At 38.8% G+C, this 57,671-nt stretch carries 56 protein-coding genes and 1 riboswitch (1 of these 57 cut by a window edge); of the genes, 19 read left to right on the forward strand and 37 right to left on the reverse strand.

Annotation, left to right across the window (positions count from 1 at the left end; all coding sequences use genetic code 11):
• Positions 1 to 46 precede the first annotated feature (46 nt).
• Positions 47 to 940 (reverse strand): nucleotidyltransferase-like protein, encoded by an 894-nt coding sequence (locus tag MHH87_RS15340; protein WP_340750098.1) that lies wholly within the window; start codon positions 938 to 940, stop codon positions 47 to 49.
• Positions 941 to 1,077: 137 nt separating this feature from the next.
• On the opposite strand from MHH87_RS15340, the gene MHH87_RS15345 reads away from it, so the two are divergent.
• Entirely contained in the window at positions 1,078 to 1,425 is a 348-nt protein-coding gene (locus MHH87_RS15345; protein ID WP_340750099.1) for a YgzB family protein, read from the forward strand.
• 160 nt (positions 1,426 to 1,585) lie between these two features.
• Here the strand turns inward: MHH87_RS15345 and perR are convergent, their stop codons facing one another.
• The 3 genes from perR to bcp form a co-directional block, all read right to left on the reverse strand.
• Complete coding sequence (perR, locus tag MHH87_RS15350; protein WP_340750100.1) at positions 1,586 to 2,032, reverse strand: peroxide-responsive transcriptional repressor PerR; 447 nt, start codon at positions 2,030 to 2,032, stop codon at positions 1,586 to 1,588.
• 185 nt (positions 2,033 to 2,217) lie between these two features.
• Complete coding sequence (locus MHH87_RS15355; RefSeq protein WP_340751021.1) at positions 2,218 to 3,162, reverse strand: D-2-hydroxyacid dehydrogenase; 945 nt, start codon at positions 3,160 to 3,162, stop codon at positions 2,218 to 2,220.
• An 84-nt stretch (positions 3,163 to 3,246) separates the two neighbouring features.
• A complete protein-coding gene (bcp, locus tag MHH87_RS15360; RefSeq protein WP_340750101.1) occupies positions 3,247 to 3,717 on the reverse strand; it encodes a thioredoxin-dependent thiol peroxidase in 471 nt (156 codons plus the stop codon).
• A gap of 122 nt (positions 3,718 to 3,839) precedes the next feature.
• On the opposite strand from bcp, the gene MHH87_RS15365 reads away from it, so the two are divergent.
• On the forward strand, positions 3,840 to 5,126 hold the full coding sequence (locus MHH87_RS15365; protein ID WP_340750102.1) for a glutamate-1-semialdehyde 2,1-aminomutase: 1,287 nt from the start codon (positions 3,840 to 3,842) through the stop codon (positions 5,124 to 5,126).
• An 89-nt stretch (positions 5,127 to 5,215) separates the two neighbouring features.
• Positions 5,216 to 6,310 carry an FUSC family protein gene (locus tag MHH87_RS15370; protein WP_340750103.1) on the forward strand — a complete coding sequence of 365 codons (1,095 nt, stop codon included), beginning with the start codon at positions 5,216 to 5,218 and terminating at the stop codon, positions 6,308 to 6,310.
• Between the two features lie 45 nt (positions 6,311 to 6,355).
• Here MHH87_RS15370 and MHH87_RS15375 read toward each other — a convergent pair whose 3' ends face one another.
• The 9 genes from MHH87_RS15375 to mutY all read right to left on the reverse strand — a co-directional run bounded on the left by MHH87_RS15375 (position 6,356) and on the right by mutY (position 16,415).
• Entirely contained in the window at positions 6,356 to 7,249 is an 894-nt protein-coding gene (locus MHH87_RS15375) for an ABC transporter permease (protein ID WP_340750104.1), read from the reverse strand.
• A gap of 16 nt (positions 7,250 to 7,265) precedes the next feature.
• Positions 7,266 to 8,270, reverse strand: coding sequence for an ABC transporter permease (locus MHH87_RS15380; protein WP_340750105.1), 1,005 nt, complete (start codon positions 8,268 to 8,270; stop codon positions 7,266 to 7,268).
• Between the two features lie 123 nt (positions 8,271 to 8,393).
• Entirely contained in the window at positions 8,394 to 10,022 is a 1,629-nt protein-coding gene (locus MHH87_RS15385) for an ABC transporter substrate-binding protein (RefSeq protein WP_340750106.1), read from the reverse strand.
• A 27-nt stretch (positions 10,023 to 10,049) separates the two neighbouring features.
• Positions 10,050 to 11,030: an ABC transporter ATP-binding protein gene (locus tag MHH87_RS15390; RefSeq protein ID WP_340750107.1), complete on the reverse strand. Its 981-nt coding sequence runs from the start codon at positions 11,028 to 11,030 to the stop codon at positions 10,050 to 10,052.
• Complete coding sequence (locus MHH87_RS15395; RefSeq protein ID WP_340750108.1) at positions 11,005 to 12,021, reverse strand: ABC transporter ATP-binding protein; 1,017 nt, start codon at positions 12,019 to 12,021, stop codon at positions 11,005 to 11,007. The genes MHH87_RS15390 and MHH87_RS15395 overlap by 26 nt, the downstream gene beginning before the upstream one ends.
• 414 nt (positions 12,022 to 12,435) lie before the next feature.
• Complete coding sequence (locus MHH87_RS15400; RefSeq protein ID WP_340750109.1) at positions 12,436 to 14,181, reverse strand: ABC transporter ATP-binding protein; 1,746 nt, start codon at positions 14,179 to 14,181, stop codon at positions 12,436 to 12,438.
• A gap of 154 nt (positions 14,182 to 14,335) precedes the next feature.
• The gene (gene ntdP, locus MHH87_RS15405; RefSeq protein WP_340750110.1) at positions 14,336 to 14,890 is read right to left on the reverse strand and encodes a nucleoside tri-diphosphate phosphatase; all 555 of its coding nucleotides are present in this window, start codon (positions 14,888 to 14,890) and stop codon (positions 14,336 to 14,338) included.
• Between the two features lie 227 nt (positions 14,891 to 15,117).
• Positions 15,118 to 15,300: a hypothetical protein gene (locus tag MHH87_RS15410; RefSeq protein WP_340750111.1), complete on the reverse strand. Its 183-nt coding sequence runs from the start codon at positions 15,298 to 15,300 to the stop codon at positions 15,118 to 15,120.
• A gap of 68 nt (positions 15,301 to 15,368) precedes the next feature.
• Positions 15,369 to 16,415: an A/G-specific adenine glycosylase gene (gene mutY / locus MHH87_RS15415; RefSeq protein ID WP_340750112.1), complete on the reverse strand. Its 1,047-nt coding sequence runs from the start codon at positions 16,413 to 16,415 to the stop codon at positions 15,369 to 15,371.
• A gap of 115 nt (positions 16,416 to 16,530) precedes the next feature.
• Here mutY and MHH87_RS15420 point away from each other — a divergent pair, with 115 nt between their 5' ends.
• Positions 16,531 to 17,520: a metal-dependent hydrolase gene (locus MHH87_RS15420; protein ID WP_340750113.1), complete on the forward strand. Its 990-nt coding sequence runs from the start codon at positions 16,531 to 16,533 to the stop codon at positions 17,518 to 17,520.
• Positions 17,521 to 17,566: 46 nt separating this feature from the next.
• Here the strand turns inward: MHH87_RS15420 and MHH87_RS15425 are convergent, their stop codons facing one another.
• From MHH87_RS15425 to recX, 3 genes are read right to left on the reverse strand one after another with little or no spacing between them, the layout of a single operon-like run.
• The gene (locus MHH87_RS15425; RefSeq protein WP_340750114.1) at positions 17,567 to 17,836 is read right to left on the reverse strand and encodes a YfhJ family protein; all 270 of its coding nucleotides are present in this window, start codon (positions 17,834 to 17,836) and stop codon (positions 17,567 to 17,569) included.
• Between the two features lie 3 nt (positions 17,837 to 17,839).
• On the reverse strand, positions 17,840 to 18,169 hold the full coding sequence (locus tag MHH87_RS15430; RefSeq protein ID WP_340750115.1) for a YfhH family protein: 330 nt from the start codon (positions 18,167 to 18,169) through the stop codon (positions 17,840 to 17,842).
• Positions 18,166 to 18,969: a recombination regulator RecX gene (gene recX, locus MHH87_RS15435; RefSeq protein ID WP_340750116.1), complete on the reverse strand. Its 804-nt coding sequence runs from the start codon at positions 18,967 to 18,969 to the stop codon at positions 18,166 to 18,168. The genes MHH87_RS15430 and recX overlap by 4 nt, the downstream gene beginning before the upstream one ends.
• 106 nt (positions 18,970 to 19,075) lie before the next feature.
• Here recX and MHH87_RS15440 point away from each other — a divergent pair, with 106 nt between their 5' ends.
• From MHH87_RS15440 to MHH87_RS15460, 5 genes are all read left to right on the forward strand, one after another.
• Complete coding sequence (locus tag MHH87_RS15440) at positions 19,076 to 19,975, forward strand: TIGR01777 family oxidoreductase (RefSeq protein ID WP_340750117.1); 900 nt, start codon at positions 19,076 to 19,078, stop codon at positions 19,973 to 19,975.
• A gap of 39 nt (positions 19,976 to 20,014) precedes the next feature.
• Complete coding sequence (locus MHH87_RS15445; protein WP_340750118.1) at positions 20,015 to 20,803, forward strand: polysaccharide deacetylase family protein; 789 nt, start codon at positions 20,015 to 20,017, stop codon at positions 20,801 to 20,803.
• A 144-nt stretch (positions 20,804 to 20,947) separates the two neighbouring features.
• A complete protein-coding gene (gene rlmD, locus MHH87_RS15450; RefSeq protein ID WP_340750119.1) occupies positions 20,948 to 22,324 on the forward strand; it encodes a 23S rRNA (uracil(1939)-C(5))-methyltransferase RlmD in 1,377 nt (458 codons plus the stop codon).
• Between the two features lie 756 nt (positions 22,325 to 23,080).
• A complete protein-coding gene (locus MHH87_RS15455; protein WP_340750120.1) occupies positions 23,081 to 24,472 on the forward strand; it encodes a hypothetical protein in 1,392 nt (463 codons plus the stop codon).
• 320 nt (positions 24,473 to 24,792) lie between these two features.
• Positions 24,793 to 25,257, forward strand: coding sequence for a hypothetical protein (locus MHH87_RS15460; RefSeq protein WP_340750121.1), 465 nt, complete (start codon positions 24,793 to 24,795; stop codon positions 25,255 to 25,257).
• A 785-nt stretch (positions 25,258 to 26,042) separates the two neighbouring features.
• Here MHH87_RS15460 and MHH87_RS15465 read toward each other — a convergent pair.
• From MHH87_RS15465 to MHH87_RS15475, 3 genes are all read right to left on the reverse strand, one after another.
• Complete coding sequence (locus MHH87_RS15465; protein WP_340750122.1) at positions 26,043 to 26,570, reverse strand: type II toxin-antitoxin system PemK/MazF family toxin; 528 nt, start codon at positions 26,568 to 26,570, stop codon at positions 26,043 to 26,045.
• Between the two features lies 1 nt (position 26,571).
• Positions 26,572 to 26,754 carry a hypothetical protein gene (locus tag MHH87_RS15470; protein ID WP_340750123.1) on the reverse strand — a complete coding sequence of 61 codons (183 nt, stop codon included), beginning with the start codon at positions 26,752 to 26,754 and terminating at the stop codon, positions 26,572 to 26,574.
• 344 nt (positions 26,755 to 27,098) lie between these two features.
• Entirely contained in the window at positions 27,099 to 28,739 is a 1,641-nt protein-coding gene (locus tag MHH87_RS15475) for a methyl-accepting chemotaxis protein (RefSeq protein ID WP_340750124.1), read from the reverse strand.
• A gap of 350 nt (positions 28,740 to 29,089) precedes the next feature.
• On the opposite strand from MHH87_RS15475, the gene MHH87_RS15480 reads away from it, so the two are divergent.
• The gene (locus MHH87_RS15480) at positions 29,090 to 29,326 is read left to right on the forward strand and encodes a carboxypeptidase (RefSeq protein ID WP_340750125.1); all 237 of its coding nucleotides are present in this window, start codon (positions 29,090 to 29,092) and stop codon (positions 29,324 to 29,326) included.
• A gap of 15 nt (positions 29,327 to 29,341) precedes the next feature.
• Here the strand turns inward: MHH87_RS15480 and MHH87_RS15485 are convergent, their stop codons facing one another.
• Complete coding sequence (locus tag MHH87_RS15485; RefSeq protein WP_340750126.1) at positions 29,342 to 30,523, reverse strand: MFS transporter; 1,182 nt, start codon at positions 30,521 to 30,523, stop codon at positions 29,342 to 29,344.
• Between the two features lie 488 nt (positions 30,524 to 31,011).
• On the opposite strand from MHH87_RS15485, the gene MHH87_RS15490 reads away from it, so the two are divergent.
• The 3 genes from MHH87_RS15490 to MHH87_RS15500 all read left to right on the forward strand — a co-directional run bounded on the left by MHH87_RS15490 (position 31,012) and on the right by MHH87_RS15500 (position 35,421).
• The gene (locus tag MHH87_RS15490; RefSeq protein WP_340750127.1) at positions 31,012 to 31,212 is read left to right on the forward strand and encodes an SE1561 family protein; all 201 of its coding nucleotides are present in this window, start codon (positions 31,012 to 31,014) and stop codon (positions 31,210 to 31,212) included.
• Positions 31,213 to 31,361: 149 nt separating this feature from the next.
• The gene (locus MHH87_RS15495) at positions 31,362 to 32,906 is read left to right on the forward strand and encodes a fumarate hydratase (RefSeq protein ID WP_340750128.1); all 1,545 of its coding nucleotides are present in this window, start codon (positions 31,362 to 31,364) and stop codon (positions 32,904 to 32,906) included.
• Between the two features lie 610 nt (positions 32,907 to 33,516).
• Complete coding sequence (locus MHH87_RS15500) at positions 33,517 to 35,421, forward strand: heavy metal translocating P-type ATPase (protein WP_340750129.1); 1,905 nt, start codon at positions 33,517 to 33,519, stop codon at positions 35,419 to 35,421.
• Positions 35,422 to 35,464: 43 nt separating this feature from the next.
• On the opposite strand, the gene MHH87_RS15505 is transcribed toward MHH87_RS15500, so the two are convergent.
• Both MHH87_RS15505 and MHH87_RS15510 read right to left on the reverse strand, forming a co-directional pair.
• A complete protein-coding gene (locus tag MHH87_RS15505; protein WP_340750130.1) occupies positions 35,465 to 36,406 on the reverse strand; it encodes a YihY/virulence factor BrkB family protein in 942 nt (313 codons plus the stop codon).
• Positions 36,407 to 36,438: 32 nt separating this feature from the next.
• Positions 36,439 to 36,765 (reverse strand): YtxH domain-containing protein, encoded by a 327-nt coding sequence (locus MHH87_RS15510; RefSeq protein WP_340750131.1) that lies wholly within the window; start codon positions 36,763 to 36,765, stop codon positions 36,439 to 36,441.
• A gap of 261 nt (positions 36,766 to 37,026) precedes the next feature.
• On the opposite strand from MHH87_RS15510, the gene MHH87_RS15515 reads away from it, so the two are divergent.
• A complete protein-coding gene (locus MHH87_RS15515) occupies positions 37,027 to 37,248 on the forward strand; it encodes a DUF1128 domain-containing protein (protein WP_340750132.1) in 222 nt (73 codons plus the stop codon).
• A gap of 148 nt (positions 37,249 to 37,396) precedes the next feature.
• Here MHH87_RS15515 and MHH87_RS15520 read toward each other — a convergent pair whose 3' ends face one another.
• The 4 genes from MHH87_RS15520 to motA all read right to left on the reverse strand — a co-directional run bounded on the left by MHH87_RS15520 (position 37,397) and on the right by motA (position 41,291).
• Positions 37,397 to 38,305 (reverse strand): pseudouridine-5'-phosphate glycosidase, encoded by a 909-nt coding sequence (locus MHH87_RS15520; RefSeq protein WP_340750133.1) that lies wholly within the window; start codon positions 38,303 to 38,305, stop codon positions 37,397 to 37,399.
• On the reverse strand, positions 38,305 to 39,393 hold the full coding sequence (locus tag MHH87_RS15525; RefSeq protein WP_340750134.1) for a carbohydrate kinase: 1,089 nt from the start codon (positions 39,391 to 39,393) through the stop codon (positions 38,305 to 38,307). The genes MHH87_RS15520 and MHH87_RS15525 overlap by 1 nt, the downstream gene beginning before the upstream one ends.
• A gap of 349 nt (positions 39,394 to 39,742) precedes the next feature.
• Positions 39,743 to 40,507 carry a flagellar motor protein MotB gene (gene motB / locus MHH87_RS15530; protein WP_340750135.1) on the reverse strand — a complete coding sequence of 255 codons (765 nt, stop codon included), beginning with the start codon at positions 40,505 to 40,507 and terminating at the stop codon, positions 39,743 to 39,745.
• Entirely contained in the window at positions 40,491 to 41,291 is an 801-nt protein-coding gene (motA, locus tag MHH87_RS15535; RefSeq protein WP_340750136.1) for a flagellar motor stator protein MotA, read from the reverse strand. The genes motB and motA overlap by 17 nt, the downstream gene beginning before the upstream one ends.
• A gap of 523 nt (positions 41,292 to 41,814) precedes the next feature.
• On the opposite strand from motA, the gene MHH87_RS15540 reads away from it, so the two are divergent.
• Both MHH87_RS15540 and MHH87_RS15545 read left to right on the forward strand, forming a co-directional pair.
• Entirely contained in the window at positions 41,815 to 42,003 is a 189-nt protein-coding gene (locus MHH87_RS15540) for a hypothetical protein (protein WP_340750137.1), read from the forward strand.
• A 163-nt stretch (positions 42,004 to 42,166) separates the two neighbouring features.
• A complete protein-coding gene (locus MHH87_RS15545) occupies positions 42,167 to 42,739 on the forward strand; it encodes a beta-class carbonic anhydrase (RefSeq protein WP_340750138.1) in 573 nt (190 codons plus the stop codon).
• A gap of 172 nt (positions 42,740 to 42,911) precedes the next feature.
• Here MHH87_RS15545 and MHH87_RS15550 read toward each other — a convergent pair whose 3' ends face one another.
• Positions 42,912 to 43,523 (reverse strand): GNAT family N-acetyltransferase, encoded by a 612-nt coding sequence (locus MHH87_RS15550; RefSeq protein WP_445683127.1) that lies wholly within the window; start codon positions 43,521 to 43,523, stop codon positions 42,912 to 42,914.
• A gap of 295 nt (positions 43,524 to 43,818) precedes the next feature.
• Positions 43,819 to 44,688: a polyphosphate kinase 2 family protein gene (locus tag MHH87_RS15555; protein ID WP_340750140.1), complete on the reverse strand. Its 870-nt coding sequence runs from the start codon at positions 44,686 to 44,688 to the stop codon at positions 43,819 to 43,821.
• 115 nt (positions 44,689 to 44,803) lie between these two features.
• On the opposite strand from MHH87_RS15555, the gene MHH87_RS15560 reads away from it, so the two are divergent.
• Positions 44,804 to 45,535, forward strand: coding sequence for a hypothetical protein (locus tag MHH87_RS15560; RefSeq protein WP_340750141.1), 732 nt, complete (start codon positions 44,804 to 44,806; stop codon positions 45,533 to 45,535).
• Positions 45,536 to 45,670: 135 nt separating this feature from the next.
• Here the strand turns inward: MHH87_RS15560 and map are convergent, their stop codons facing one another.
• Together map and thiT are read right to left on the reverse strand one after the other, a co-directional pair.
• Positions 45,671 to 46,429, reverse strand: coding sequence for a type I methionyl aminopeptidase (map, locus tag MHH87_RS15565; RefSeq protein WP_340750142.1), 759 nt, complete (start codon positions 46,427 to 46,429; stop codon positions 45,671 to 45,673).
• 335 nt (positions 46,430 to 46,764) lie between these two features.
• Entirely contained in the window at positions 46,765 to 47,322 is a 558-nt protein-coding gene (gene thiT / locus MHH87_RS15570; protein WP_340750143.1) for an energy-coupled thiamine transporter ThiT, read from the reverse strand.
• Between the two features lie 229 nt (positions 47,323 to 47,551).
• A riboswitch (TPP riboswitch) is annotated at positions 47,552 to 47,657 on the reverse strand.
• A 129-nt stretch (positions 47,658 to 47,786) separates the two neighbouring features.
• Between thiT and MHH87_RS15575 the strand changes: the two genes are divergently transcribed.
• Both MHH87_RS15575 and MHH87_RS15580 read left to right on the forward strand, forming a co-directional pair.
• Positions 47,787 to 48,113: a DUF4870 domain-containing protein gene (locus MHH87_RS15575; protein ID WP_340750144.1), complete on the forward strand. Its 327-nt coding sequence runs from the start codon at positions 47,787 to 47,789 to the stop codon at positions 48,111 to 48,113.
• A gap of 69 nt (positions 48,114 to 48,182) precedes the next feature.
• Complete coding sequence (locus tag MHH87_RS15580) at positions 48,183 to 48,308, forward strand: hypothetical protein (protein WP_340750145.1); 126 nt, start codon at positions 48,183 to 48,185, stop codon at positions 48,306 to 48,308.
• 47 nt (positions 48,309 to 48,355) lie between these two features.
• Here the strand turns inward: MHH87_RS15580 and MHH87_RS15585 are convergent, their stop codons facing one another.
• The 7 genes from MHH87_RS15585 to MHH87_RS15615 all read right to left on the reverse strand — a co-directional run.
• Positions 48,356 to 51,412, reverse strand: coding sequence for an SMC family ATPase (locus tag MHH87_RS15585; RefSeq protein WP_340750146.1), 3,057 nt, complete (start codon positions 51,410 to 51,412; stop codon positions 48,356 to 48,358).
• A complete protein-coding gene (locus MHH87_RS15590; protein ID WP_340750147.1) occupies positions 51,409 to 52,575 on the reverse strand; it encodes an exonuclease SbcCD subunit D in 1,167 nt (388 codons plus the stop codon). The genes MHH87_RS15585 and MHH87_RS15590 overlap by 4 nt, the downstream gene beginning before the upstream one ends.
• 238 nt (positions 52,576 to 52,813) lie before the next feature.
• Positions 52,814 to 53,695 carry an SGNH/GDSL hydrolase family protein gene (locus MHH87_RS15595; protein WP_340750148.1) on the reverse strand — a complete coding sequence of 294 codons (882 nt, stop codon included), beginning with the start codon at positions 53,693 to 53,695 and terminating at the stop codon, positions 52,814 to 52,816.
• A gap of 82 nt (positions 53,696 to 53,777) precedes the next feature.
• Positions 53,778 to 55,007 (reverse strand): aminopeptidase, encoded by a 1,230-nt coding sequence (locus MHH87_RS15600; protein WP_340750149.1) that lies wholly within the window; start codon positions 55,005 to 55,007, stop codon positions 53,778 to 53,780.
• A gap of 3 nt (positions 55,008 to 55,010) precedes the next feature.
• Positions 55,011 to 56,270, reverse strand: a complete 1,260-nt coding sequence (locus tag MHH87_RS15605; protein WP_340750150.1) for a DEAD/DEAH box helicase — start codon at positions 56,268 to 56,270, stop codon at positions 55,011 to 55,013.
• A 190-nt stretch (positions 56,271 to 56,460) separates the two neighbouring features.
• Positions 56,461 to 57,159 carry an aspartate/glutamate racemase family protein gene (locus tag MHH87_RS15610; RefSeq protein ID WP_340750151.1) on the reverse strand — a complete coding sequence of 233 codons (699 nt, stop codon included), beginning with the start codon at positions 57,157 to 57,159 and terminating at the stop codon, positions 56,461 to 56,463.
• 1 nt (position 57,160) lies between these two features.
• On the reverse strand, positions 57,161 to 57,671 hold the end of the coding sequence (locus MHH87_RS15615; RefSeq protein ID WP_340750152.1) for a carboxylate--amine ligase. Its footprint extends 716 nt past the window's final position; 511 of the gene's 1,227 nt are visible here — the last part of the coding sequence; its start codon lies beyond the right edge, outside the window; its stop codon occupies positions 57,161 to 57,163.

Raw genomic sequence — 57,671 nt, forward strand, 5'->3', positions numbered from 1 at the left:
TATAAAAAAAGTTCGAAGCGTTATTAAAACCGCCTCGAACACTATACTACAAGCCATATTCGCTTTCAACGAATTGTTTATCCACACAATAATGACGATGAAATACCGATTCATTTTTAGCAATTACAGGTTCCATAATTATATATCCTTTATCTATTAAGTACTCCACGAAAACTTCAAGGTCTACTGAGTAATAGCTTAGTTCAGGATGATCATGTAATTCTTGAATTGTCCAAGTCGACTGTCCTAACATCGTCTCGAGAATATGTTGCGCGCCATCATGTGTTCTTGAGTTGATTAAAAACTCATTTGCTAGGAAAAGTAGTTCTAAACGCTTTTCTAAACTTTCATTACTCATAATCAATTCTTCATATAGTTTATAGATAGCTGGTTCAATTTTTTTCACTTGCGCCCATACAGTAACTTCGGGATATAAACCGCTATCTATAATAGAAAGACGTCCTAAATGATGTAAGGAAGCCACGACATGATTATACGCATCCAAATGATGGCCGTTTTCGAATAGCTCTTTTCCTTCTAAGTAACGTCGAATTAGCTTCGAGTATTGAATCCCTGTTTTTAGCTTCCGTCCGAAAAACGGGAACTCTTGTAATTCAGAACGTAGCTTAAATAAAAATTCATTGCGGTCAAACATGATTTTACCGTAGAAAATCCAATCCACAAGGCGTTTATTGGAACCGATGAAGATCCATTTACGTAAACGTTCCTCTGTCAAAATGTGCATGACCATCTTTGAATCACCGTACATGTAGTGCTTCGAATAGATTGGGTGTTCCGCATCTTTTACTACTATAAGAAGAACAGCATCAAACGTATCTGTTATATTTGCAGCGTCTTCTCTTTTATTTATTAAAATTACACCTAATGTATCCGGTTGGCTCGCGCGTTCCTGATAAATAGGGCGCAAAATGTGTTCCATAAAAAGTCCTCCTAAAAATATAACATCTGTTGTATGTTGTTTCGACAACCTACATAAGAATCCCTTTAAATAGATTATAATTCTAAAATAAATTCAATTTATGTTATAGTAGATTGTATATTGGGGGGGCAAACTAAATGAAAAAATATAAAAATAAAATAAATAAAATCCGTTCATTTGCACTAGCGCTTATCTTTTTCGGTTTCGTCATTATGTATGGCGCCATCTTCTTTAGAGAGAATCAAATTTTAGTCTTAATCTTCATGACGGTCGGTTTACTTTGTATTATTGGTAGTACAGCGGTTTACGGATGGATTGGCTTACTTTCTACAAAAGCCGTTCAAGTCGTATGCCCGAACTGTGAAAAATGGACAAAAGTACTAGGCCGCGTGGATATGTGCATGTACTGTAACGAACCACTTACATTAGATGCTTCACTTGAAGGCAAAGAGTTCGATCAATCATACAATACTAAAAAACAATAACTCAATGACGTCACTAAGTTCTCTTAGTTGGCGTCTTTTTTGATTGTATACGTCTCTCTCAAAAATTAGGGGAGATGACATCCTATATTATGTAGATACGCAAGTTCTCTTTTTTATCCACTAAAAAACCTAGCAACATAATTGTTACTAGGTTCATTTATTATAACGCTTTTTCCTCTTCGCCCTTTAGGCAATCCGGACAAGTTCCATATACTTCTAGACGGTGAGAATTTACTTGGAAGCCTGTTACATGTGATGCAAACTGCTCCACTTCGTTTAAGCCTGGGTAATGGAAGTCGACAATTTTACCGCAACATTCGCAAATCATATGGTAGTGATCGCCTGTTACGAAATCAAATCGACTTGCAGAATCTCCGTAAGTTAATTCCTTGACTAAGCCTACTTCTCGGAATACACGTAAATTGTTATAAACCGTTGCTACGCTCATATTAGGGAATTTGTGTTCCAGCGCTTTATATATATCATCAGCTGAAGGATGAATCATACAATGAATTAAATATTCTAAAATCGCATGACGCTGCGGAGTAATTCTTACACCAGTAGTCTTTAACGTGTCTAGCGCATCCTTTAAATGCATTTCAGACATCGTCATGCACCTCTTTTCATACATATTATTAATTTATAATTGTTACAAATAGTGTATCGAATTTATCCACAGCTTGTCAACAATTGCTTGTTCGATAAGGAGATAATTTAGAAACATTAATTTTTTATATAGGCTAATTGAAAATACCTACTAGAAATCACTTATGCGAGAGTGAATTTTCTCAATTAGTAACCGCGGAGCAAGTTTACTTTATTTTCTAAATCATGTTCACCTTGTAGCCATTTGTGTAAGCTTGGCTTGAAAATTTCAAGACTGCGCTCCACGTATCGCGAAGAATGACTCGAAAAATGGGGGGAAAGTGTCACATTATCTTGCTTCCATAACAGACTATCTGATGGTAGCGGCTCTATTTCATACACATCTAATACTGCATGCGCAATTAGCTTTTCTTCCATTACTTGAATAAGCACATCTGTAGCAACAACATCGCCACGACCGAAATTCATAAAAATTGCCGATTCCTTCATTAATTCAAAATGCTCATAACCGAGCAAATGTTTCGTATACTTTGTTGACGGTAGCATCGAAATAACAATGTCCGCCTTTGGTAAATGCTGAACAACATCGCCAAGGAAATGCGTTTCATTCATAAATGGCGCGTCCTCGCCACTCCGATTACAACCAATCGTGTATACATCGAACGCTTGTAATATACGGCCAATTTCAGAACCAATTGCCCCAGGTCCTATAATTAAAGCCGTACTTCCATTTAGTTCAGAAAGATGTGCCTTCTTATTCCATTCACCCTTTTTCTGTTGCTCATAAATAAACGGCAAGGCACGTTTCAATGCTAAAATATGCGCCAAAATAGATTCAGTCATTGGTTTTTTATGAATACCACGCACATTCGAAACAAAAATACCACGTTTAGCAATTGCTTCAGTAGGCATTTTTTCAACGCCGGCCGATGCGACAAAAATCCACTCCAGCTTTTCAGCTATCGCTATATGTTCTTCCGTTAAATCTTCCCCATATGTAACGAGAACTTCAGCCTGGGCTAACTCTTCATTGCGTAACCGTGCATCAAATACAAATTCAACTTGTGGAAACTCTTCTACTAGCCGCTGACTTAAATCCTTCCTCGGTTCGAACGTAAAATACACTCTCATCATACTTACTCCCCTTTTCATTAGAAAGACACATCTCGAGCCAACATGGACGAGGTGAATTTCTTTTTTAGGTAGATAAGAAACTTATGCTTGCTTATCTACTAAAAATGATAATACTTGTTCAATGTGGTTTTTCACTTTCACCTTGCGCCATTCTTTCACAACTACGCCTTCTTCGTTAATTAGGAACGTCGAGCGCTCGATGCCCATATATTCCTTCCCATACATTTTCTTCAGCACCCATACACCGTAGCTTTCTGCAACCGCATGATCCTCATCAACTAACAGTGAAAACGGCAAGCCATGTTTTTCAATAAATTTCGTATGTTTCTTTTCATCATCCATGCTTATTCCTAGAATCACTGCATTTAATCGTGAAAAATCTTCATGTGCATCACGGAAATCGCATGCTTCTGTCGTACAGCCAGGTGTCATGTCTTTTGGATAAAAATAGAGCACAACGTTTTTTCCTTTGAAGTCCTTTAAGTTTACCATTTTGCCTGCTTCATTTATTAAAGAAAATTGCGGCGCTAACTGATTTATTAAATTCACCAACAAAATCCCTCCTTACTTTTTCTCTATCGTACCGAACTCGGCCTCACGTTTCAATTTCTTTGGCGTAAAAATGCATTTAAGACTACAATAGAAGGGAACTATTTAATTGGAGGCAAAAAATAATGAATCATATAAAATCAGAACTACTTCATAAAGAAGCACTTGAACATATTGTCGGTGGTGTAAATAGCCCGTCTCGTTCATATAAAGCAGTAGGTGGTGGTGCGCCCGTTGCAATGGCACGCGGAAAAGGATCTTACTTTTGGGATGTTGATGGCAACCGTTATATTGACTACTTAGCTGCATATGGTCCAATCGTTACAGGTCATGGTCACCCTCATATCGCAAAAGCAATCGCACACGCAGCTGAGACAGGTGTACTTTTCGGAACACCAACTGAGTATGAAGTGACATTTGCAAAAATGTTAAAAGAAGCAATTCCTACATTAGATAAAGTACGCTTTAATAACTCTGGTACAGAAGCCGTAATGACAACAGTTCGTATCGCTCGTGCTTTCACTGGACGCACAAAAATCATTAAATTCGCCGGTTGCTACCACGGCCACTTCGACCAAGTTTTAGTAGCGGCCGGTTCTGGTCCAGCAACGCTTGGTTCTCCTGACTCAGCTGGTGTACCAGAATCAGTAGCTACAGAAGTTATTACAGTACCGTTCAATGATCCAGAGGCATTCACATTGGCAATGAAACGTTGGGGCAATTTAGTCGCTGGTATTTTAATCGAGCCAATCGTTGGGAACTTCGGTATTGTTGAACCAAAACCAGGTTTCCTTGAGCATGTACATACACTAGCACAAGAGCACGGCGCCTTAACAATTCATGATGAAGTTATTACTGCATTCCGCTTCCACTATGGTTCAGCTCATACAATGCTTGGGTTAAAACCAGATTTAGTCGCTATGGGCAAAGTAATCGGTGGTGGTTTACCAATTGGTGCTTACGGCGGGCGTAAAGAAGTAATGGAAACGGTTGCCCCACTTGGACCAGCTTATCAAGCGGGAACAATGGCGGGTAATCCAGCGTCAATGTTAGCTGGTATTGCCTGTCTTGAAGTATTAAAACAAGAAGGCATTTATGAAGAGATGGACCGTCTAGGAGAAATTCTTGAAAAAGGCATTTTAGAAGCTGCCGCTAAACATAACGTGACGATTACTGTTAATCGTCTTAAAGGTGCTTTAACAATTTATTTCACTGATGAAATTGTAGAAAACTATGACCAAGCTGAAAAATCTGATGGTGAAATTTTCGGCCGTTTCTTTAAATTAATGCTGTCAAAAGGCATTAACTTAGCACCATCAAAGTACGAGGCTTGGTTCTTAACAACTGAGCATTCAGAAGAAGATATTATCGAAACAATTGCTGCTGTTGACTTTGCATTTTCACAATTGTAAAAATTAGAGAAGCTTCCGTTGACCACAGTGACAAACTTCGGTAAAGTATGTACTTCTAATACGAATAGAAAGAGAGGACTTAATTTTCTATGAAATTAGGTGCCCGCGTTTTAAAAACTGGTGTTGCAATTGTTTTTGCGTTATTTCTAGCAGAGCTACTTCAAGTACCTTCGCCAGTTTTCGCAGGAATCGCCGCAATCTTTGCGATTCAGCCTTCCATTTATCGTTCTTATTTATCAATTCTTGAACAAGTTCAAGGTAATCTAATAGGAGCGACGATTGCCGTTATTTTCGGCATCATATTTGGTCATCATATTGTAGCGATTGGTTTAGCTGCCATTATCGTAATTGGCATCATGATGAAATTCAATTTAGAAAAATCTATTTCCCTTGCACTTGTAACGGTTGTTGCCGTGATGGAAGTACAAGGTGATGAATTTATTATGTTTGGCCTAATCCGTTTTGGTACGGTCATGCTCGGGGTATTTGCCGCATTTATTGTCAACTTAGTATTTTTACCACCACGTTATGAGGTAAAACTATTCACAATGATTAACTCACTACAGGATGATATTATTCGTTGGACTCGACTAGCTGTACGTCAAGCGAGTGAGCATACATCAACAAAAATGGCTTTAACAAAATTAAACTCTCGCAAACTAGAATTAAATACGATGTATGATTTTTACAAAGAGGAACGTAGCTATTTTAAAAACCAAAAGTATGTGAAAGCACGTAAACTCGTTATCTATCGTCAAATGATCTTAACATCGAAAAAAAGTTTGGAACTGTTGCAACGTCTTCACAAGCACGAGAATGAGTTAGGCAACTTACCTGAGAATTTTCAATTAATGATTCAGGAACGTCTTGATTTCTTACTCACATACCATGAGCAATTGCTACTTAAATATACAGGGAAGCTTCGTCCGGAGCATTCGAAATGGACGAGACACGAGGAGTATTTACAAGGTAGCGAGTTAATGGAAATTTTCATTAAACAAATTGCGATTGCACAAGCAGATGAAGATACGGAACAACAATTTTCAAACTATCATCTTCTGTACATTTTATCTCGTATTTTAGATTACGAAGAAAACCTTGAGCATTTAGATACGCTGATCGTTTCCTATCGTAGCTATCATAGCAATGAAAAAAACAACGACTTAGAAGCTGAATTTTATTAATTGAAAAGGTTGGAGAAATGCGGAAGCCCGCAATTCCCCAACCTTTTAGTTTTTCATTTTCGGATCTAGCGCATCTCGCAGTCCATCGCCCATTAAGTTAAACCCAACGACAGTGAGCATAATTGAAAGTCCCGGAAAAATCATTGCCCAAGGTGCATTCATTAAAAACATCCGCGCATCCGCAAGCATTTTCCCCCATTCCGGCTGCGGTGCCTCAGCTCCTAAGCCTAAGAACCCAAGCGCAGCTGCCTCAATAATCGCCGTTGCAATCGCCAGTGTTCCTTGTACGATAACTGGGGTCATGGAATTCGGTAAAATATGTCGCCATAATATGCGCGAGTTTTTCATCCCAATAGCTCGTGCAGCATGAATGTATTCTTCCTCTTTAATCGTCAGAACACGTGACCTAATTAATCTACCGAAATTTGGTACGTTAATAATAGCAATCGCAATTAACGCATTGCGCAAAGAAGGTCCTAAAATCGAAACAACTGCAATGGCTAATAAAATACTTGGAAATGCTAGCATAATATCAAAAATACGTGAGATGATTGTATCTACCCAACGACCATAATAGCCTGCAATAATTCCCAAAAAGCTGCCTACAACTGAGGACATTAAGACGGCCGTTAAGCCCACCGTTAGTGAAATTCGTGCTCCGTGCAAAATACGTGAAAAAATATCACGACCTAAATCATCTGTACCAAACCAAAATTCACCAGACGGGGGCTGCAGACGCATGCTTAAATTTTGGTCGTTTATGCCTTGTGGTGCAATAAACGGACCAATAATAGCTAGTAATACAAAGAATGCAACAATCGCTGTTCCCACTAGTGCCGATTTACTTTTTTTGAAGCTTCGCCATGCTTCCTTCCATGGACCAGCTGTTTGATCCCGATCAGGCACATTTTTTAGTACATTCGGTACAATTTCAGACATAGTGCACGCCCCCTCCCTAGTTGTATTTAATCCTTGAATCAATAACTGTATATAAAAGATCAACAATTAAATTAATCATCACAAATAAGAATGCCACGATTAAAATACCTGACTGTATAACCGGGTAATCACGGTAACCTATCGCCTCGTAAATATAACGTCCAATGCCAGGCCAGCTAAAAATTGTTTCTGTTAAGATTGCACCACCAAGTAGCAACCCAGTTTGTAAACCAATAATCGTCAGTACAGGAATGAACGCATTTTTTAGTGCATGCTTATAAATGACGATTAACATTTTCTGCCCCTTCGCTCGTGCAGTTCGTACATAATCCGAACGCATTACTTCAAGCATTGATGCTCTCGTCATACGAGCAATAATGGCTGTAGGAATTGTCGCAAGCGCAAGCCCTGGCAATATTAAATGTTTTACTACAATTAAAAACTGATCAAATCTTCCCTGTAGTAAAGTATCAATTAAATATAAGTGCGTAATGGCCGCTACTGGATCTCGTACTTCTTCTCGTCCCGACGTTGGAAGCCATCCTAAATTAATACTGAAAATCCATTGTTCCATTAATCCAAGCCAGAAGATTGGCATGGATACACCAATAAGTGCTACGATCATCGCAATATAATCGAACCATGAATTTTGGAACCAGGCTGAAATAATGCCTGCGTTCATGCCAATAATGACTGCAATGATCATCGCAAAAATTGCAAGCTCAAACGTTGCAGCTAAATATGGCCAAACCTCTGATATTATTGGCTGTCTCGTTCGAAGTGAATCTCCTAAATCACCAGTCAAAATCCCTTTTAAATAATCAAAGTACTGCACATACCACGGATTATTTAAGCCAAGCTTATCCCGCAATGCAGCAATTGCTTCTGCCGTTGCCTGCTGACCTAAAATGACCTGCGCTGGATCTCCTGGTATCGCACGAATAATAAGGAACACAATAAACGTCATCCCCAGCAATACTGGAATTAAATGCAATAGGCGTTTCCCTATGTAGTGAAGCATCTCCTTCACCCCTTCATCAAATTCATGTTGAATTTAGAAAAAAGGAGAGGCCATTCACCTCCCCTTTCACCAATCAAAGCCTCAATTCAGATAGTGCCTTAACACCCACTGAATATTGTAAAGCTACTCAATTGAAACATTGTCTAATTTATCTGAGCCTGTTGGATGTGGTAAGAAACCTTTTACTCCCGCTTTTGCAGCAAGTAATGGTGTTGAGTGTGCAAGTGGAACCCACGGCGCATCCTCATGAATAATTACTTGTGCTTGTTTGTAAAGGTCAATACGTTTGTTTTCGTCCACTTCAGATTGAGCAGCGATTAATAAATCATGCACTTCATCATTTGAGTAGTACGCGTAGTTGTTACTGCCGATATTATCTTTATCCAGCAATGTGTAGATAAAATTATCCGCATCTCCATTATCACCTGTCCAACCTAGCATGAATGCATCGGCTTCACCGTTTTTCGCTTTCTCTAAGTAAGTTGCCCACTCAAATGTTACGATTTCCGATGGAATTCCAACGTCTGCTAAGTTTTTCTGGATAACTTCAGCAACCTTTGCACCGTCTGGCATATAAGGACGTGGTACCGGCATTGCCCATAGCTCGATTTCCTTACCGTCATAGCCAGCCTCTGCAAGTAATGCTTTTGCTTTTTCTGGGTCATATGCATAGCCTTCAATATCGTCGTTATAGCCACTAATTGAAGGAGGCATTGGGTTTTTCGCTACTTGTGCACGTCCTTCAAAGAATGCATCAACAATTGCTTGCTGATCAATTGCATAATTCACCGCTTGTCGTACTAAGACATTATCAAATGGTGGACGAGTATTCGTTAACCCAAGGTAACCAATATTCATCGATGGACGTTCGATTAACTGAAGCGCTGAGTTCCCTTCAATTGTTGCACCATCTGAAGGGTTAATACCGTCCGCTAAATCAATTTCATTTGCAGTGAGTGCATTAAGACGTGCGGAGTTATCTGGAATTGATCGGAATATAACTTTATCTAGCTTTGGTAATCCTGCTTGCCAATAGCCATCAAATTTTTCAATTGTGATTGAATCATTACGCTTCCAATCTACAAATTTGAATGGACCTGTCCCTACTGGATTATCACCAAATTTGTCGCCTGCCGCTTCAAATGCAGTTGGCGATGCGATACCGAACGGGCTCATCGCAATATTTTTTAAGAACGGAGCTTGTGGGCGAGATAGCGTGAAGATAACCTTGTGATCGCCGTCTGCTACAACATCCGTGATAACATCCGCTCCTTCAGCTTTAAACATTGAATTGAAATAATAGAAATCTTCTTCTGTTCCAGCTTTCCAGCGGTTAATATTTTTCACAACTGCCTCAGCATTGAAGTCTGTGCCATCATGGAATTGAATACCTTCTTCTAAATAGAAAGTGTATGTTAAACCATCTTCACTTACTTCCCAATCTTTTGCCAAACCAGGATTAATTGTTGTATCTTGTTCACCAAAATTTAGCAATGTTTCAAATAAGTTTTGAGTTACTTTAAATGACTCGCCATCTGTTACAATTGCTGGATCTAACGACACTGAATCTCCACCGCGTCCGAATACTAAAACCTGAGGCGGCGCAGCCTTTTCTTCAGTTGTTGTTTCTGAAGTTGGAGCCGTCGTTGTACTTGTCTCCTCTTTCTCTGTATCCGAGCCACAAGCTGCTAATACCATAGATAGAGCTAATAATAAAAATAGCCCAAATGACCAAAACTTCTTGTTTTTCAATTTGAAAACCTCCCTAGATATCTATTATCATTGCTGCGTTTCACTATATAGATGACACGCAACAGAATGACCAGGTTTAACTTGCAAAAATTGCGGTACTATCTTGCTGCAAATATCCATCGCAAATGGACAGCGTGTATGAAAAGTACAACCTGCCGGAGGACTGGACGGGCTCGGAATATCACCCGTTAATAAAATTTGTGTGCGCTCAAATAGAGGGTCCGGAATGGGTACCGCGGATAACAATGCCTGCGAATATGGATGCAATGGCTGTTCATATAACAATTCACTTTCTGCTAGCTCTACCATGCGCCCAAGATACATAACACCTACTCGGTCACTGATATGGCGGACAACCCCTAAATCATGCGCAATAAAAATATAGGTAAGGTTTAAATCATCCTGTAGCCTTTGCATTAAATTCAATACTTGAGCCTGAATTGAAACATCAAGTGCAGACACTGGTTCATCCGCAATAATGAGCTTTGGATTCGTCATGAGCGCTCGGGCAATTCCTATACGTTGGCGCTGGCCACCACTAAATTGGTGTGGATAGCGTTTTGCATGATAGGCACTCAGCCCAACAATTTCCAAGTATTCGATTACCTTTTTTTTGCGCTCTTCCGCACGACCAATACCATGAACAATGAGTGGCTCCTCTAATATCTTTTCTACTGTATGCCTTGGGTTTAGTGAGGCATACGGATCCTGGAACACCATTTGAATTTCACGACGAGCTTTTCGCATCTCTTCAGGAGATAGATTTGTTAACTCCACACCGTCAAACGTAACCTTACCTTCAGTAGGCTCATATAGACGCATAATAACGCGCCCAGTAGTAGACTTACCGCACCCTGACTCTCCTACAATGCCTAGTGTTTCCCCTTCAAACAAGTCAAAGGAAATATCATCAACTGCCTTTACATCCCCAGTATGACGACCAAACATCCCAGTACGAATCGGAAAATACTTTTTCAAATTTTCAACTTTCAACAGTACTTTCGACAAGACTAATCCCCTCCTTCTCATCTAGTAAAAAGCATCTAGCTTCATGCGAATCGGACTTTTTGTAGAGAGATGGGTTTTCTATTGTGCAGCGTTCTGTCACAAACTCACAACGCGGTGCAAAACGACACCCGATATTAATCGAGCCTGGTTTTGGTACATTACCCGGAATAGAATACAATGTATCTTTTTTATACCGCATATCAGGCACAGATTGAATGAGCCCCTTTGTATATGGATGCTGAGGATTTTGAAAAATATCGACAACCGGCGCTTCCTCAACAATTTGCCCCGCATACATGACGATGACACGCTCACAAGTTTCTGCAACAACGCCTAAGTCATGGGTAATTAATAAAATTGCTGTATTTAAACGTGCATTTAATTCCTTCATTAGTTTTAAAATTTGCGCTTGAATCGTTACATCCAGCGCAGTTGTTGGCTCATCAGCAATCAATACTTTAGGATCACAAACAAGTGCCATTGCAATCATGACGCGTTGTCTCATGCCACCGGATAATTGATGCGGATAATCTTTAATAAGTTCTTCAGCACGTGGTAGTCCAACGAGCTTCATAATTTCGATTGCCTTTGCGTTAACCTGCTTTTTAGACCACTTTTTGTTATGTATTAAAATCGCCTCTGTCAGCTGGTTACCAATTGTAAATAATGGATTTAAGGAGGTCATAGGCTCTTGGAAAATCATCGCTACATCCTTGCCCCGAATCGAACGCATTTGCTTGTCAGACAAAGTGGTTAAGTCTTTGCCGTTAAGCAAAATTTCACCAGAAGTAATTTTACCTGGCGGACTTGGTACTAGCCCCATGATTGAAAGTGAGGTAACACTTTTTCCACAGCCAGATTCACCAACGATAGCCAGTACTTCCCCTTCATGAATAGCAAAACTAATATGATCAACGGCAGCAATATTACCATCGTCCGTAAAAAAAGTCGTTTCTAAATCCTTCACTTCAAGAATGACGTTTCGACTCATGTAGCTTCCTCCCTTTTTCTGAAAATTAAAGTGGAATTTTTTTCTATAATATACTAATTCGAACTATTATTCAATTATTCTACTTTACGATAATGTATTTTATCTTTGTAAATATACATTAATTCTCTTTTAACCACATTTCTCTAAGTAGACTTACTATTAAGAAAAATGAGTATTAGAAAGATATCAAAAAAAGCTGACTCCCGTGTTCATACCGAAGTCAGCTCTTACAAGATTTTATTTTATTTTATTTATTAGAAAAGGAAGCTCCCCTCCCCTTATAATATTGCACTAAAAAGTTGCGTGAAGAGGGTATTAGGTCGATCGCTATATCTGCGTGACCTTGGTATACTATTTTCCTTCAAAGTAAAAAGCTGCCTAGCACCATTTTCGAAAAAATGGCTAGGCAGCTTTCTAATCTAATTTTTGAACTTGGAATAAATTATTATATACGCCTTTTTTACTCATCAATACTTCGTGGTTCCCTTGTTCAACAAGTTCTCCATGATCAATAACGAAAATTGTATCTGCATGTGTAATTGTAGAGAGGCGGTGCGCAATTACTATCGTTGTACGGTCATGCGCTAAGCGTTCCAGTGAGTCTTGGATGAGTGCTTCACTTTCTAAATCCAGTGCTGACGTTGCTTCATCAAGTACAAGAATCGGAGGGTTTTTTAGGAACACACGTGCAATTGCCACACGCTGCTTTTGACCACCCGATAATTTCACGCCTCGCTCGCCAACTTTTGTATTATAGCCTTCCGGTAATCCCATTATGAATTCGTGAGCATTCGCAGCCATTGCTGCTGCAATCACTTCTTCATCTGTTGCATCCGGCTTACCCATTAAGATATTTTGTTTCACCGAATCACTAAATAATATATTGTCTTGTAATACAATTCCTATTTGTGAGCGTAATGATCGTAATGTAGCATCCTTCACATTAACATCATCGATTTTCACAGCCCCTTCTGTCGCATCATAAAAGCGCGGGATTAAGCTGACGATTGTTGATTTACCACCACCGCTCATGCCAACAAAGGCCACAGTTTCGCCGGGATTAATCGTGAAATTGATATTATTTAATATTGTTTTACCATCTGCCTCGTATTTAAATGAAACGTTGTCAAACTGTAACTTCCCGCGAGATGTAGCAAGCTCAGTCGCACCTTTTTTATTTTGCACGTCGTATTTTTCATCCATAAGTTCAAACATACGATCCATCGACGCAATCGATTGTGTAAGTGATGTCGACGAACTGACTAAACGGCGTAGTGGCCCATATAATCGGTCAATATAGGCAATAAACGCCACCATTGTCCCAACTGTTAAATGATCATGAATGACTTGATACCCTGCATAACCAATAACAAGCAGTGGTGCCACATCTGTAATTGTATTCACAACAGCAAACGACTTGGCATTCCAGCGTGTATGATCTAATGCGGCTTTTTTAAATTCACCATTTGTATCATCAAAGATTTTTTGCTCATGATTTTCTAATGTAAAACTTTTAATAATGCTCATACCGGCAACACGTTCATGCAAGTAGCTCTGCACACCTGCAAGTGCCTGTGAGCGTTTACGTGTTAAAGCGCGTAATTTTCCAAAGAAGAACTTCACACTAAAGGCATAGAAAGGGAAGGCAAGAAGCGCCACAACAGTCAGCTTTACATCCATTACGAGCATAATCACTATCGCAATTAAAATTGTCGCAAGATCTAGCCACAAGTTCATAAGCCCTGTCATAATAAAGTTTTTTGTCTGCTCAACGTCATTAATAACTCGTGAAATCACTTCACCAGCACGCGTATTTGAGTAATACTTTAAACTTAACTTTTGTAAATGCCCATATAATTCTTTACGGATATCAAAAAGCACTTTATTACTAACATCCTGTGCAAAATATTGTCGGTAATATTCAATTGGCGGACGGATAATAAAGAACACAATAATTGTCCCACCTAGCCAATAAAATAACTGCTCCGTTTGCTCTGCTGTCGTCATCGTTTCAGAGCCGATAATGGAGTCAATAACAATTTTTATTAAATACGGTGTAAAAAGAGGAATGGCAAATTTTAATATACCAATGGCAATCGTTAAAAATAATTCCCATTTATAGGGCTTAACGAATCGCATATACCTTTTCATACTACTCAAAATTACTTCACTTCCTTACATCATAATAGGTTAGAAAGTTATGCTTTCTTAACCGCTAAGTCAAAAGTTTACCTAAATATCAATTATATAGTACTCACCACTTGTTTTCATGAATAAAGCCTACTAGACATATGCTAGTAGGCTTCTCCCATTTTTATTCTGGATTTGTATCAGCTTGGATATCACGATTTAACTCATATCGGTTTGTCCATACTTCGATAAAATCTGGCGCAAATGGTCCTCGTCTTTGTTGAATCCAGCTAATTAGTATGGTTAAATTACGTTTTAAAATTTTATCAATTACTTCAGGGTAACCCATTTCCTTTTTATGCAGCTCGTACTCGTCTTCATCTAGAAGTGCATAGGTCATATCCGGGAACACCTTCACATCTAAATCATAATCTATATACTTGATTGAATTATTATCATAAACGAATGGTGAACTAACATTGCAGTAATAATACACACCGTCTTCACGCAACATACAAATAATATTAAACCAGTGCTCCGAGTGGAAGTAACAAATCGACGGCTCTCGGGTTAACCAAGTCCGACCATCCGATTCTATTACTAGGGTTTTTTCATTCGCACCAATCACGACATTTTTAGTTCCTTTTAAAACCATTGTTTCTTGCCAGACACGGTGGATACGACCATTGTGCTTGTAGCTATGTATTTGAATCGTTTCTCCTTCTACTGGTAATGCCATTTTGAAGCCCACCTTTTCGTCTAAGCTATATAATCTACAGTCTTTATTGTATTATAGCAATGCTTAAAGAAAACTTGTAGTTAGAAACGCATAATTTTCGCAACAAAGTAAAAATAAGACCATCTAATTAACGTTTAATGAGTATTTCCATAATAAAGAAAAAGGGGCATCCGACTAATCGGATGCTTCCTTTTTGTTAGGGAATTCACATTGGCAAACCAAAATACTTAGAATTCGTTATTTTGGTTATTGTTATTGCGTTGTTGGTTTTTCTGGTTTTGCTGGTTTTGCTTTAACTTGTTAAATTCTTGCTCAGCACCAAATTCCTCGTTTTGATGATTTTTCTGTTGTTGATTTTTTTCTTGATTGTTGCTTGGATTGTTGTTTTGATTGTTGTTCTTTCGCTTCATAATGAATTCACCTCCGTGGTCATTATTGTGGTCGGAAGCTGTTCACTTTATGCGGATAAATTAAATAATTATTTCAGCTTGTCCCAAATTTTCAGCATCGGTACTGGCATCGGGAGTTCAGCAATTTCTGCTTTCGAGAAAAAACGCGCATTGTCCGGTAGTTGACTAACCGCGATTAGATCAACTAAATGACTTTCAACTTGCCAAGTTAAATGAGAAAAAACATGCATAAATTTTAAGACTGGCACGGAAAATAAATCGACAGTCAATTGATAATTTTGTGCGAGTGTCTTTAATGTTTCACCTTGTCGCTCTACCATTGGGAACTGCCACATATTCGCAAGTAAACCCTCTTCCGGACGTTTTTCCAATAAAAAACGTCCTTCTCGGTCGCGTACAACAAATACGTCAAAATCAATATTTTTCGACTTTGTTTTTTTCGTCTTTACTGGTAGGCTGGCTGGATTTCCTTCCTGAAATGCTGTGCAATAATCACGCACTGGGCACAGCAAGCATTTCGGTGAAGTCGGCGTACAAATAAGCGCACCTAGCTCCATTAACCCTTGATTAAAGGAAGATGTATTTTCAGGATCGATTAGCATCATTACCGCATCTTCAAAGATTTTTTTCGTTTTTGGAAACGCGATATCGGCATCAATATTTAGGACGCGGCTTAGTACACGCATGACATTGCCGTCTACCGCATGCTCTGGCTTACCGTATGCAATACTTAAAATTGCACCCGCTGTATATGGACCGACACCTTTTAATTTTGAAATATCTGGACGGTTATCTGGTACGACACCATTATATGTTTCCACAACTTCTTTTACACCCGCTTGTAAATTGCGCGCACGCGAATAATATCCAAGCCCTTCCCACATTTTCAACAGCTCTTCCTGTGGTGCATAGGCAAGACTTTCAGCTGTCGGGTACTTTTCCAAGAACCGATTATAATAAGGAATAACCGTATCAACACGCGTCTGCTGCAGCATGACTTCAGAAACCCAAATTTTATAAGGCTCCTTCGTATGTCTCCATGGTAAATCTCGTTTTTCTTCATTAAACCATTCGACTAAACCTTGTCGAAATTGTTTCGTATATTGATATTCCACTGCAACCTCCAAAGAATTTCGATTTTATTTACTGTAAATAGGGTATATTATAAAGATAAATAATATGTTAATTATTTCCGTTCAAAACGGTTCCATTAACGAGGGGATGATTATATTGGATTCAGGCACACATTTCGTTATGGGAATTGCTTTAGGTGGCATAGCGTTGGCAGATCCAGTTGTGGCAAGCCATCCGATGACGTTTACCGCCGTTATGGCTGGTGCAATACTCGGCTCACAAGCTCCAGATGTGGATACGATTTTAAAGCTTCGTAACAATGCCGTCTACATTCGTCATCATCGTGGGATTACACACTCAATTCCTGCCGTTCTATTATGGCCACTTGCAATTACGGCTATTTTATCGTTTATAGTGCCAAACGCCAACACTTTACACTTATGGCTATGGACACAGCTCGCCGTATTTTTGCACGTATTTGTCGATATTTTTAATGCTTACGGTACACAGGCACTGAGACCCTTTTCGAAAAAATGGGTTGCACTCGGTGTGATCAATACATTTGACCCGTTCATTTTCGGTATTCACTGTATTGGAATTTTATTATGGGTATTTGGTTCAAACCCTATTATCATGTTCAGTATTATTTACGTAATCATCACCGCCTACTATGTGCTACGCTTCGCTCTCCAAAAGGCGATTAAAAAAGCCGTACACCATGCCATTCAAGATGAAGATTTTGTTATGGTAGCACCGACAATCCGCTTCTTTTATTGGCGCATTGCAGCTAAATCAAAAACACATTACTATGTGGGCCGTGCGTATGGACGAACAATTAATATTTACGATAAATTTGAAATCGAGCCCTTACCAAAAACACCAATCGTTGAAAAGGCATTACAAGATTCCAATTTAGACGCGTTCATATCCTTTTCTCCGCTTTATCATTGGGAAATTTCTGAGCTCGAAAATGGATTAACCGAAGTACGCTTAATCGATTTACGCTACCGTAGTAATGACCGTTATCCATTCGTTGCGGTTGCGCATTTAAATGATAGTCTAGACATTATTACTTCGTACACAGGCTGGATTTTCAGCGAAGATAAACTGCAGAAAAAGCTACAAATTGGTGCTGGGAACGAATAAAACCGCCTCGGACTTGGATTTCTCCAAAGTTCCAAAGCGGTTCTTTTTATTGTAGTGTGTCTTCGCTAGTATCTAATAAATGTGCGTATTTCGGATTATTGCCTGCAAATAGATGCAATTTATCGCCATAGCTTGTAATAAGCTGGTACACAAGCTTTTCTGTATACTCAGCTCCGCGAAAATCATAACCCGCCTTTGCTGAAGTTGCTTCAAAGTCACTCCATAATAATTCAACCCAGACGCGTGCACGTCCTGTTGGCATATGCGGATTTTTCTCTAAAAGCTGTTGTGTTAACTTTAATATGCGTTGTTCCATCTGTTATTTACCTGCCTTCATCGGTGCTAAAATAGATACCGGTAGTGCCTCCTCGTAACGGTCACTGCCTAAACGGTGCCCCCATGCAAAACGCCCTTTCAATCGATCTACCTGAAAGAACTCTCCCGGTGCCCCGTCAATACGGTACATTTCGCCCGGAATAATTTGACTTAAATCTACTAAAAAAGCTGCCGCCATTAAAGCTTTACGCTCATAAACTGCAAACTCATTCACTATACCTAACTGTTCTGCCTTACGTGCCTTCTCTCTTAAATTGGCAATCTCTTGGCGTAGCTCTTGCTCTGTCATCGCTGCATAATTTTGCTCTGTCATTCTTCATTCTCCTTCTCTTCAATATAACGATTGATGACTTCTACTGGAAAGCCCTTTTGATAAAGTGCCTGCTTCGTTTTGTTGCGGCGCTCACTACCTACAAATTTTGCCGAATACTTGCGCCACACCTTATCCCCCTGGTTAGCAATCATATCCGTCCATTCATCATCTTCCCGTTCAAACTTAGTCTGCTCTAGTATTTCCTTTATTACTGTAAACGAATAGCCTTTACGCATCAAGACATCTTGAATTTTTTGCTTTACTTGCGAAGGAGTTTTGTTGTCACCAGCTCGAATTTGCTTTTCCGCTAGCTCCATCGCAACCTTTACTTGTTCCTCATGCGAAAAAGTACCAAGCACCTGCTCCTGTAATCCCCTATCAATGCCCTTCCTCATTAAATCTTGACGAATGGCACCTGGTCCTTTTTTGGCAGTGCGCTTTTTTGTTTCGAGAAGTGCTTTAGAATAGGTTTCATCATTTAAAAAACCGAGCCGTTCTAGCTTGCGAATGGCCTCTAACACAACAGCCTCCCCATGCCCTGCATCGTGTAGCTTTTTCTTTACTTCAAATTCACTACGCATTTGATAACTCAAAAAATGTAGTGCTTTATTAAATGCTTTCGCAATTTCATCTTCATAAGTGATTTCATCTACTTCAAATTGCTCTAGCACTTTCCCTTTCGTTAAGCCAAATTTAATCAGCGTACCTTCATCAACTGCAAAGGCATATTCTTCATTTAAATAAATATTATAACGTTCAGGATTATTTTTTTGACGACCAATTTTAGAAATAACAAGCATGAAACTCACTTCCTTTTGCCTTTTAGTATACATGTTTTTGCAAGACGTTTCATGTATGGATATAATAGGAAAAAGAGTCCGACACTAAAATTTAGGGGGCGTCCGCATGAAGATAGTGATTTCGGGTGGTTCAGGCTTTGTTGGCCAAAAACTACGTGAGCTTTTATGTGATAAAGGGCATGAAGTACTCATTTTAACGCGAGGAGAAGAGACGGTTAAGGACGGCATCCGCTATATTCGCTGGATGGATGGCACCAATCCTGAAGAGTCACTTGAAGGCAGTGATGCTTTCATTAATTTAGCTGGTGTTTCACTAAACGAGGGACGATGGACGGTGGATCGTAAAAAAGCAATTTATGAAAGTCGCATGGACACAACGAACGAAATATTTCGTATTTTCGAAAATCTTACGAAGCGCCCAACCGTTTTTATTAATGCAAGTGCGATTGGAATTTACCCAACGTCTACAACAAACGTTTACACAGAGCAGTCAGAAAACTATGCGACAGATTTCCTTGGCAGCGTCGTTACAGACTGGGAAGTAAATGCCGCACGTTCCGAAAAGCTAGGCATCCGCGTATGCTTGGCTCGCTTTGGCGTCATTCTAGGGAAAGAATCTGGTGCGCTTCCGTTAATCACGCTTCCGTATCAATTAGGTGTAGGAGGAACAATCGGATCTGGGGAACAGTGGCTAAGTTGGATTCATATTGATGATGTGGCGAATGCCATTTTATTTACGATTGAAAACGAAGAGCTTTCAGGACCGATAAACTTCACATCACCGAACGCCAAACGAATGAAGCAGTTTGGCAAAACGGTTGGACGTGCATTAAATCGTCCGCACTGGCTACCTGTACCGGGCTTTGCGTTGCAGTTGGCACTAGGCGAAAAGAGTATACTTGTATTAGAAGGTCAGTACGTTGTGCCTGAAAAACTACTTGCTACAGAATATCCATTTAAATTCATTTCCCTTGAAGATGCAATTATTGACTTGTATAACTCTTAACTGTTAGCGCAACCTACTGAAAAAGGAGGTTGCGTTTTTATGTACAAACATCATCTATACGGCGCAGTCATTATCCTATTTGCGCTTGTTTTATCAACGATTACTTATGCGCGCGCGGATGAATATCATTGGGGTTTTAAGCGTAGCACTGACGGCACACCCGCAGAGGCTGGCGCACAACTAGACGGAATGCTAAATCAATACGGCGCTATTTATAAGGGAAGTACGGATAACAAAATCGCCTATTTAACATTTGATAATGGTTACGAAAATGGCTTTACCGAAAGCATTTTAAATACCTTGAAGGATGAACAAGTTCCTGCTACCTTTTTCTTAACTGGGCATTATTTAACGAGCGCTACAGATCTCACAAAAAGGATGATTGCAGACGGTCATACTATCGGCAATCACTCATATGGGCATCCAAATATGGCCCGGTTATCTGACGCAGAAATAATCGCAGAGTGGAAGAAATTTGACGATAAGTTGCGAGAACTAACCGGTGTGGAGCGTACTTATTATGCCCGACCACCTGAAGGAATATTTAATGAGCGCTTGTTAAAAGTAGGCAATGACAATAGCTACCGGCATATTTTTTGGTCCGTTGCGTTTAAGGATTGGCTAAAGGATGAGCGCCGTGGTTATAAATATGCTTATGATGCCCTCATGCAGCAACTTCATCCCGGTGCTGTCATTTTAATGCATACGGTAGCACAGGATAATGCAGAGGCGCTGCCAAAATTTATTGCGGACGCAAAGGCAGCTGGCTACACATTTGGCTCGCTTGATGATTTAGTTATGGAATACGAAGGCGTTATGCTGCCTTAGTAAGAAATCTGCTTTCTTTCATTTCCTTGTCGCGTCCGTTATAATGATGGGATGACTAGAAAAGGTAATTCACGCCCGTTTACACTCGGAACGACCTTGAGGATGATGCGTGAATACTTAGACATTAGAAGGACGTGGAAAGCAATGAGTGAAGCAATAATGGAGCTTGGACAAAAGTTCCCATTAACAATTAAACGACTTGGTATTAACGGTGAAGGTGTTGGCTTTTATAAACGTAATGTTGTATTTGTCAAAGGTGCTTTACCTGGAGAAGAAGTAACCGTAAAACTGACAAACGTACAACGCAATTTTGCAGAGGCAGAAATTTTAAATATTCGTAAAGCTAGTGAATACCGTCAAGAAGCGCCTTGCCAAGTATACGATGAATGCGGAGGCTGCCAACTCCAACATATGACGTATGAAGGCCAGCTAAAAAACAAGCGCGACATCGTCATGCAAGCATTAGAAAAATACGCAAGCAATCTCGCACAATCAACAGAGGTGCGCCCAACTTTAGGTATGGACAATCCGTGGAACTACCGTAACAAATCGCAGTTCCAAGTACGTAAAGAAGGCAAACGCGTATACGCTGGTTTATTTTCAGAAGGCACCAACAAATTATTAAACATTAATGATTGCCTCGTTCAGCAACCTGTTACTACAAAAATCACAGTAGGTACACGTAAAGTATTACAAAAGCTAAACATTACAATTTATGATGGTAAAAACTTGAACGGCCTTGTTCGTACGATTGTTGTTCGTACAGGTATACGTACGGGTGAAACACAAGTTTGTTTAGTGACAACACGTAATGAGTTACCACATAAAGCAGAATTAATTGAACGCATTAAAAAAATTGACCCGTCGATCGTGTCGATTACCCAAAACATCAACCGCGATAAATCCTCACTAATTTTCGGTGAAGAAACAATTGTGTTAGATGGTAAAGAAACAATCCATGAAAAACTTGGCGAATTCGCATTTGACCTTTCAACGCGCGCATTCTTCCAACTAAACCCTGAGCAAACTGTTATTTTATACGATGAAATTAAAAAAGCAGCCGCGCTAACGGGCAAAGAAAACGTAGTGGATGCATACTGCGGTGTTGGGACAATCGGTATGTGGCTTGCAGAAGGTGCTCGCGAAGTTCGCGGGATGGACAATGTCGATGAAGCTATCGCTGATGCCAAAGTAAATGCTCGTACGAACGCTAACTTACAGCATGTGCGTTTCTTCCCAGGCTCTTCGGATAAATGGTTATTCCGTTGGAGCAAAGAAGATTATCGTCCAGATGTTATCGCAGTAGACCCACCGCGTACAGGTTTAGAGCCAGGCTTTATCAGAACGGTGCTAAAAATTAAACCAAAACGCTTCGTCTATACATCTTGTAACCCATCGACATTAGCGAAGGACTTACAAGAGCTATCGAAAATTTATGATGTCGAATATATTCAACCAGTGGACATGTTCCCACAGACGGCACATGTTGAAGCGGTAGCAAAATTAACATTAAAGAAGTAAATAACCTATAAAATCATTATTAGATTAACTTTAAGGCAGTACTCAAAATCCGAGTATTGCCTTTTTACTTTGTATTCTGAACCTGTAATTTTATTTAGAAATATTTTAATCATCATTTTAAATTTATGGTAAAATTCATAGCCTTTTAAAAACCTATCTGAGATTTCCATTACTAGATATAAACAGGTTTATTTGCCGAACGAATGGCCATCAATTTTTGAGAACACTCCATAATCCTATCTTCATTTTAAACACAAAGCTTATCGAAACAGTTACAAAATTTAAATAACGTAAATAATCATGCAAATAACGTGATTTAACGTATTTCCTATACAACATAATATTAAATAAGCGTAAAAACCAATTGGGATGCAGTTCAGCTTTGTCACATAATTATGTTTATGTTGTGTCTCAATTATGGCAAAGCAGCGATTTTATACTATGTAAATTACCATTCAAAAATAGAACCACCAAAAAATCCACGAGCAATGTGATAACCCGCTGTTAATTTCACTACGTCGACTGCCACATTGTTCATGTAGAAATCGCTACCTTACTTCAAATCAAATCAAATCAAGCAATTAGCATGGTTGCCTCCGTACAAATTAATACGAATAAACGAATGAAGTTTAACGGCTCCTATTTGTAAATATACTAGGCCATTTTCTCATCTCCACAAATTATTTATTGTTTAGTAGGCGTTCACCATCCCGTTTTTCCCTCCATATCCTATACAAAAAGGAAAAGAGTTGGATTATGGCAATTGAATTAACTGCTCTGCACTGGATATATATTGGATTTATTGTTTTAATCATTGGATTTATGATGAGAAGGCTAGATACAACAATTATTTGTATTTTGGGGATTTTCACGATTGCGGTTGTTGCCACAGGGGATCTTACTTCATCCATTAGTAGTATTTTTAACAGCTTTATTTATGCGATTTCCGAACTTTTGCCTACCATTCTAATCATATCAATTATTGTAGCGATGAGCCGTGTGCTAATGAAAACGGGGATTAATGAAGTAATGGTTGCTCCATTTACAAAAATCATTAAAAATCCAACACTTGCATATTGGACAATCGGAATTTTAATGATGGTCATTTCCTGGTTCTTTTGGCCATCACCATCTGTAGCATTATTAGGTGCGGTTTTGTTACCAGTGGCCATCCGAGCTGGGCTTCCTGCGCTAGGTGTTGCGATGGCGATGAATTTATTCGGGCATGGAATTGCTTTATCAAGTGATTTCGTTATTCAAGGTGCACCAAAACTGACAGCAGACGCCGCCGGAATTCCAGTAGGCGATGTCGTTGCAGCCAGTATACCACTTGTTATAACAATGGGGATTGTGACAACAGTTGTCGCTTTCTTCTTATTAAGACGTGATATGAAAAGAGGGACATTAGAGTTAATTGGAACGTATGACAATGGCCTCGATCAAGAAACAGCAGAAGATTTACTTACATCGTCGCAAAAGAAATTCTTTGCAATTTTCATTCCTATCGCCTTCTTATTAGATGTTGTCGCCATGGCTGTATTTAACCTACAGGGAGGGGACGCAACAGCCTTAGTAGGAGGCACTGCCGTATTTATTTTACTGCTACTCTGTATCATAGCTCATAAAAAGAAAGGGCTAGAACAGTCAACAAGTTATTTTATTCATGGTTTCCAATTCGGCTTCAAAGTGTTCGGTCCTGTTATTCCAATAGCCGCTTTCTTCTATCTAGGGGATTCTGGTTTCCAAACAATTATTGGTAATCATTTACCCGACATGTCTCACGGGATTGTCAATGATCTCGGTGTCGCATTAGCTGCGGTGGTACCATTAACCAAAGAAATTGCCGTTGTAACTCTTACAGGTGTAGGGGCTATCACGGGACTCGACGGCTCCGGATTTTCAGGCATTTCACTCGTTGGTTCAATCGGAAGTTTATTTGGTACTGCCATTGGAGAAGGAACCGCTACACTGACAGCACTTGGTCAAATCGCTGCTATTTGGGTTGGTGGCGGAACTTTAATTCCATGGGCGCTCATTCCAGCAGCTGCAATTTGTAACGTCAGTCCGTTTGAGCTTGCGCGGCGCAATTTACTGCCAGTCGTCATCGGGCTAGTAGTGACAACGATTGTTGCGATGTTTTTAATATAGGGAAAGAGTGCAAGGGCTGCAAATTTTTTAGCCTGCAATTTACTTGCAGTCCGTTAAAGCTATGTGAGAAATACAAGTGCGGTTTGTCTGACTTGTCAGAATCGATATACAACTTATTTTAAAATAAGCGCCAAAGAGGACTAATTTCCTTATTTGGCGCTTAGAAAGCCGCAACGGGAACTGTTATAAAGACTCAAAAGGATGGCATAAAAACTATGGTGACATATGTGGATAAGAATAATATTATAATAACATCCTATCCAACTAAAGGATCATCAGTGATTACGACAGTAAAAGAGAAAAAAAAGGAGTAATATATTATGAAAATAAAATTAGAGACTGATAAAGATATTTCCGACTTAACATTGGAAGAATTCGATAATTATTTTGTAGGGTTTTTAAACTTCTATGTAGAAGATGGTAATAATGAAATACTGCTTTTTTCAACAACTTTATATACTACTTTTCTAAATGAATTTAATGATATTTTAATTGATATGTATAAATCACCTGATTGTAAAAAAGAAATATCAACTATTGGTAATGCGAATCTTTATACGCTAAAAAGAAAAAGAGAAGTTTTGGAAATTACTGAATTTAATCAGGTTTCAGAAACGATAGATGGAGTTTATGAATTTAATTTCTTTGATTTTCTAGGGGAATATACAGAAAGGTTGGAACAGCATTTGATTTTCCTGCAAAATACGAACAGTAATATAGTTGAAGAATTTAAATTTAATTTATTAAAAAATGAACTGATCCAATTTAAACAGTTAGGGTTATAAAGAATGTCACAAAGCAGGATGTATTCTTCATTTAACTGCTTTGTGATTTTTTTATAAGAATTTCAGAAAATCTAAAATAGCTTCAATAATAAACAGACGACATTGAATTGTCTGTTCACATTATTACTAGATGTCTTACATAGGTGGAGGCACACTTATCCCATGGGCACTCATTCCAGCTGCAGCTATTTGTAACGTGAGTCCGTTCTAGCTCGCACGTAGAAACCTTCTTCCAGTTATAATCGGATTACTCGCAACAACAATCGTAGCCATATTTTTAATATAAGCTTTCTTAAACAAAAAGAAGACAACAAGCTTTTTTAATCGGAAAAGCGCCCCTTGAAAAGGAGGGCATTGAAAAACTTACATTTTAAAAATGACGAAGCTTTTGCAGTTAATAATAAGGCACTTTTTGTTCAACTTTGAACAGGAAGCGCCTTGTTTCTTTCTATATTCCTTTCTCTTTTTCATTTAGTAGCTTCAATTTAGAATACAAAAAAATCATCCTTTTTAAATGAGAGAATGACGCATTCATTCTTTACAGTTACAAGTTGATTGGAGTGGAGGCGACGACTTCTAGGGGATTAGCGAGCAGCTTGAGACCCTGGACTGAGCGCAGCGAGGGAAGCGGCTCAAGGCTCGCCCCCAAAAAAGCGTTCGCCGCAACGGAAATCAACGACATCGAAGAAAAAACCAGTTCTTAAACGATTTCTCGTTCAAGAACTGGCTAAACTACATTATAGACTTTTTCAGTGGCCCCTTGATAAGTCAGTAACCCATCCACATTATAAATCTAAAAGTTCTAGTATTTGTGAACTGATAAACTCCATACGTTCTTTAGGAACTTTTTTTTGTTTCTCTAAAAGTAAACTTTTATGTATAGAAGTTACTTCAGTCACATCAACTTCTACATCATATTTCCCTTTATTTATAAAAACAAATCCTGGCAGTTGATCCTGTATTAACTTGTTATACCATGGGGCATTTTTATTATTTCGTGAAATACTTAAGACGGGTACTACTTGGACGTATTCAAAATTTCTGTCCTTATTGAACGTATCATTTGAAATGATAATCACTTGCCTTGGCTTAAACTTCATTACCACTTCTTGCTCCCTCGACTTTTTTCTCCCATCAACTTCTATCGGCGAGAAGTCACCATTACGTACTTGTATAGTAGTCGAACCATCTTCTTCTGTTAAAAAACGTAAAGGTTGTTTTGTATCTGAGGGATAATACATAGCAGCTTGAAAGTAATAACCGCGTTCAATCTGATGCCAATTTTTCGGATTAATAAACATGGACGCTGACACGCTAAATTCCCTCCGAATAAATTTCTTGATAAGTTAGACTGCTCAAGCCCCTATCATTTTTCGTCAGTTGATTAATGATCTTTATATCTTCTGCAGTAGCTGCAGACAGTAAATTTGTTTTTTTATATTTAGGTTTTTTAAAAGAGGTCTTCTCAACTGGTTTAGTTAATATTTCAGTCGCCACATGTACTACCTCCCTGCGAATTTTATATTTAACCAATTGCAACACCGCCTCAAATTTTCGTGATTAAAGTTAGTAAAGAAAAATTATTATTTCCAGGAAAAGTTTGTTCTAATTCAAAGCATTTCCGAAATCCACTTTTTTTCGTTCTTTAAGGATGGCCTAAAATCAGTATATGCATAATTCCCTTGATAAGTACTGCTTTTAGATTTTGTTCCTACTTCATTTTCGAACGCACTAAGCCCCCCTAAACCTACTTACAACTTTTTTGCGCACAATACATAAGTAAGTTATACTTTCTTATCTACTAAAAGAGCCTCACACGACGTGAGGCTCTTCATTATTTATTACAACTTAAATTGTTGGATTTGTATATTTAGTTGTTCAGCCATACTTGCTAGCTGATCGGCGCTTGATGCGATTTCTTCCATCGTGCTGGATGTTTGCTGAATCGTTGCTGTTGTTTGCTCTACACCGGCAGCCGATTCCTCTGAAACAGATGCAACTTCGTCAATCGAATGATTAATCGAATCTGTTTTTACCACAATTTCTTGCAAATTCGTTGAAATCCTATCAATATTCGTTGTCATGTTTTCTACAGCAGTTGAAATTTGTTCAAATGTTGTGCCTGTGTACGTAATTTGCGCAGTTCCTTTTTTCACTTCTTCATAACCTGATTGTAGAGAAGACGTAACATTGCTTGTATCACGCTGTATGCGACCAACGATTGTTGAAATATCTGTCACTGAAAACTGCACTTGTTCAGCTAGCTTCCGTACTTCATCCGCAACGACAGCAAAACCTTTGCCATGCTCGCCTGCGCGTGCTGCTTCAATCGCTGCATTTAATGCTAATAAATTGGTTTGGTTCGCAATACTATCAATAACTGAAACGAGTTGGTTAATCTCTTTTGATTGCTCATTTAAGCCTTCTACTTTTTCAACAGCATCTTGTACGATACTATCAATCGCATGCATTTGCTCTGTTGAACTATTCATTAACTCTTTACCCGCCGATGTTAATGATTGCACGTTAACTGAATGCTCTTTTAACACCATACCTTCGCTCGTTGTTTGCTGAATTGTTGCAACAAAGTCCATCATTGTCGAAGCTAAATCGCTAGAAGCAGACGCTTGTGTTTCCGTACCTGAAGCAATTTCTTGCATTGTCGACGCAATTTGCTCACTACCTAGTTTTACTTCAGTAGCCGACTGTGCTAATTCTTCACTATTACTCGCGACATGTTCTGAAACTTCATGAATTGACGTTATTGTTGCACGTAATTTTTCATTCATCTCATTTGCTGAGTTCGTTAATATACCAATTTCATCCTGGCGATTAACGTTAAGTTTTTCTAAATTTAGTTGTCCATCCGCCATTGCTTTCATGCGATTCGAGATGAGCTCAATTGGTTTTGCAATGCTAGAAGCTGTTATAAATGCAGTGATTACACCTACAATTAATACTAATGCACTTATGACTAAGCCTACTGTTTTCGTCGAAGTACTTGTCGCTACTACATCTTGTCCTAATTTTTTTATTGTTTCTGCGCGCTCATTGGCAAGTGTTTCATAGCCGACACGCACTTCATTCGCCAATAAGTTATTATCTATTAAAATTAGAACCGCTTGATTTTGGTCGCCATTTTCATATGCAATAAATGCTTCTTCAATAACATTTTTAGTCCATTGTCTTGCTTTTCCCACAATCTTAGCACGCTCTGGTGATTTATCTAATTCATCTAAAATGCTGTTATTTGCCTCTGCGAATTTTACATACTCATGAAACATTTCTAAATAACTTTTATCACCTGTTAATACGTAATTCATTGATGCCTGTACACGAACACTAATTGACGTTGCTAAATTTTGATTTGCTGTCAACATTTCTAATTGTTGCTCAACTAACTCTTCCGATTTTTCTTGCATCGTTCGGTTTGCATAGTAACTGTATGTTGAAAAACAAGCCATTATAAAAATTAATAACAAAAACGCCCCTAAAATTCTCTTTTTAAGAGTCTTCAAATTGAATAAACCTTGCATGGTTCCCCTCCAGAATTTGTACTAAAAACAAAAATATTTCAGAATATAGTAACTTTACAGTATTTTATCCAAAAACAGCATAAGGAAAAAGGCACATCACGAAAATATTATTATTTCGATAATCGATACATAATACCCAAATATTATGTTAATTTCTAATACTAAATAATAATGTCCTGCTAAGTTCGTATTTTTTCTATATCAAGTCACGCATTATTTACGAATAGAACTTAACATAATCCCCAATCCCTCTACATTTTCGTGTAAACTTATTACTAGAACTAGGAGGTTTTACGATGAAAAAATACTTATTGATTACGCTATTATTTATCGTATCCTATGCCGTAGTGCACTGGATTGGCGAATTATTTTTCAGTACAGATACTACAACTGCTATGCAAGGTCGATCAATGTTGCAATCAGCAGTTACATTCGGAGGTATCAACTTTTTATCAATTTTTGTCTATATATTAATCGCCATTGCCATCACAGCCATCGTGTACTTTAGCGTAAAAAGCAGACGTTCAAATTAATGAACGCCTGCTTTTTCAAGTAAATTCTAATTGTTTCGTTGTGGACTTGCCAAAGACGATGTAAATGAGCGCAATTATTGCGAGCACTAACGCAATTAATACTAAAAAACTCACTTGTTCTATGAATTGTAAGTAAAGACCACCTAAAAACGGCCCACTCAAGCTCCCTATGCTAAAGAAAATACCACAAATCAAATTCCCTGTTGGCAGTAATTCTTTCGGTGTTAAATCGGCCATATAAGTAATTCCGAGCGAAAACATTGATCCTACACTCATACCAGCAAGTGCGAATACACAAGCTACTGCTACAGCAGATGTTTCGAGCTGACTACAAATTCCAAACAGTAGCGTTCCCATTATTAGCGAACCAATAATGACTTTGCGACGACCCATTTTATCTCCTAATATGCCAAGTGGAATTTGCGTTGTAATCGCGCCGATTGAAAAGGCTGCTAAAATAATCGATACCATCGAGACATCAAAGCCTTTACGAAGAGCATACACCGGGAATAAGGCATTGAGTGATGACTCTAAAAATCCGTATACAAAGGGTGGTAAGAACGCAATCCAACTGTACCGAAACACTAATTTATAGCGCATCCACCCACCATTACTTGCATCCCCTTTTAACGCTTCAGGTTTTTCGTTTTTTACAAAGAACACAAGCGACCACGCTACTAAACAAAGGAGCGAAGAAATGATAAACGGCAAGGACTCCGATACTTGAATAAGCGGCACAAATAAAGGACCTACAGCAAACCCTACACCAAATGATAAGCCGTAAATGGACATACTTTTTCCCAACTTACTATGCGGTGTAGCAGACGTAATCCAAGTTTGAGTTGCAAAATGAAGCGCATGATCCCCAATACCAATCAACATGCGCAGTACGAACCAAAACACCACACTTTTCCATAACGGAAATAAAAATAACGAGGCAAATACGAACGCGCCACCGACGACAATAACCGGCTTATATCCATATTTTCTCAGAGGATGTTCAATAAAAGGTGAAACTAATAATGTTCCTATGTATAAGCCTGTAGCATTCAATCCATTTAATGCGGATGAAACGCCATCCGTCTCAAAAATAATTGAAATGAGCGGAAGTAACATTCCTTGCGAAAATCCTGAAATAGATACAATTATAACTAAAATTAAAAATCTACGTTGTTCATAGCTTAATAAGACACTCATATGACCCTCCAATATACTTAGATGTTCATATTATCGTATCATATTGGCTATCCTACTTTTTCAAAAAATTGAATAAAACTATTAAAACCCCAGTAAACTTTATCTCTAAAAGTTCACTAGGGTTTTAGCTATCACTAATATTCATTTGTATTTTCATAAACTACAATCCGACTACATGTGCCGAAAACTGTTTACATTCCCTCCCTTTTAATAAATTTGCCAATGCACCTATTTTCTGATCATCTCCTTCTTTTTTCGTTAAAGTAACTTTATCACACCACTTCAATATTGTAAATATTCAGAATAAAAAAGTTGCAAATTAATTAAAAAGCCCTATAGGATTGCAAACGCTATAGCATCAATAGAAACCACTAACACTAATAGCCCGTTTCATGTATAATAAGGGCAAATCTATCATCACAACTTCTCAACGGGGAGTTTATAAGGAGGGAAACCTTTCGTCGGCACCTGCTGACGATGGTGCAACCATGTCAAATCCAATTACAAACAAAGAACAACAAGTAACTTATTTAAAAGAGCGCTTAGAAATCTTCCTTGAAGTGTTAGATGCCATTGATCCAGAAACTACAGAACTCGAAGATATCGATCGTTTAATACAAATGATGGACGATATTGAAGATAAGATGGATCAATTCCAAAGCCGTACCGAACCAACTAAAGCTGAATAAATTTCAAAGTGAGCAAATCGTCATCCGATTTGCTCACTTTTTTTGCTCTGAAAATTCATCACTTCGGATTCCCTTTTTTTCGAACAACTAAAAGAGTATAATATTGAAGGAGTTATAATTAAAATTATTTTTCTGGGGGGAAAAATGTAATGACATACTTAGAAACATTAGAGAAAAGTCTATATGACCTAGTAACTGAAACATCAACGAACCTACCAAAGGATGTTCGTCGTGCAATAAAGAAAGCGAAAGAATCAGAGAATGCAGGCACTCGCGCTGCAATGAGCTTGGACACAATCGCCAACAATATCGCAATGGCAGAAGACAATGTATCACCGATTTGCCAAGATACAGGTCTTCCAACATTCAAAGTGTATACTCCAGTTGGTGTCAATCAAATCGAAATTAAAGCAGCCATTAAAAATGCAATCGGCGCAACGACTGCTGACGCAAAATTACGTCCAAACTCAGTAGATTCTTTAACAGGTGAGAACAGTGGCAACAACTTAGGTGAAGGTCTTCCTGTCATTAAATTTGAACAATGGGAAAACGATTATATTACTATTAAATTAATCCTTAAAGGTGGCGGCTGTGAAAACAAAAATATCCAGTACAGCCTACCAGCAGAACTTGAAGGTCTTGGTCGAGCAGGTCGTGATTTAGATGGTATCCGCAAATGTATCCTTCACTCAGTATGGCAAGCACAAGGACAAGGCTGTTCTGCAGGCTTCATCGGAGTTGGGATTGGCGGCGACCGCTCTTCTGGATATGATCTTGCAAAAGAGCAATTATTCCGTTCAGTAGAAGACGTTAATCCAAATCCAGAATTAGCACAATTAGAACAGTATATCGTAGAAAAATCAAATACATTTGGCGTTGGTACAATGGGCTTCGGCGGTGAAGCGACTTTACTTGGCTGTAAAATCGGCGTTATGCACCGTATCCCAGCTTCATTCTACGTTTCTGTAGCATACAACTGTTGGGCTTACCGTCGCATGGCTGTTGATATTGACCCAGCTACTGGCGAAATCATTAAATGGCATTACCAAGATGGTGAAAAAATCACATTCAAAGAAGATCAAATACAAGCTGAAACAACTGGCGATACGTCAAAAGAAATCGTGCAATTAACTGCTCCAATTTCTGAAGAACAAATTCGTTCTCTTAAAGTAGGTGACGTTGTGGCGATCACTGGGCGCATGTATACTGGCCGTGACGCGATTCATCATCACTTAATGAGCCATGATGCACCAGTTGATCTAAACGGACAAGTTATTTATCACTGTGGTCCTGTTATGGCAAAAGACGCAGAAGGTAACTGGACAGTAAAAGCAGCTGGTCCAACTACTTCTATTCGTGAGGAGCCATATCAAGGCGACATTATGAAAAAATTCGGTATCCGTGCTGTAATCGGTAAAGGTGGTATGGGACCAAAAACACTAAAAGCACTTAACGAACATGGTGGTGTTTACTTAAACGCAATCGGTGGTGCTGCTCAGTACTACGCAGACTGCATTAAAGGTGTAGACGGTGTTGACCTAATGGAATTCGGTATTCCTGAAGCAATGTGGCACTTAAACGTTGAAGGCTTCACAGCAGTTGTAACTATGGACTCTCACGGCAACTCACTACACGCAGACGTAGAAAAGTCGTCGCTAGAAAAACTATCTCTGTACGCTGAACGCGTATACTAATATAGTAGTACAACCTTTTTCTGAAGTAACATCCTTATAGAAATTCACATTTTATCACTGCTGCGCGAAAGGCGATAGCCGACAGCGCCAACCGCAGAGAAAATTATAATTAGTAATTCCTTAAAAGGAGCGACTTAAATTAGTCGCTCCTCCAGATTGTTGACGAAAGGCATCGAGAGGTTACTCTTGATGCCTTTTATCATTTATATTTTTTTAACATCCAATTGTATTACAGAGTTGATTGGAGTGGAGGGCGGCGACTCCTGCGGGAATAGCGTGTCCAGGTGAGACCCCGCAGGAGCTTGCGACGAGGAGGCTCACGGACCGCCCGCGGAAAGCGCCCGCCCGCAACGGAAATCAACGGATCTTATTATATGTAGTACTACAGTCTAAAGGAGTGACTTAAATTAGTCGCTCCTCTTTTTTATGGCCTCATTTTTTAATTATCCAAAATTTTCATGTACCTTCCATTCAAATCTATTTACAATACTCAAGCTCTAGATTATAATAATTATAAATTAAAAATAAAAACAAAAGTAATTGAAAAGCATTATCAAAAAGCATAATATCAGGTATTTGATACTGATATTCATTATCAAGGAGGATGTAAATGAATATATCTAATCGAGAAAATCTAAATTTAAATGAGAAAATAAAAGAGCACCAAGAATTAATCGCAGCGCTCATTTCCGGTCTAATTATTTTACTTGCGTGGCGTATGGATACGAATGGGTTAACAACTGCTTCGATTATTGCCTATTTAACAGCCTTTGTTGTCGGCGGGTATGCAAAAGCAAAAGAAGGCATTGCAGATACAATTGAAAACAAATCATTAAACGTTGAAATATTAATGATTTTAGCAGCTATTGGTTCGGCCATTATCGGTTACTGGACAGAAGGCGCGATTCTTATCTTCATTTTTGCTGTAAGTGGTGCACTCGAAACATATGCGATGAATAAAAGTCATCGTGAAATTTCTGCATTAATGGATATGCAACCTGAGGAAGCTTGGCTAGTACGCGGTGCATTCGAGCCGATGAAGGTTGCTGTTTCTTCTTTAACAGTTGGCGATCATCTTCTTGTAAAGCCTGGTGAACGAATCCCAGCAGATGGCATTATTATTAAAGGGCTATCTACTATTGATGAGGCAGCGATTACTGGTGAATCAATGCCTATTACAAAACAAGTGAATGACGAAGTATTCGCAGGGACTGTTAATTTAAACGGTGCCATTACAATGAATATGACAAAGTCAAACAGCGATACATTATTTCAAAAAATTATTACGCTTGTCCAATCTGCACAAAGTGAAAAATCGCCTTCTCAGCAATTTATCGAACGATTTGAAGGGACATATGTAAAATCTGTTTTACTCGCTGTTTTAGTGATGATGTTCCTTCCACACTACCTACTCGGTTGGGACTGGACGACTACATTCTACCGTGCGATGGTACTACTCGTTGTCGCGTCTCCTTGTGCACTTGTTGCAGCGATTATGCCCGCGACACTTGCAGCCATCTCAAACGGTGCTAAAAACGGGATTTTATTTAAAGGTGGTCTTCATTTAGAACATTTGAGCTTACTACGTGCGTTAGCTGTGGATAAAACAGGCACATTAACACAAGGTCTACCGGTTGTAACCGATTTTATCGTGCGTGACGGCTTACAGGAAACGAATGTATTAGCTACGATCGCAGCAATTGAAAGCCAGTCAAATCACCCTCTTGCTATCGCCATAACAGCATATGCGAAGAATCAGCAAGTTCTAGCTTTTAGCAATGTTGAAATTGAAGACGTACCTGGTTATGGTATTAAAGCAGTAGTGAACGGCGAAAAATTTAAAGTGGGGAAACCCGATTTTGTCGGTAACAGTGAAGCTTCTGCATTTAGTAATGGTGCACTAGAGCAATTTGCTGCACAAGGAAAAACAGTTATTTTCCTGCGTGATGAAAAAGGAATTGCGGCACTCGTCGCAATGAAGGATACAGTGCGCGAGGAAGCAAAGCTAGCGATTGATATGCTTCAAGAGCTAGGGATCGATGTAGTCATGCTTACTGGGGATAACGAACGAACAGCAAAAGCGATCGCTACTGAATCTGGCGTAAATGCATATGTCGCCGAATGTTTGCCTGAAACAAAAGTGAAACATATTAAAAATTATTTAACAAAATACGAACATGTCGGAATGGTTGGCGATGGCATTAATGATGCTCCTGCTCTTGCAACGGCAACAGTTGGCATTGCGATGGGTGGCGGCACAGATGTAGCACTTGAAACAGCAGATGTTGTACTCATTAAAAACGACTTATCTAAAATCGCTTATGCAGTTCGCCTTTCTCGTAAAATGCAGCGTATTGTAAAGCAAAATATCATTTTCTCATTATCAGTAATCGTACTACTCATTACATCAAACTTCTTCCAAGCGATTGATTTACCACTTGGTGTCATTGGTCACGAAGGCAGTACGATCCTCGTTATATTAAACGGCTTACGCATGCTAAATAAAAATGTTTAATTTAAAAAGGCAGCTTGCGAAATTCGCAAGTTGCCTTTATCGTTTACAATGCTAGAGATTTTTGTTCTTTTTTGATTTTTTTTGCAAGCTGACACCTCTGCATCGATGCATTAATGAGCCCGCCAAACATTAGTATCATGCCCGTAAAATACAGCCATAACATTAAAATAATAACCCCTCCGATACTCCCATAAGTGGCACTAAAGTTGCCGAAGTTATTAATATAAAATGAAAAGCCATACGTTAACATAAGCCAGCCACCTGTTGCAAATATTACACCCGGCAAAACACTTAAAAAAGACAGGCGCGGATCGGTGTTCGGTACAATCCAATACATTAAAAGAAGTAGGATGAAAATGAGTGCTGGTGGTGTTATCCAGCGCACGAAAGTCCAAACTGTTTCGAATGTGTGCTCGACGCCAATATAAGAAAACATTAAATTACCAATTTGGTGGCCGAATACTGGAAACACGAGTGCAATCAAAAATACGAGCACTAGTGAAATCGTAAAAATAAGGGACCAAGCGCGATTTAATATACCCGCTCGTCCTTCTACATCATATGCCCGGTTTAAACCTTTCATCAACGCATCAATCCCTTTAGAAGCTGACCAAATCGTCCCTAATATCCCCACTGATAATAGACCGCCATTGTGAGTCGTTAACACTTCTGAAAGCGTCCCTTCTATAAGGATATACACTTCTGCTGGCATAATCTCATCTATAAAATCAAAAACTTGCCCCTGCTCTAAATTTAAATACGGAAGCAGTGACACCATAAAAATTAATAACGGAAAGAATGAAAGCAGGAAGAAGAATGCAAGCTGCGCACCCATTCCACTTATATTTACATCTTTAATACGTATAAATAAGTCCTGGACAAATCCTTTTGCAGTTGTTACATCCACTTTAGTTGGATTAGGTGCAATGAAAGAATTTATTAATGCGAGCACTGCTTTTGGCGAGCCTTTTTTATCGCTTGTCAAAAAGCCACACTTCCTTTCACTCTAGGATGTCCTTACTTTTTTTCGTTACTTAAAAAGGCGTCCTTTGTTTCTGTTAGCAAGCTTTGAATTGTTGAAGGTAATGTTAGCGCATCCTCTGCCTTACTCATTAGCGAGTTATAATTTTCGGATGTATTCGTGTAGAAAGACTGCGCCTGTTCTACTTTTGTCTCAATTAAGTTTTGTAACTCTTCTCGATTTTCTACATAGTACGACACAGTTTCCTTTACTTTCTTCGTCGACTCAATAGTATGCTCACGCGTTGATTTATCAAACATACTAACGACTGCTCCTGCTAAAGCTCCTAATGCGATGAACGGTAGTAATTTACTTTTCCCCATAAACTCTCCTCCTACATATGTTTTATTAGTGGTTAAGATAGCATAACCTTCTTAACCACATCATAAAGAACATCTTCTCGACCTATTTTGGGGCGAGATGTGTCTTTCTAATTCCTTAGATTTATTTTGTAAAACGATACCTATGTTTATTTTAACGAAATTCCCATCTTTTTGAAAGTAATGGCGAGCGACATTTATATTGACAACAGCAAGTCAAAATGAAATGATATTTTCGTATACTTTGAAAGGTAGGGTGCTTATATGAACTTATCAACGCCATCTCAAGAAAATGTTAATTACATGATTGAGCAAATTAAAGAAAAACTTCGTATGGTAAACGTAGATGCTATGCAGTCTGATAAATTTAGCGAAGAAAAATACGAGGACCTAAAATATCTTTACGAAATGGTTATGAAACGCGACTCGTTTAGCCCAAGTGAAATGGAAGCAATCGTTAACGAGTTAGGTAATTTACGCAAATAAAAACAAGTCCTGCATTTTGAGTGCGGGACTTGTTTTTTTGTTATTGGCGAGTTTCATAAAAATACTGGCGAAATTTTAAAAATACTGGCATATTTTTAAATTTACTGGCGACAATTACAAAATAATGGCGATTTCTAAAACAAACCAATTAGTTATTTAAAGCTACTGCTATACCTGCGCCGATGCGAGCATTATTTTTCACAAGTGCGATGTTCGCTTCTAATGATTTACCTTCAGTTAATTCTTTTACTTTACCTAGTAGGAATGGTGTTACGTTTTTACCAGCAATCCCTTGCTCAACAGCTTCTTGAAGTGCTTGTGTAATAATACCGTTAATGAAACTTGCTTCCAATGCATCTGCTTTTGGAATTGGGTTAGCAATTACTGCACCCCCGCGCAAGCCAAGATCCCATTTCGCGCGCATCATAGCTGCTATTTCTTCTGCTGAATCTGAACGGAAGTTAACAGCAAATTCTGATTCACGTGTGTAGAATGCCGGAAGTACGTCTGTACCGTAGCCGATTACCGGTACACCTTTTGTTTCTAAATATTCAAGTGTTAAGCCGATATCTAAAATTGATTTCGCACCAGCACATACTACTGCTACGTTTGTCATTGATAATTCTTCAAGGTCCGCTGAAATATCCATTGTTGTTTCCGCACCACGGTGAACGCCGCCAATACCACCCGTTACGAATAGCTCAATACCCGCAAGCTCTGCACAAATCATCGTTGCAGCTACTGTTGTTGCACCAATTTTTTTCGTCGCAAGTAGGTAACCCATATCACGACGAGAAGCTTTTGCTACACCTTGTGTATTCCCGAACATTTCTAATTCTTCGTCTGATAAACCGATTTTAATTTGACCGTCGATTAAAGCGATTGTTGCAGGTACTGCCCCGTTGTCACGAATAATTTGCTCTACCTCACGTGCAGTTCGAACGTTTTGTGGGTACGGCATACCATGAGAGATAATTGTTGATTCTAGTGCAACGATTGGTAACCCTTTTTCTTTCGCTTCTAAAACTTCCTGTGAATAAGATAAATATTGTTTCATTATGAATTCCTCCAATTTTTTAGTTGCTCGTTTGATAAATCAACCCGAACCGTTTTATCTGATTGTAATGTTTTCGATGCGCTGACAAGTCCGAGATGAATCGCCTCGTCAAATGCTTCCTCGTTTAATACACCATGCAACATGCCGCTAACAAATGCATCTCCTGCACCAGTTACATCTACAATTTCTTTGGTAGCAACAGCTGGATAATGACTTACTCCTTCTATTGTTCCCGCAATAACTCCTTTTTCACCAAGTGTTAGCACAACATGCTTAGCACCCTTTTGCAGGAGCAGACGAACAGCGATCTCGTAATCTTCTGCTGATTTCATCGGCATTTTTAAATACGTCTCTGCCTCATCACGATTACAAATAAAGTATTCTACACCGAGTAAATCATTTGGCATACGACTCATTTTTGGTGATGATACTGGCACAATGACCAATGGAATTTGACGTAACTTCGCAAAGTTCTTCATATACATCACTGTTTCAGCTGGACAATTTAAATCGATAATAATACAGCTGGCATTTTGCAAGGCCGCTTCATGCTTTATTAAGACATTTGGCTTAAGTTCATCGTAAATCGACATGTTCGCCATAGCGACTACAAGCTCCCCATGATCATCTAACACCGCTGTGTAGGACCCTGTAGACTGTTGAGGTAGTCTTTCTACCAAATCTAAATTAATATACGCGTGACTTGCCTGCTCGACTAATTGACCGTCATTATCCGCACCAATTGTTGTTAGTAGCTTCACTTGATTGCCGAGGCGTCCTAAATTTTCTGCAATATTACGGGCAACTCCGCCAACGCTTTCGCTTACATTTGACGGGTTTGATGTACCTAACTGGACATGCCCCTCAATATGAAATTTCCGATCGACATTTGCTCCACCAATTGCAACGATGCGATTTTTTTGGGGTAATACATAGGCGCGACCAATAATCTCGCCCTTCTTTATTAATGCCGAAATCGTATTTGCTAGAGCAGGTCTAGACATTCCGAGCTGCTCTGCCATTTCCAACTGAGATAAATATGGATTTTGTTTAATTAATTGGTAAACAAGCTGTTCTTTTTCATTCAATTATCTCACCTCGCATAAATCAATTACACCTCAGCGTAAATGTCGCTGACGCTTCATTGGCACTTCGCTTTCACGCAGATAAACAATGCGCCAAGATTTTGAATTGTACTTAGGCCTACACGATGCAGGTCAGTTAACCGTAGTCGAATGGATGCTTCGAACTTAGGCTAACCTCCTAAATCAACCGCTTTCAAAATCTGTGACATCCGCTAGGGGCTTTATACTTATTCAGTCTAGGGTTGGACCACGACTGAATAAACATAAACTTTTGTTTGAATTATAAACTTTTGTTCGTCAACTGTCAAAAGAAAATCCCACAAGTAAGTATTCTACTTGTGGGATTTTCTAATTAATCTACAATCATCGTGCCATCTTCCGCGATACGTGGTTGTACTAATACTTCTACACGACGGTTTTTTGCACGACCTTCTGCAGTGTCATTGGATTCGATTGGACTAAATTCGCCAAAGCCTTTAACGCTAAAGTATTTAGATTCTAGCTCTGAATTAGCTTGTACCATAATTTTCAAGAAGTTTACTGCACGCATTACAGATAAATCCCAGTTCGAGCTAAATTCAGCACTGTTCATTGGTACATTATCTGTATGTCCTGTTACAACTACATTTCGTGCTGGATCAAAAATTAGAATTTTCGACAACTCGTTAGCAATTGATAAATATTCCTGTTTGATAACCGCTTGTCCTGGGTCAAATAACACGCTATCACGAATTGTAATGAGTAAACCCTCATCTGTCATTTGCGTTTCAAACTGATTTTCTAATTCATTCACCGCAATAAATTCATCTACGCGACCTTGAATTTGTTGCAGTTCTTGCTGGTCTTGTGCGTAGCGGATCGCAGCAGAGCTTGCTGTCCCACCATTTGCATCTGATGTTTGGATAACTGCTGTATTCTCAAGCATACCTGTGCCACCACTAAATACTTGGTTAAATACAGCGGACATTTGCTCCATTTTAGCTTCATCAACTGTACTTGATGCAAATAATACGATAAATAAAGCAAGTAAAAGCGTTAAAATATCGGCATAGGGTACTAGCCAGGATTCATCTACATGCTCTTCATGTTTTTTATGTTTCTTATGCCTCTTTGCCAAGGCCACCCGCCCCGCTTTCCGTAATTTGCTTACGTTCTTCCATTGGTAAATATGAAGCAAGCTTTTGTTCGATTACACGAGGAGCCTCCCCTTCTAGAACGGATAAAATCCCCTCAATCATCATTCGCTTTTGCTTTACTTCAACTGCGGATTTACGTTTTAATTTATTTGCGAATGGATGCCATAATACGTAACCTGTGAATATCCCTAGAAGTGTGGCTACGAAAGCTGCTGAAATCGCATGCCCTAGCTTATCAATATCATTCATATCTTTTAAAGCCGCAATAAGCCCTACTACTGCACCAAGTACCCCAAGTGTTGGAGCATATGTACCTGCTTGTGTAAAAATTAACGAACCACTTGCATGTCGATCTTCCATCGCTTCTACTTCTTCTGTTAATACATCGCGAATATAGTCCGCATTTTGACCATCAATTGCTAGTGTCAAGCCATTTTTTAAGAAAGGGTCTTCAATATCTGAAGCTTTACTTTCTAAGGCTAGTAACCCTTCGCGACGAGCTAAATCTGCCCATTGAGAAAACATTTTAATGAGTTCAATGTCATTAGCAAGCTTTGTTTCTTTAAATAGATTTTTAAATAGCTTTGGAACACGTTTTAATTCACTCATCGGGAATGCAATTGTTACTGCCGCAATCGTACCGACGATAATGATTAAAATTGCTGCTGGATTTATTAAAACCTCTGGCGTTACCCCTTTAAAATACATACCTACTATTAACGCAATAAACGCTAGAATTATACCAACTAACGAAGAAATATCCATTTATTGTACCTCCAAATACTCAGTCTCTTTTTACTTCGGTTTATTTTAATATTTATTAACATTTATACATACTAGTATAATAGCTATTAATTTATTTTTCGACGAATTAATGTTTTTTCTTTCCAATTTCAACACTTTTGATTATATTGTATCAATATTATAAAAATTCCCCGTTCACAAATTGGAGTATTGATTCAAATGGAGTCTAATTTTGATGGGAAACTATTATTTTTCGCTGAATTAGTCGTAAAGTCTGTGTCAATCGAAGCTGATAGAGGTACTTGCAAACAACTTACAGAGGACTAGGACGCATATCGATACTATATGAAGAATAGTAAGGTAGATCATGTATTGCAAAGTAGAAATCTCTATTTTAATTTATAGTTTCTTCAAAATGTCGCCATACTTTACAGAAATTCTATGAGATTTCATTAATTTCTCCTACCAATTAAGTAATTACATAATGTATAATTGGTTGTAACGAACTTTTATATTCTTATATTCTGAAGGGAGCCCTGCAATTATGAATCATCATCATCCATTTAGTATTGAGTACTTTACAACTGTTTTAGGTTATTCAGTAGTTCTTTTAATCTGCCTTTGGTTCTTTATCCATTTCCTACGTGTAGGTTTAAAATCTGAAGAATCAGTTCACATTGATGCAAAAACTGGTAACTTTGCACCTGGTGAATTAGCTAAAAACCATCATTAATGTATTTAACAGTCGCTCTTGTAGCGGCTGTTTTTTTATTCCCTGCTTTTTGTTTACGGTTTTCACTATTTATAAGTTGTTTACCCTGAAATATGTTTTTATTATTTGAATTCTTAAAAATTTAATTTAAAATAGATTTTGTAAGGAAAGGGGTATCATAGTTATGTCTTCATTAAAAGAAATTTTAAGCTTCAACGACTCGTTTGTAACAGATAAAAAATACGAGCCTTTTATAACGACCAAATATCCAGATAAGCGTATTGTTATTTTATCATGTATGGATACGCGCCTAGTGGAGTTATTACCAAAAGCAATGAACTTACGTAATGGTGACGTGAAGATCGTCAAAAGTGCCGGTGCGATTGTCAATCATCCATTTGGTGGTATTATGCGTAGTTTACTTGTAGCAGTGTATGAGTTAAAAGCGGACGAGATTTACATTGTAGGGCATTATGATTGCGGGATGAGTGCAATTGACCCTGATCAAATGCTTGGCCATATGGTAGAACGCGGCGTTAAACAGGAAATCATTGATATCATTAGTTATTCTCGAGTTGATTTAAAAGAATGGCTACGTGGTTTTGGCGACGTGACAACAAGCGTAATGAAAAGTGTGGATTTAGTGCGTAGTCATCCGTTAATGCCTAAAGGAATACCAGTACACGGACTCGTTATTGACCCAAGTACAGGTAGACTCGATTTAGTAACGGACGGTAATACTGTTATTAGTAAATAATTGTACAGCGAATTGGTTACATGCCAATTCGCTTTTTTTACGAATGGCTAAATAAAATAACATTGTTTTTTATGGAATTAAACATTCCTAGCGAAAACATACTACAACTCTCCACGGCACAAAGAGCGAATTCGAACCACAGCGTTTAATAACGCCTTACAAAAAAAAAAGATTAGCGCTGGTAGCTAATCTTTTTAAAATCGTTCTGTAAAATGGCATACATATAATGGTCTACCCATTCACCGTTAATAAATAGCAGCTCTCTTAGTAAGCCTTCGCGTACAAGTCCTGATTTTTCAAGAACGCGAACAGAACCCTCGTTTTTCGGTGAAACATATGCCTCGATACGGTGAATATTAATCGTTTGAAATGCAAATTCAAGCACGAGCTTGACTGCCTCAGTAGCGATACCCCGTCCCACAAAGCTTTTATCAACGGAATAGCCAATGAACGCACTTGAATACGGCAAGCGCTTAATGGCATATAGCGAAATATGGCCGATTAATTGCTGTGAATTCATCTCATAAATGCCGAAAGAAAACTCCCGATTTGCATGCAACAGTTGCAGGCTCTCTAAAATCTTTTTATATTGCGCTTCTTCTGTGTAGTACTCATCTCGGTGCAGCGGCTCATACGTCGACCAAGAATATTTATTGTTCGCTAGTAACTCCGCTAATTGTCTCGCATCGGATTCTATAAATGTGCGTAATGTACATTGGTCACCGAATAGTCTAATCACGCGATCACCCTTTTTCTGAAATAAGCCCCATAAATTCCTTAACATCTTTTCGCACAATACAATTCCTTTCTCCCAATGGGGATGTTCCGTAATAGCTTTTCCTAGTTACGCCATCGCTAATCCTTCGGTAAAGGCTTCTGCTGTGCTTCCCCCATTAATTCCTAATTTTTTTGCTCCTATCATTTCTACGAAGGATAAAGCAGTTTCGTTCACGTTCATTGTGAGTCGACGATTTATCCTATGCGAGAAACGTTGTGCATATGTACGAAAATCTATGCACTCATGTTGAATCCATTGACATAGTTAGTGAACATTGTAATTTCAATAGCATTTTGTGAAGCTATTTACTTTTCTTTTTCGCATTATTTTTCTTTTCTTTTTTATCTTCTTCTCTTTCAATTGTCTCTTCTGGTACTTCTAGCGCTTCTAATTCCGCTAGTGCTTCTGAGGCCTCTTTATGTGCCTCGTCGAATACATTCGTTATATGTAAGCCACGGCGAGCAGCTTCCTTTTCAATATGTGCGATTGTATCTTTTAATACTTGTATACGTGCATATTGCTTATCATTACCTGGAATTAAAAACCAAGGCGCCTGCTCAGAGTCCGTTTTTGCAAACATTTCGTCAGCGGCTTCACTATATAAATCAAATTTTTCACGGTTACGCCAATCTTCCTCTGTCAGCTTCCACGCCTTGTATGGATCCTGTGCTCGGGCATTAAAGCGTTGTAATTGTTCGTCAGCATCAATATGAATCCAAAACTTGATGATAATATAGTCCCCATCTGTTAATAGTTGCTCGAAATTATTAATTTCATTATAAGCACGCTTCCATTCTGTTTCTGTCGCGAAACCTTCAATACGTTCCACTAGGACGCGACCATACCACGACCGGTCAAAGATAGAAATTTGTCCATGCTGTGGAAGCTTGCGCCAGAAACGATGCATATAGTTATAACGAAATTCATGTGCTTGTGGTGCTGAAATTGGATGTACAATGAGTCCACGCGGGTCAATGCGTTCTGTTAGGCGTTTAATCGCGCCACCCTTACCAGCTGCATCCATACCTTCAAATAATATAATTAAACCAATTTTATTATTGAATAAAAACTGCTGAGCGTTTAACATTTCATACTGAAGAACTTTTAATTTTTTCTTATACATTTTTTTGTCTAGTTCAAGCGATAAGTCGAGATCTTTGATTTTTTTCATGTATATCATTCCTCCTTGTTAAGATACTTCCATTTTACTGTAAAATAGGTGTAAATGGTATTTGTTGTTGAAAACTATAGGAATGTATATAATTTTATTGAAAGGAGAGGACGTTATGGATCGCATCGTTTTGCTTTTTACGTCTCTTATTGTAATAGCAACATTTACGACTTGCGCATATTGGTTTGAATTAAACGGACAAGCAACGATTGAAATTTTAAATCGTTTACCGATTTTATTCTTACCTGCTAGTTATGTGTATATGCTATGGATCGTAATATTCGTTAGTTTATTCGTTTGGATGATAAACTACTATAAAAACCGACATACGCCTTTACGTGTATCTACACTGCAAACGGCTTTATTTGTTTGTATTAGTGTTTTACAAGTTGCCACTTTATTTACATGGCATAGTGAGCTCTATATCGCCTCGATTACATTCTTGGCACTACAACTCCTCTCTATGTTCGGACTTTATATGACGTATCCTCTTAACAGAGAAGGTATTCACTTACGTATGCCAATTGCTGCACTTTTAAGCTGGTCCTTAATGTTATTTTTAGTCTTTATTCGTTATATTCATGTCTTTTTCGAATGGCCAGACTTCGGCTTCAGCAACGCCTTATGGGCAGTAATTATTATGACAATTGGTACCGCATTTGCACTTCATTTACGCTATCATCATTTCGATATTATTAGTCCACTTGTCTTTATTTGGAGTTATATTGGCATTATTATTGCTTATGGTTTTGAAGAGCTACTCGTTTCAACTGCCGCGTTCTTTTTATGCGGAGTGATGATTGTCGGCATTATTTTTATGAAAAAGACACATCTCGCCCTGAAATAAAGCAAAACATTCTTAAACACTAAAAAAATCGTAGCGCCTAAATGGCGTCTACGATTTTTTTAGTCTTCTGATTAGAAAGACACAACTCGCTCAAAATAGGGCGAGTTGATGTCCTTACTTATGTGGATGGGAAAGTTATACTTTTTCATCCAATAAAGTTAAAATTATCGGTTTATCCTTTGTTACAATAATTGAATGTTCAATTTGTGCAACTAATGATTGATCTGGTGTAACGAATGTCCAGCCATCACCTGATTCAACGATATGCTCTGCTTTTGCTGAAATGAATGGCTCTACTGCTAACACCATACCTTCCTTCATAATCGTCGTATCCCAAGCATCATAATAGTTTAAGATGTGATCAGGTGATTCATGAAGTGAGCGACCCAGACCATGACCAGTTAAGTTCATAATGACTGTTAAGCCGTGATCACGTGCTTCACGTTCAACTGCTTTACCAATTTGGTTTAATTTTGAACCGGCTTTTATTTTCGTTATCGCACGATCTAATGCTGATTTTGCTACCGCACAAAGCTTTTCTTTATCCTCATAGCCTTCACCAATAACGAATGAAATCCCTGTATCTGCAAAGTAGCCATCTAAAGAGCCTGATACATCAATATTAACAATATCGCCTTCTTTGATAACTTTAGAACCCGGAATACCATGCGCTACTTCGTGGTTTACACTAATACAAGTGTAGCCCGGAAAATCATATTCGCCTTTAGGACCTGAAATCGCACCAGCCTCCGCAAACATACGGCCTGCAATTTCATCTAATTCCAGTGTTGTTACGCCCGGTTTTGTCGCAGCCTTCATCGCTTCACGAATTTCCGCACAAATACGGCCGATTTTTTTAAATGCTTCTATTTCTTCTTGAGTTTTTACAATCATGTTAAACGTCCTTCCTGTAACAATGTCTACCCTTTACTATAACATAATTAAAATCTGTTGTAGTAACGCAAAATCTCGTTAAGTCAAACATCGTTGAAGCTCTTTTTATCATACATTATACGGGAATAACCTTACATATCAATTCAATAAATGCTTAATTACAATGTATGTTCTTAGCTTATCTATGGCTACCTCACAAGCGGCAAAAATTAGAAAAACACATCTCGCCCAAAATAGGGCGAGATGCTGTCCTTTCTTATGTAGATATGAAAGTTATACTTTCTTATCTACCAAGTAAAGTGTAGTTCGCTATAAAAAACGAACTACACTTTTTATCATTTTGCTTGTAGAAGCTTTGGTGCAGAAGTAAATAATAATACTGCAACAATAGCTGTTAATATTGTCGCCGGAAGCATATACGTTCCATTATAAATTATCGAATACGCCCATACATTTTGGTCTCCTGCATATTCCGCAAAAAAGATAACGCCTGCTAATGTATGCGCAACGTAACGTAAAAAACCACCTAAAACCGTTCCGATCACGATAAAAACAGCAATTTTTGTTTTATCTGCCCTTGCTGCAGCCGTTAATAATGGTTGGCGTACAATTCCAGCTAAACCAACGACAGTAAAAGCAATGCCGTAATCTAGTAGTGCCTGCGCCCAGTGTAAAATGTACGCACCGAACATCATTTGAAGTACGCCAATGAGTAAGCCCGTTGCGAGTCCTGCTGATAGTCCCCAGCGAATGGACATTAATATAATTGGCACCATGACTAAGCTAATGGATCCGCCCTGTGCCCAAAGCGTAAATGTTAATTGGTCTAAAATAATGCCGATTGCTGCGAAAATCGCGATTTCTACGAGCATTAATAAACGTTTGTTGTTCATAACAAATCTCCTCTCTTTTTTCCGATGTAGGATTTGAGAAGGAATAGAAACTGCAAAGCCTGACGACAATTAGAAAAGCACATTCGCGCATGTATGAGCAATAACTCAGCGTCCATACGACATTATCGATAGTACTGACATCGTGTCAGCCTCAACCTAGATGGTGTGACTCGAATGGCTAGACAATAAAAAAAACCGACATCAGGACAGAGCCTGACGTCGGTTAGAAGTCGGTTTCTATCCACATCCCTGCGCAAGTGTTAACTTACAGGTTCGAAGGGTCAGTACATACGTGTACAATCTCAGCCGACAAATCGGCCCCCCTTGTGGGCATACATCTTAAATTGCTAGAACATACTCATTGTACTGAACGCAGCACTATAATTCAACAACAGATTTTTTTGTTTTCATTACGAATCTTTTTGTTTGCCCTATTCGTATAATTTACAAAGGAGCTGATTTTTATGGACAATACGAAAGGCTTGAGCGCACTTAATTATTTTAGCATCTTTTTTGCGCCATTTTTATTACCGATTATCGTCTTTCTAATTTCTCAGGATGAAGAGGTTCGTTATCATGCAAAACGTGCGTTATTATCACATGTAATCCCATTTGTTATTGGTATAATTATTGCTGCCTTTTTCTTATTTACAGTCATCCTTAGTGGCAATGAACCAAATTGGGGTGACACAGTTTTTACGTCTATGTTCCTACTGATGGGCTTATATGCATTAGCCTCATTCTTCATTGTTATTTGGAATGTCATCCAAGGTGTTAAAGTATTGCGCTAATGTTCATAGACACTAAAAATTAGGGTATATTAAACTAATTAAACCATTATCTAAAGGAGTGCAAGCACTATGAATATTGGAAAAATTTTTAAAACGGCCGTAAAAGTTGCCCCGATTGTTTATCCAATCATTAAAAAAATTGTCATTAATAAATCAGCCCTGTCTAACTCTACTACAACAACTCGCAAAAAATAATTAGAAAGAGGTAGCCCTTCGCAACGTGCGAACAAGCTACCTCTTTTTTATTTAATCACAATGGAAGTACGGCTGTAGCCTTCTTTCAGCTTTTCAACATGAAGGATTGCTGGCATTGCGGCTTTTAGTTCTGCAACGTGCGAAATAACTCCAATTAATCGACCTGTTTGCTGAAGATCAATTAAAATATCTATTGCTTTACGCAATGATTCTTCATCTAATGTACCGAAGCCTTCATCAATAAACATTGTGTCAATATGCACGCTCCCTTGCACCCCTTGAATAACATCCGCCATTCCGAGGGCTAATGAAAGTGAAGCATTAAATTTTTCTCCGCCTGATAGTGTTTTGACATCGCGTGTTTGACCTGTATTGCTGTCAAACACATCAATACTTAAACCACTTTGTGCATTCCCTTCTTTTCGCCCTGTACATTGTAAATAATATTGTCCGTCTGATAATATACGTAAACGCTCATTCGCTGCTTGCGTTACTTTTTCCAAATAGCCAATTTGAGCAAAGCGTTCAAATGAAATTTTATGTTCATTTTGACCACGTACTAAATCATAAACATGCTCAACCTTTGAGAGCTTTGCTTTGGATTCTTCAATTTCCTGCGCTACCTGTAATAAACTTGTTAAAGTAGAGCGGCATTGCTTTTCATAGTTTTCATTGTTTTTTAATGCAGACAGTACATCTTCTACTTGTCTATTTACTTGTTGTAGCTGTTGTTCAAGTTCGTTTAAATCCACAAGCTCTTTACCTTCTAATTGTGGCATATCCTCATTAATCTGCACTGTTAATGTGTGCAATTGTTGTTTATACTCTTCCAACGCTTTCACAATTGCTTGGCGCTCTTCTACACGTAGCTTTGCCTGACTATATGCCTCTGGTGTTATAAAGCCTTCTGTTTGGAGAGCTTTATTAAAGCGTTCCTTCGTCTCAACTATTTCATTTTGCAATTCTTTCAGACGGGTCCCTACATTCATTAAGCTCACTTTACATTTTTCTTGGTTTACTTCAGCTTGCTGTAGCTGTATTGTTGCCGTTTCAAATGCTTTTTGTAATAAAGTTAATCGAGTTTTTTCAGATTGCAATGCGTAATTAACATCTTCTACGGTTTGATATTGTGGGAGCATGGCTTGTTTACTTTGCGCTAGCTTCCCTTGTTCCTGCGCTAGTTCTGTTTCGTTTTTGCTTAGGAATGTACGCCCATTTTCTATACGCACCTGCAGCTTTTCAATTTCCTCTATTACTTGTTTTAAACTCGCCTTATTAGCGATTAGTTGCTGCTGCTGTTGCTTTAAAATAGTTAACTGTTGCTGCTGTTGGGCTAACGTTGCTTTATATGCTGGTAGTTCCGTCATAGTTAATGCGTTCGATTCAAGCTGCAGGTGTTTCTTTTCAAAGTTCGCAGTTTCAGCATCTAGCTTTGATTTAGCGGCATAATAGTGTTTCATTTCTTCATCCGCTACTGCACGTAATTGGGCTACAGTTTTTTCATCTACGCTACTCGCTGATTGTGTATGCAGTGACGGATGCTCGGTGCTACCGCATACAGGACATGCATGACCATGCTGTAAATTAGCCGCTAAAAAAGCCGCTTGATTACTACGCATTTGACTTTCTAATTGTGTAAATTCTGCCTGTGCTTTTAATGCGTTTTCCTGCTGCTCATTCGCTGCCGCTGTATAAATTCGAACATTATTTTGTAGCTCAAGCGTTTCCTCTACAAGCTCAATATTGCGTTGTAGCTGCTGATGTTGTAGAAATACGTTTTCATATGCAGCTACTTTAGACTCTAATTCATCAATGTTTGACCGTTGTGTAGCTTGTTCTTCCTTTTTCTTCTGCATTTCCAGCGTTAAATTATTAAATAATCCTTTCGCTTTTTCAACATTAAGCTCTAATTGTTGAATGTTAGCCTGCATAGTTGCCGCGTCATTGTAAATCGGTACGAGTTGCTCAAGCTTAGAAATTGTTTTTACTAATTGTTCACGTTCAGTATCCTTTTCTTTTTCTGCATCAAAAACAGTTTGAGCTTGTACAAATGCTTCACCTGATTGCTGAACGTTCTTTTGTGCTGTTAACACTACTTCGATTTGGCGTTGCTCTTGTTCATATACTTTTTTATATTCAAATTCCAATGGCTCAATATTGCTCGCCCTATTTGCCAGTTCATAACGCTGCTGTTGCTGTTCAAAATGCGTTGCTTGGAGCTGTAATTGATTCAATTGAACTTGACGCTGTTGAAACTTCTCAATACGCTCGTTTAACATTTTCTGTTCGCCAAAACGTTTATTCGCTTCTTTGAGCTGTTCATTTACCGCTTCATATTGCTGTCGAGACTCTATAGCTTGTTCATTATAATAAGTTGCTTCCTCGTCTAATGCGTTTTCCAATTGATACATATTTACTGTTGCTGCATCAATTACACTAAATAATTGTGACTCGCGATTCGGAAGCTTACTTTTAACATCTAAAATATATTGATTTTGTTTCATTTCGGCTTGTGCAAATTGACTTTGTGCATGCGTTCTTTTGTCTTTTAGCAAGTCAACCATTTTAGTGAAGCGCTCCGTCTTAAATATTTTCCTGAAAATTTCTTCCTTATGCTTTGATTCAGATGTTAATAGCTTCTGAAATTCCCCTTGCGGTAACATTACGATTTGATTAAACTGCGATTGTGTTAAGCCGATTAGTTCTTCCACTTTTGCTTGTACTGGTCGCACTTGGAATTTTTCAACGACTGGCTCATTCATGCCACCAGTAATATCATAAAATTCACGTTTTGAGCCTGCTCCATTAGGACCAAATTTACGCCAAATTCGATACGTTCTACCTCGAACCTCGAAAATCAATTCGACTTCTGTGTCCACTTTTTCATCTGCAAAATCACTGCGTAAAAAGTTGGCTTTTTCACGATCTTCACCGCTACCTGTATCATATAGTGCATACGTAATAGCATCAAAAATCGTCGTTTTCCCAGCTCCAGTTGAACCAGAAACGACAAAAATACCGTGTTCATGGAGCTGTGTAAAATCGATTACTTCAGTATCTTTATAAGGACCAAACGCTGTCATTGTTAATTTAAGTGGTTTCATAACATGACCTCCTGTGCTTCACGTTCACCGTCTAATAATTGCTGTAACACTTCGTTATACAGTTCCTTTGTTGCTTCATCCGCATCTTTCCCCGTCATTTCCTGATAAAAGAGTTCAAATAACTCCTCATCGTTCATATTGACGCGACTCATTACTGCAGACTCTGCTGTAATTTGCTGATAAACCGCTGTTCGCTCTACATGTAGTGCATTCGGATAGACCGTACGTACCTGCTCTGTTGCACCCTTCACATAATCTTCATCCGTGAGCTTCACATACACATAGTCTTCATTACGTTGATGCTGTAATAGTTCATCTAGGCTCCCCTTTACTATGCGCATATCACGCAAAGGCTTGAATGAACGTTTTTCCACTTGTACCGAGCCATCTTTCTGTAAATCCACAACTAAATACCCTTTGTCGTGATTCACCTCTGATTCCGAATATTTTAGTGGTGAGCCTGCATAACGAATCGTTTCATTTAATACGTAGTGCGCTTGATGTAAATGACCTAGCGCTGTGTAATTAAACGGTTCGAACAGTGATGCATTAATACATTCGGTACCACCTACTGTTAAACGGCGCTCAGAATCACTAGTATTAGGTTCAGGTAATCCTTGCTTTGTAATAAAAGCATGTCCAATCATAATATTACGTTTCGTCGTATCCATTGATTGTTGAATACGCTCGATAATTTTTGCCATTGCTGCCTCATGTGTTGTAATTTCCGCATCACCAAACACATCACGCACTGTGGAAGGTTCTGCAAAAGGAACTAAATAAAAATGTACATCGCCAAACTCATCCGTTAGCACAACCGGCTCAATGTCGGCAGTTAAATGCCCGACCATATGTAGTCCGCTCGCCTTCATTAAATCACTACCAAAATGCAGGCGTGTTGCGCTATCATGGTTACCGGCAATAGCTACTACAGGTATTTTTTCATCGACAACCAATTGTTTAAATGTCTTATTAAGTAATTGAATTGCTTCTGTTGAGGGAACCGAACGATCATATAAGTCCCCTGCAATAATAATGACGTCGGGCTTTTCTTGTCTAATTTCTTCAATGAATTGCTGTAAAATATAACGTTGATCTTCCGTCATGACAACCCCTTGAACTTGCTTTCCTAAGTGCCAGTCTGCCGTATGGAAAATTTTCATAGCAAAGCCTCCCTTTTCGTTAATAATTCCATTCTATCATGACCGAAAATATAAAAACCACTTTTCACGAACAGACATTCGAGAAAAGTGGTTTTTATTTACAATTTTTTTCGTTTAGTAAGCTTGCTAATCCATACCATTAGAAAGACACATCTCGCCCAAAATTGGGCGAGATGATGTCCTTACTTATGTAGATAAGAAAGTTATACTTTCTTATCTACAAATAAAAACCCTCTTTCTACGACAGAAAGAGAGTTTCCTTATAGCCAAAATGCATAACATACATGTTGATTGGATGATGACGTTTTTGCACAGACGCATCTACAGCTACTTGCTCTGTTTTTCGATCTTCGGATTTTGCATCCTGTTGCAATTGCAAAATTTCCTCAAACGTTAACGGATTTGGTGTTGGCATCGCATTTTCCGGCATTGCTAATGACTCATTGCCTGCGTAGATTTCTAAAAAGGCATTCGCCATCACTCTGTAGCCGTTTTGATTCGGGTGAACATCTTCTACGTTTGGCAAATAGTTCGGTCCAGCCACTTCAAACTGTTTGTATACCGGAACAAATGTCGCTTCGGCAATCTCTGCCTCCTGCTGCAAAATTGCATTCAATGTCACTAGTTGCTTCGTTGTACCTGCTTTTTGAGATTCGTGCACATTCACATAAGGAAAATAATAACCCATTACATAAACCTTGGCATTCGGCGCCTTCACACCGACCGTTTCTAACAGCGTAGCGAAATCCTTACGTGCGGTATTTAATGCGAAATCTGCAGTAAGCTGGGAAAATGACAGTGTTCCGGCATTCGGATTATGAGAAACAAGTCGCAGTAAATCATTCGCCCCTGCTGAAATTGTAATGAGCGTTGCATCTGCTAATAATTCATCTGCCCTCTCCGTCTGCACACTTGCTAATACATTTGCGACCGTATAGCCAGGAAAAGCAAGTTCTTTTGTAAAGTTTGCTAGCTGACCTGAACGTGTGAGCTGTAATGCAATAAAATCTGTGTATCCTGCATCAATTTGCGAATATGGAGTTTGACCGGCCGCTAACGAATCACCGAGCACGATATAATTCTCAACTGCCTGTGCCTTCACTCCTACCGGAAGTAACAAGAAACATGACACCAGGAAAATGAATGAAAGCTTTTTCATTTCGCCACCTGCCTTTATCTCAATAAACATTTGCTAAACTAAGTTAAAATGCCCAGCTACCTTTACGGAAAATCGGCTCAATTGTACCGTCCGCTAATTCACCGTCAATATCCATTTCCCCACTACCAATCATGAAATCTTCATGAGTAATAGATGTATTAATGCCTAGTGACTCTAGCTGACCTTGTTCAAGCTCTCGGCCACCTTCGTAACAAGTTGGATATGCTTCGCCAATTGCTAAATGGTTTGATGCATTTTCATCAAATAAAGTATTGTAATATAAAATTTCGGATGCTGAAATTGGTGACTCATGCGGTACAAGTGCTACCTCACCAAGATAAGCTGAACCCTCATCTGCTGTAATTAATTCCTGCAGTAAATCATTACCTACTTCAGCGTGTGCTTTAACAATTTTACCGCCCTCGAAAGTTAACGTGAAATTGTCAATGACATTGCCTTTGTATACAAGAGGTTTTGTGTTTGAAACGACACCGTTAACACCAAATTTCGATGGCATTGTATATACTTCCTCCGTTGGCATGTTTGCAATAAACGCTGTGCCTTCTGGAGATTTACTACCACCTGTTAGCCATAAATTCTTATCTGGTAGCTCAATCGTTAAATCTGTACCAGGTGCCTTATAAAGTAATTTTTTGAATTTCTTCTTATTTAGTATAGCTGCGCGCGCTTCTAAATTGACCACATGCGCTTTCCAATTTTCAACGGCACTACCTTCTCCGATGCGTACCGTTTTAAAAATGGCATCCCAAAGTGCGGAAATCTGTTGCTCAGCTGGTAACTTAGGGAATACTTTGGCAGCCCATTTTGCAGATGGTACGGCAATAATGGACCAAGCAATATTATCGTTCATTACCGCTTTACGGTAGTTGACGAGTGCTGCACCTGATGCCTTTTGCTGCGCGGAAAGTTTCGCTACATTAATACCCGCAAGTAAATCAGGGTCCTCTGCGTCAATCCAAAGTAGAGCCCCTTTTCGTTCAATTAATTCCTCGCGCTGCGCCACAATCCATTTTGGAAAATTAGCCATTTCCTCAACATCTGCATGCTCGTAAAAGGCACGTTCAAAAGTAGCGTCCGTCAAGTTAACATGCACGCGACCTGCCCCTGCTTCATAGGCTTTCTTCACGACTAAACGTGTAAATTCTAGTGTATCAGTAGATGTATTAATTAATAAATATTGTCCTTGTTGAATGTTTACGCCAACACGTACAGCTAAGTCCGCATATTCGGCAAGCTTTTCTTCAAAAGTCATTACTTATTTCCCCTTTTTCATACTGCTAGATTTTGGTTTTGATTTGCTAAATGTAACACCTTTACTACCAGACTTTGCTTTATAGACTGGTTTTGAGTTTGCTGTTTTATCCGTCGAAGTTGATTTTGATACAGGTACTGTTTTGGAGTTACCCTCTACAAATTCGCCTTGGCTCCAAACTTTTTGAACCGCTTTTTGAGATAAATCGCGTATATACTTTTTATACGTTTTTTCATCATTGTACGATAGTAATGTCAATACTTCACCATCTGCACCAGCACGGCCGGTACGACCAGAACGGTGTGTGTATTGTTCAATTGTGCGTGGTACATCTACATGGATAACATGTGTTAAACCTGAAATATCTAAACCACGTGCCGCAATATCCGTAGCAATTAAAATACGTGCATCACCTTTACGGAATGCGTCTAACGCTTTTTTACGCTCTTCTTTTTTCATATCTGAATGCAATGCCACAATTGGAGCATCACGATACGAAAGCTTATTTTGCTTCATTAATACTTGGTCAATATTGTTAACGAAAGCAAGTCCGCTTAAGCCTTCTGTATTCGCTAAACGACGTAGCATATCCGTCTTATCACGCTCTTCTACTTTTACGAAAGAGTGTACGACTTTACCGAATTTCACCATATCTTCTGGTTTAATTTTAATACGTACTGGCTCGAACATTAGGCGCTCAGCAACAAGTTCGATTTCTTCTGTAATTGTTGCGGACACAACAACTACTTGGCGTCCAAATGCTGCATTGTCGATAAATGACTTCACGACTACGCGGTATTCACGGCTTAGTAGCTGATCGCACTCATCTAAAACTACTGTTTGTACTTCTTTTAATTTCAATTTACCTTGGCGGATTAATTCATTTAAACGGCCTGGTGTCCCAACAACGATTGTTGGTTTTTTCTTTAATTTTTCAATTTGGCGTGCAGAGTTCGCACCCCCGATTAATTGCTGCACTGTAATATCAGTGCCTGCTGTCCATTCTCGGATAACTTCGACGATTTGCATCGCCAGTTCTTGTGAAGGAGCTACGATTAAAGCTTGTGTGCTTTTTTTGCTGCCTTCCACCTTATTTAAAATGGGCAAAACGAAAGCAAGCGTTTTTCCTGAGCCTGTTGGTGATTCTGCTACGATATCTTTACCATCTACCATCGCTGGAATCATTTCGTCTTGGATTTTCATTGTCGTTTCGAACGACCATTTATTTTGTAGTGTTTCGTTTAATAAATTGATTACTGACATATTTTTCTCCACCTTTAGTTCACTTGCGTTTAGTGTACCATATTCTCTTATCTATTCTCGATTATTCCTTCTTTTAAGTAAGCACGATTGCCATGAGTTTTGCATTCTTATCTTTCTCATAAATACCCACAATGAAAATTAACAGGGCCTTTAAGTAAAAAACCTGCCCGAATGTGAGCAGGTTTTTCTACTAATTATTTAATTCATAGCCGCATGCAAGTATTGCCGCTTCTGCTAGTACAATCAGTGAGTCAATATATTGTTCACCGAGTTTTAGTTCTTTATTAACAATGGACAGCTCTGTGCAACCTAAAACGATGCGATCGCAGTTTTGTGCGACCATTGCATCTTCAATTTGCTGCCACTGCTCACGCATTACATCTTTACCCGCTTTGACATACTCATAAATGACAGACATGACAAGTTTCTGCGTTTGTGCGTCTGCTACTACTGGGACAATGCCTACTTCTTCAAGCGCACATTGATATACCTTTGAAGCGATTGTGCCATCTGTTGCTAAAATGCCGACGCGCTTTGCACCAAGGTTTGCCGCGCGCTTCGCCGTTTCACGAATCATATGCAGCATCGGCACTGGTGAAGCCTCCTGCATTTCATCATAAAATGTATGCGCCGTATTACAAGGAATACAAATTAAGTCCGCGCCAACTGATGCTAGCTTTACTGTGTCACGCTGTAGCACTGGGACTGGATTTGGTTTTGAGTGATCTAAAATATAAGCTGTACGGTCAGGAATGGTTGTGTCATTATCAATAATCGTGTGCATATGCTCCTGATCCGCGCTCGCCTTCGTACGACGGACAATCATTTCACCAATGAACATTGTTGCCAGTGGGCCGACGCCGCCAATAATACCTAATGTTTTTTTCATGTTATTCTGTCAGACCTTTGTTGTTAAAATATTTCTTGTATTTACGGTAATAGTTTAAGCTATTTAGCGTTAATTTTACCCATCGTTTCGCATTCATATCCTCTTTGTAGAATAATGAATTCGTATATTTACCTTGGCGAATTAAGCTTTTCGCTTCCATTTTTAATTTTTCATTTATTGCATATTTAAACAATACGCCATTTGGAATAATCAACCACAAATGCTTGTTTTCTGCATATGTCAGCTCTTGCTTTAAGTTCAGCATGTGATCATCTGCTACGTACTTCATCAAATTATAACCAGCTGCTGTTACATAGTAGCTAGAACGGCCGTTGCGTAAATTAATTTCAAAAAGCTTGTACTTTTTATCGCGTACATCGTATTTCATATCGAAGTTGGCAAAACCTGTGTAGCCAATATCTTCTAGGAAGTAGCGTACTTGGTCCATAAGCTCTTTGTCGTATGTAGTAACGATGGCTGCATAGCTTCCGATACCTTCTGGTGAATGCTCT

This window comes from Solibacillus sp. FSL H8-0538, assembly GCF_038003525.1.
GTDB lineage: Bacteria > Bacillota > Bacilli > Bacillales_A > Planococcaceae > JBBOPI01.

What these genes read in the sequence shown, in the direction of transcription:
- MHH87_RS15480 (WP_340750125.1), top strand. Translation starts at nt 29,090, where the DNA reads ATGAAAAAATACTTATTGATTACGCTATTATTTATCGTATCCTATGCC.
- MHH87_RS15410 (WP_340750111.1), bottom strand. Translation starts at nt 15,300, where the DNA reads ATGAAGCGAAAGAACAACAATCAAAACAACAATCCAAGCAACAATCAA.
- MHH87_RS15455 (WP_340750120.1), top strand. Translation starts at nt 23,081, where the DNA reads ATGGCAATTGAATTAACTGCTCTGCACTGGATATATATTGGATTTATT.
- MHH87_RS15575 (WP_340750144.1), top strand. Translation starts at nt 47,787, where the DNA reads ATGGACAATACGAAAGGCTTGAGCGCACTTAATTATTTTAGCATCTTT.
- MHH87_RS15365 (WP_340750102.1), top strand. Translation starts at nt 3,840, where the DNA reads ATGAATCATATAAAATCAGAACTACTTCATAAAGAAGCACTTGAACAT.
- recX (WP_340750116.1), bottom strand. Translation starts at nt 18,969, where the DNA reads ATGCTTGTTATTTCTAAAATTGGTCGTCAAAAAAATAATCCTGAACGT.
- MHH87_RS15580 (WP_340750145.1), top strand. Translation starts at nt 48,183, where the DNA reads ATGAATATTGGAAAAATTTTTAAAACGGCCGTAAAAGTTGCCCCGATT.
- MHH87_RS15355 (WP_340751021.1), bottom strand. Translation starts at nt 3,162, where the DNA reads ATGAGAGTGTATTTTACGTTCGAACCGAGGAAGGATTTAAGTCAGCGG.
- MHH87_RS15375 (WP_340750104.1), bottom strand. Translation starts at nt 7,249, where the DNA reads ATGTCTGAAATTGTACCGAATGTACTAAAAAATGTGCCTGATCGGGAT.
- MHH87_RS15520 (WP_340750133.1), bottom strand. Translation starts at nt 38,305, where the DNA reads ATGAAACAATATTTATCTTATTCACAGGAAGTTTTAGAAGCGAAAGAA.
- MHH87_RS15340 (WP_340750098.1), bottom strand. Translation starts at nt 940, where the DNA reads ATGGAACACATTTTGCGCCCTATTTATCAGGAACGCGCGAGCCAACCG.
- MHH87_RS15440 (WP_340750117.1), top strand. Translation starts at nt 19,076, where the DNA reads ATGAAGATAGTGATTTCGGGTGGTTCAGGCTTTGTTGGCCAAAAACTA.
- MHH87_RS15590 (WP_340750147.1), bottom strand. Translation starts at nt 52,575, where the DNA reads ATGAAAATTTTCCATACGGCAGACTGGCACTTAGGAAAGCAAGTTCAA.
- MHH87_RS15490 (WP_340750127.1), top strand. Translation starts at nt 31,012, where the DNA reads ATGTCAAATCCAATTACAAACAAAGAACAACAAGTAACTTATTTAAAA.
- MHH87_RS15460 (WP_340750121.1), top strand. Translation starts at nt 24,793, where the DNA reads ATGAAAATAAAATTAGAGACTGATAAAGATATTTCCGACTTAACATTG.
- rlmD (WP_340750119.1), top strand. Translation starts at nt 20,948, where the DNA reads ATGAGTGAAGCAATAATGGAGCTTGGACAAAAGTTCCCATTAACAATT.
- MHH87_RS15485 (WP_340750126.1), bottom strand. Translation starts at nt 30,523, where the DNA reads ATGAGTGTCTTATTAAGCTATGAACAACGTAGATTTTTAATTTTAGTT.
- MHH87_RS15495 (WP_340750128.1), top strand. Translation starts at nt 31,362, where the DNA reads ATGACATACTTAGAAACATTAGAGAAAAGTCTATATGACCTAGTAACT.
- map (WP_340750142.1), bottom strand. Translation starts at nt 46,429, where the DNA reads ATGATTGTAAAAACTCAAGAAGAAATAGAAGCATTTAAAAAAATCGGC.
- MHH87_RS15515 (WP_340750132.1), top strand. Translation starts at nt 37,027, where the DNA reads ATGAACTTATCAACGCCATCTCAAGAAAATGTTAATTACATGATTGAG.
- MHH87_RS15380 (WP_340750105.1), bottom strand. Translation starts at nt 8,270, where the DNA reads ATGCTTCACTACATAGGGAAACGCCTATTGCATTTAATTCCAGTATTG.
- MHH87_RS15550 (WP_445683127.1), bottom strand. Translation starts at nt 43,523, where the DNA reads ATGTTAAGGAATTTATGGGGCTTATTTCAGAAAAAGGGTGATCGCGTG.
- MHH87_RS15345 (WP_340750099.1), top strand. Translation starts at nt 1,078, where the DNA reads ATGAAAAAATATAAAAATAAAATAAATAAAATCCGTTCATTTGCACTA.
- thiT (WP_340750143.1), bottom strand. Translation starts at nt 47,322, where the DNA reads ATGAACAACAAACGTTTATTAATGCTCGTAGAAATCGCGATTTTCGCA.
- MHH87_RS15540 (WP_340750137.1), top strand. Translation starts at nt 41,815, where the DNA reads ATGAATCATCATCATCCATTTAGTATTGAGTACTTTACAACTGTTTTA.
- MHH87_RS15585 (WP_340750146.1), bottom strand. Translation starts at nt 51,412, where the DNA reads ATGAAACCACTTAAATTAACAATGACAGCGTTTGGTCCTTATAAAGAT.
- MHH87_RS15425 (WP_340750114.1), bottom strand. Translation starts at nt 17,836, where the DNA reads ATGGAACAACGCATATTAAAGTTAACACAACAGCTTTTAGAGAAAAAT.
- MHH87_RS15600 (WP_340750149.1), bottom strand. Translation starts at nt 55,007, where the DNA reads ATGACTTTTGAAGAAAAGCTTGCCGAATATGCGGACTTAGCTGTACGT.
- ntdP (WP_340750110.1), bottom strand. Translation starts at nt 14,890, where the DNA reads ATGGCATTACCAGTAGAAGGAGAAACGATTCAAATACATAGCTACAAG.
- MHH87_RS15545 (WP_340750138.1), top strand. Translation starts at nt 42,167, where the DNA reads ATGTCTTCATTAAAAGAAATTTTAAGCTTCAACGACTCGTTTGTAACA.
- MHH87_RS15610 (WP_340750151.1), bottom strand. Translation starts at nt 57,159, where the DNA reads ATGAAAAAAACATTAGGTATTATTGGCGGCGTCGGCCCACTGGCAACA.
- perR (WP_340750100.1), bottom strand. Translation starts at nt 2,032, where the DNA reads ATGTCTGAAATGCATTTAAAGGATGCGCTAGACACGTTAAAGACTACT.
- MHH87_RS15510 (WP_340750131.1), bottom strand. Translation starts at nt 36,765, where the DNA reads ATGGGGAAAAGTAAATTACTACCGTTCATCGCATTAGGAGCTTTAGCA.
- MHH87_RS15430 (WP_340750115.1), bottom strand. Translation starts at nt 18,169, where the DNA reads ATGACAGAGCAAAATTATGCAGCGATGACAGAGCAAGAGCTACGCCAA.
- MHH87_RS15555 (WP_340750140.1), bottom strand. Translation starts at nt 44,688, where the DNA reads ATGAAAAAAATCAAAGATCTCGACTTATCGCTTGAACTAGACAAAAAA.
- MHH87_RS15370 (WP_340750103.1), top strand. Translation starts at nt 5,216, where the DNA reads ATGAAATTAGGTGCCCGCGTTTTAAAAACTGGTGTTGCAATTGTTTTT.
- MHH87_RS15395 (WP_340750108.1), bottom strand. Translation starts at nt 12,021, where the DNA reads ATGAGTCGAAACGTCATTCTTGAAGTGAAGGATTTAGAAACGACTTTT.
- MHH87_RS15560 (WP_340750141.1), top strand. Translation starts at nt 44,804, where the DNA reads ATGGATCGCATCGTTTTGCTTTTTACGTCTCTTATTGTAATAGCAACA.
- MHH87_RS15500 (WP_340750129.1), top strand. Translation starts at nt 33,517, where the DNA reads ATGAATATATCTAATCGAGAAAATCTAAATTTAAATGAGAAAATAAAA.
- motA (WP_340750136.1), bottom strand. Translation starts at nt 41,291, where the DNA reads ATGGATATTTCTTCGTTAGTTGGTATAATTCTAGCGTTTATTGCGTTA.
- MHH87_RS15445 (WP_340750118.1), top strand. Translation starts at nt 20,015, where the DNA reads ATGTACAAACATCATCTATACGGCGCAGTCATTATCCTATTTGCGCTT.
- MHH87_RS15605 (WP_340750150.1), bottom strand. Translation starts at nt 56,270, where the DNA reads ATGTCAGTAATCAATTTATTAAACGAAACACTACAAAATAAATGGTCG.